This window comes from Cohnella sp. LGH (assembly GCF_017671885.1).
GTDB classification, from domain to species: domain Bacteria; phylum Bacillota; class Bacilli; order Paenibacillales; family Paenibacillaceae; genus Cohnella; species Cohnella phaseoli.
On the sequence record NZ_CP072117.1, the window covers coordinates 2,422,205 to 2,479,875 of the forward strand.

Below are 57,671 nucleotides of genomic sequence, written 5' to 3' on the forward strand. Positions count from 1 at the left end.
CTTACCACGGGTTAGCCTATTCAGGTTTCAGGAGCGTATAGCATCGGAAGGAGGTACATCCCCCTTGCATCTTGTTCATCGATTATCTTTCACAGCAGTTTGAAGCGCTTATGGGACAGCCCATTTAAGGTTTATTCAGGGTTTAGCCCGAATCGCTCCAGGTGAAGGAAGAGCTTTTCTTTAATCAGAATTTCCTTCTGCTTCGCGCCCAGCAAGTCGAAATGCGGGAACATCGACCGGGCGTGGATATACTTCGGGTTTAAGCCGTTGTCGCGGCACCACTTGGCCAGCCGCTCATAATCGGCGTTGCCGACTTTAGTGACGGTACGAAATTGCGGGAACCTCGGATCGTACCAATAATGCGTTAGGAACGCGGTTTCCCCGCGGGAGACGGCGGCCTTCCACGCGTTCAATTCCGCCCTGACGATGCCGAAAGCCACTTCACTTCATCTCCTGTCCGTGTTAGATTAGTTTAATCATACTTTATCAAGCTGCCAATGGGAATTGGCGGTTTGGCAGCATGGAAAGGCAGACTCGGCACAGTGGACATTTTATTGCACATTTTATGGAACAATGTACTTCCTTTGTCGCTTGTCATCGGTTTGGGGATTACGCTGCACCGCATTTTTTCGCTCGATATCAAGACGCTGTCCAAATTGAACTTTTACTTGTTCTCGCCGGCGATCATGTTCGAGCTGCTGTACGGAACGGCCATCTCCATGCAGATGTTCGGACAGGTGCTGCTCTTCTTCGTGTTGTTTATGCTGCTGCAATACGCGGTGCTAGAGGTCGTTGTGAGGGTTCGCAAGTACAAGGGCGGCATGCGCGCGGCGATGAGAAACAGCGTCCTGTTCTACAACAGCGCCAATTACGGCATTCCGATCAATCAGCTTGCGTTCGCGGGCAATACGTACACGCTGTCGGTGCAGATTATTATCATGATGATGCAATCGCTCATTCCGAATACGTACGGCATCTACAGCGTTAATGCGCACAAAGCGGATTGGCGCGCCATTCGCAAAGTGATTTTGTCGATGCCGGTCATCTACGTCATCCCGTTGGCGTTGCTGCTGAGAGGGTTGCAAGTTCCGCTTCCCGGATTTGTGGACATCTCGGTCGGTTACTTGTCGGATGCCTTCATCGGCATGGCGCTATTTACTTTGGGGGTTCAGCTCGGCGATATGAAGGGTTTTCTGACCCGCAAGCTGGCGGCGGACGTCGGCATCGCCACAGGGCTGCGCCTGATCGCCGGACCGCTGTTGGCCTGGGGAGTCGTTACGATGATGGGGATCGACGAGATGATGGGCGCCGCGCTGATCGTCTCCTCGGCCGTCCCGACATCGCTGTCCAGCGTGCTGCTGGCCGTCGAGTTCGACAACGAGAAGGACTTTGCCTCGCAGAGCGTGCTCGTGTCCACGGCGCTCAGCATCGTTACGGTGACGGCGGTTATCTATTTGCTGCGGATATGAGATGTGTGGTTGCAATCCTTGTTGTGCCATATTTTGCTGATTATCTACTGGAGCGGCGCATGCCGCTCTTTTTTTGTCGTTTGCATGCCAAACAACCTGTCTGAACCCGGCAAAGCGATCCCATTCGAAATGCAATGGGCTTCACTTCATTCGTCTATCTAGTAGACTCACAGTTAAATCAGAAACCAATTTCAAGCCTAGGAGTGAAGTTCATTCACAGTCAACATGTTACAATGAACCAAGAAGGCGATTATAATCGGAATGGAGCGAATCTCTGTTGAGCACAGTGAGAATCGGTATAGTCGGTCTAGGGAACATGGGCAAGGGCCATGCGCAATATTTGATTGAAGGTCAAGTGAAAGGGGCGGTTCTAGCGGCGGTTAGCGATGTGCGCCCGGAAAGTCTGGAGCTGGCCAAGCAAACGTGGGGAGATCAGCTTCTAACGTATGCAAGCGCTTCAGAGATGTTCCGATCGGGAGAGATCGACGGCGCGCTGATCTGTACGCCGCATTACGACCACCCGAAGATGACGATCGAAGCGCTGGAGGCGGGACTGCACGTACTGGTGGAAAAGCCGGCAGGCGTCTACACGAAACAGGTACGGGAGATGAACGAGGTCGCGGCGAAGAGCGGCAAGGTGTTCGGCATTATGTACAATCAGCGCACCAATCCGCTGTATGCGAAGCTGAAGGAACTGATTTCGTCGGGTGAGCTGGGAGAGGTGCGCCGCACGAACTGGATTATTACGAACTGGTATCGTCCGCAAGCGTATTACAATTCCGGAGGCTGGCGAGCGACTTGGGCCGGCGAAGGCGGCGGCGTGCTGATCAACCAGGACCCTCACCAGCTCGACCTGTGGCAGTGGACGACCGGACTGATGCCGAAGCGCATTCGCGCGTTCTGCGGCTTCGGCAAGCATCGGAGCATCGAGGTGGAGAACGACGTGACGGCTTACGTCGAGTACGAAAACGGAGCGACAGGCGTATTCGTCACTTCGACGTACGAATGCCCGGGCACGAACCGCTTCGAGATTTCCGGCGATCGCGGCAAAATCGTCATCGAGAACGACCGGATGACGTTCTGGCGTCTCAGACAGCTCGAATCCGAGTTTAATCGGACGAATACGGAATCGTTCGCGCAGCCGGAATGCTGGCAGTTCGACATTCCGATCACGCCGGGAGGAGCGCAGCATAAGGAGATTACCCAGGATTGGACAAACGCGATTTTGCACGGCAAGCCGTTGCTCGCTCCGGGCGAAGAAGGCATTAAAGGGCTCACGATCTCGAATGCGATGCTGCTGTCTACATGGATCGATGACTGGGTGGAGCTGCCTATTAACGAGGATCTGTTTTACGAGAAGCTGCAGGAGCGGATCGCGTTATCGACGGTCTCCTCCGGACAAGGAGAATCCCGATGAGCAACGCTAACGGAATGAATTATGCGCCGCAAGGCAAGCCGCGTCCGGTCGTCACCGAAGGTGAGTTCGTCTTCGCGGCGATGGCGCTGAACCACGGCCACATCTACGGGATGTGCAACGGTCTGATCGAGGCGGGGGCGACGCTCAAATGGGTATACGATCCCGATCCGGACAAGGTCCGCCAATTCGTGGAGACCTACCCGCAAGCGAAGGTCGCCGACTCCGAGCAGCAGATTTTGCAGGACCCGGAGGTGGCGCTGATTGCGGCCGCGGCCATCGCTTGCGACAGGGGGCCGCTCGGCGTGAAAGCGATGGAGCACGGCAAAGATTATTTTACCGACAAAACGCCGTTCACGACGCTGGAGCAATTGGAGCTCGCGAAGCGGACGGCGACGAAGACGGGGCGGAAATACGCGGTGTACTACAGCGAACGGCTGCACGTGGAAAGCGCGGTGTTCGCGGGACAACTAATTGCGGACGGAGCGATCGGAAGGGTCGTGCAGGTGCTCGGGCTCGGACCGCACCGGCTGAACGCCGCCCAGAGGCCGGCATGGTTTTTTGAAAAAGCCAAGTACGGCGGTATTTTGTGCGATATCGGCAGCCATCAGATCGAGCAGTTTCTGCATTTTGCCGGCTGCGCGAACGCCGAAGTGCTGCACAGCAAGGTGGCGAACTACAACTGCAAGGCGTACCCCGAGCTTGAGGATTACGGAGATGCGACGCTCGTCGGGGATAACGGGGCGACGAACTATTTTCGCGTAGACTGGCTCACGCCTGACGGGTTGTCGACCTGGGGAGACGGCCGTACGGTCATTCTCGGTACAAACGGGTATATCGAGCTGCGCAAATATGTCGATATCGCCCGCAGCGGACAAGGGGATCATCTGTACCTGGTCAACGGCGAAGGCGAGACGCACATGGAGCTGGCGGGAAAAGTCGGCTTTCCGTTCTTCGGAGAGCTCATTCTGGACTGCATCAACCGGACGGAAAAAGCGATGACGCAGGCCCACGCCTTCAAAGCGGCTGAGCTGTGTCTGCTAGCCCAGGCGAAAGCGGTTAAAATCGAGTAGTCAGCGATAGGAGGACGTACGAATGATGAAGCTTTCTGTATTCACGGTGGCGACGCCGGAGCTTGGTCCGGAGGAACTAGCCGCGGCGGCCAAAGAAGCGGGACTGCACGGCGTGGAGTGGCGATATACGGAAGTGCCGGAGGAGGTGCGGGAGCAAGCGCCGTCCTTCTGGGGAAATAACCGCTGCACGATCTCTCCCTCGAAAGGCTTGGCCGAGGTCGATAGATTCAAGCAGGCGGCGCTATCGCACGGCCTTGAGGTTGTGAGCGTCACGCCGTATTTGCGCGCGGGCGATTTGCAGGCGACAGAGCGCGTATTGGAGGCGGCGCGCCACGCCGGAGCTTCGATGATCCGGCTGGGCGTTGCCGGATACGACCGCAGCAGGCCGCTCGACGAGCTGCTGGAGGAAGGGCGGGCCTACTTGCAAGAGGCGCAGCAATTATGCCGCAAGTATGGCGTAAAGGGAGTCGTGGAAATTCATCACGGCACGATTGCGGCTTCGGCTTCGGGAGCAAGGCGGCTGGTCGAAGGGCTGGATCCGCAGTGGGTCGGGGTGCTGCTGGATCCGGGCAATATGATTCACGAGGGCGTTGAGAATTATCGCATGGCTGTAGAGCTGCTCGGCCCTTATCTGGCGCACGTCCATGTCAAGAACGCCGGCTGGCGCCGCATCGAAACGAACGAAGCGGGAGAAGCGGTCTGGAAATGCGAGTGGGTCGGCTTGAAGGAAGGGGCCGTACCGTGGCGCCAAGTGCTGTCCGATCTGCTGGCGGCCGGTTATGACGGCTATTTGGGCGTCGAGGATTTCAGCGGACAGTTCGCCGAATCTCCGGCCATGCTCCGCCACTTCTCCGAATACATCGGAGGGCTGCTGCGGGAGCTGAGCCCGAATGTTTGATTTTTCTTACCGTTCGACAGGAGCGTTCGATCCGGTATTTCATTCGCATCCCTTTTACGAGGTGTATTACTTTCACGAAGGCAGATGCAATTACCTGATCGGAGACCGCATCTACAATCTGGCTCCCGGGGATCTCATTCTCATGTACGGAATGACGCTCCACTGTCCGAAAATCGATTCGTCCGTGCCTTACATTCGTTCTATCGTGCATTTCGACCCGGCGATCCTCCGGTTTTATACGGAGCTGCCACAGGCGGTCCCGATCCTGCAGCCGTTCGAGCAGTTCAAGAATTATCGGCTGTGCTTGCGGGGAACGGACAAGGAGGAGGCGGAGCGGATTCTGCTGCTCATGCGCGACCATCAAGCCCGGGGAGACCAGGTAGGCTCCAGCCGTCTGCTGCTGGCTTTCATCGATCTGCTGCACTTCGTCTATGATCGCTGCCAGACGCAGCTGAACGAGAAGAGAGAGCTGCCGTCCGACAAGGAGAAGACGGTGCAGGATATCGTAGCGTTGCTGGAGCGAAAGTATACGGACGACGAACTGGACATGGAGAGCCTGCAGCGGGAGCTTCATCTGAGCAAATCTTATTTGGCGAAAATATTCAAGGAAGTGACCGGAGCGACGATCTTCGAGTACGTGTACCGCAAGCGGATCAACGAAGCGAAAATTTTGTTTCTGCTGCAGCCGGAGCTGGCTGTGACGGAGGTCGGTTTTCGCCTCGGCTTTAAACATCTCGCGCACTTCAGCAGACTGTTTAAGCAGCAGGTCGGCGTGACGCCGGAGCGGTACAAGAGACAGCTTAAGGACGATCGTTCCGGGCTTCCGGCGACGGGGGTGCAGCATGAATCTGTTTGATTTAAACGGCAAAACGGCGGTAGTCATCGGCGGCTCTTCCACTCTTGGAGGCGAGATGTCCGAAGCGCTGGCGGCATACGGCGCCAAGGTGGCGCTAACGGGGCGCAAGGCGGATAACGCGGAGCCAATTCGCGAGCGTATCGCGGCGGCCGGCGGTCAGGCGCGCTGCTACGGGGTCGAAGCGACCTCCCGCAGCGATCTGGAGAAGCTGCTTGCCGAGGTGGAGGCGTGGACCGGAGGGGCGGATATATTGCTGAATTGCCCCGGCGTGAACAGCGCAACGCCGTTCTTCGACATTACGGAAGAGGAATGGGACCGCATAATCGACGTGAATGCCAAGAGCGTGATGATCGCCTGCCAGGTGTTCGGCAAGCATATGGTCGAACGGGGCCAAGGGGGCAGCATCATTAATTTGTCATCGGCTTCGTCCGTTACGCCGCTGTCACGAGTGTTCTCGTATTCGGCCTCCAAGGCTGCCGTCAACAATATGACGCAGTTTCTGGCGCGTGAATTGGCTCCTGCCGGCGTGCGAGTGAATGCGATCGTACCGGGCTTCTTCCCGGCCGTGCAGAATCGGGCGATTTTGTCGGAGGAAAGGATCGCTTCGATTATGGGACATACGCCGATGAAGCGCTTTGGCGAGCCGGCGGAGCTGCAGGGGGCTGTTGTGTATTTGGCGGCGGAGCGCGCGTCCGGCTTTGTGACCGGCTCGCTGCTGCGCGTTGACGGCGGTTTTGGTGCGATGACGATTTAACGTAGATGAGAATGGAGAGGGGAATTGTAAGATGCAAATGACATTTCGCTGGTATGGCGACGACGATCCGGTGAAGTTGTGGCAAATTCGGCAGATTCCCGGTGTGACCGGAATTGTAAGCGCGGTCTACGACATTCCGGTAGGCGAAGAATGGCCGCTGGAACTTATTTTGGAGCTGAAAAGAAAGATTGAAGCGGCGGGCCTGCAGCTGAGCGTTATCGAAAGCGTGCCCGTGCATGAGCATATCAAGCTGGGACTGCCCGGCAGGGACCGGCTGATCGAGAACTACAGACGCACATTGCGCAATCTCGGACAAGCCGGCATCGGTATCGTTTGCTACAACTTCATGCCGGTGTTCGATTGGACGCGTTCGCAGCTCGACTACGAGCTTGAGGACGGCTCGACCGCCCTCATATACGAGGAAGAAGTCGTGCGGCGAATGAATCCTCTAACCGGCGATCTGCAGCTTCCCGGCTGGGATAGCAGCTATCGCAAGGAGGATCTGCAGCTCCTGTTCGAGCAATATGCCTCGGTGGACGAGGAGAAGCTATGGGACAACCTTTCGTATTTCGTTAAGGCGATAATGCCTGCTGCCGAAGAAGCCGGAGTCCGCATGGCGATTCATCCGGACGATCCGCCCTGGCCGATCTTCGGTTTGCCGCGTATCATTACGGACGAAGCGGCATTGGACAGATTTTTGCGGCTGTACGACAGCCCCGTCAACGGGCTCTGCCTGTGCAGCGGTTCGCTTGGGGCGAATCCGGCGAACGATTTTCCGGCTATGGTACGGCGGTTCGGTCGGGAAAGCCGCGTTAACTTCGTTCATGCGCGCAATGTCAAGATTACGGGGGAGCGTTCGTTCGAGGAGTCGGCGCATCTGTCCTCGGCCGGATCGCTTGACATGGCGGAAATTATTCGCGCACTGCGGGATATCGACTACGCCGGGCCGATTCGTCCCGATCACGGCCGGATGATCTGGGGAGAGACGGGCAAACCGGGTTACGGTCTGTACGATCGGGCGCTTGGAGCGGTGTACTTGAACGGAATGTGGGAAGCGATCGGCAAGGAACGGGCGGCTGGACAGCAATAAAGAGCGGTTTCTTCGCGGCGGCGTCGGTGGTACAATAGGAAACGACAGTGACCACAACGACCGACAAAGGAGCTAGCCGAATGCCTTCTGAACTGTTAGGGCAATTGACCAGAGAGAAAATCGTCGCGATCGCTCGCGGCTTTACGCTTGAAGAGACGCTGTCGGCGGCGGAGGCGCTTGCCGACGGCGGTGTTGTGTTTCTTGAAGCGACTTTGAATACCGACGGCGCGCTGAACATCATCTCCAAGCTTCGCGAGCGATTCGGAGACCGGATGCGCATCGGCGCGGGAACGGTGCTCGACATCGGGCAGGCGAAGGAAGCGATCGCCGCGGGAGCGCAGTATTTGATCTCGCCCAATGTGGACGAGGAAGTGATCTATCATGGCGTCGAGCAGGGGCTGGACGTCTGGCCGGGCGCGATGACCCCGACGGAAATCGTCAACGCGTATAAAGCGGGCGCTTCCGCAATCAAGCTGTTTCCGATGGGCACGCTGGGCATCGGCTACTTGAAGGAGATTCGAGCTCCGCTTAATCACATTCCGTTTATTGCGACGGGCGGCGTCAATCTGCAAAACATTACCGAAGTGCTTGATGCCGGGGCCGTCGCCGTCGGCATGGGCGGCAAGCTGCTCGATCCGACTTTCGTGAGAGCGGGCAAGTTTGACGAGCTTCGCGATTTGGCGAAAGCCTACGTCGATCGGGCTCACGGAGCCAGCTTGGCCTAAGCCGGGTCTGCCATTTATGGCGATATCAAAGCGCCGGCGCGCAAGGGAGTGAGCGAATCATCGAACTTACGGCCAGGCAAGTCGCGATTATCGATCTTGTCAAGAAGCATGCGCCCATTACGGGAGAGCAAATCGCGGAGAGCTTGGGCGTCAGCCGCCCGACTATCCGCTCGGATTTGTCCGTGCTCGTCATGCTCGGCTATATCGACGCCAAGCCGAAGGTCGGATACTTTCTGGGCAAAGTTATGACGACGGAAGGCCGGCAAAGCGAGAGAGCTTTGAGCCTCAAAATCAAGGACGTGATGAACCGTCCGGTGGTCATCGTCGAGACGGCGACCGTTAATGACGCCGTCATTGCGCTGTTTGTGGAAAATACGGGGTTTCTGACCGTGACGGACGAGCAGGGGGCGCTTGTCGGAACCGTATCGCTTAAAGATTTGCTTAAAGTGACCTTGGGCAATCCGAATGCGGCGTCGATTCCGATCAGCATGGTGATGACCCGCGTAACCAGGCTCGTATACGTGACTCCGGAGGATTCGCTGTTGGACGCGGCCAGGAAGATGCTGGACCACCAGGTCGGCGGATTGCCGGTCGTGAGCGCAACGGGAGAACGCTCGAGGCTTGAGGTTGTCGGAAGGATTACGAAAACCAACATGACGCTGGCTTTGTTGGATTTAACCTCCGGGTATATCGCGGAGTAGGGGGAGCAGTTGATGTCGGAGGAACGGCAGAAAATCATATTCGTATGCTCGGACGCGGTTGGGGAAACCGCCGATGCGGTCGCACGGGCGACTTCCCGGCAGTTTGCCGCCGAACAGGTAAAGATTAAACGTTACGGCAACATCAAGCAAGAGGACGAGGTTAAAGCGATCATTACGGAAGCGGCGCAGGTCGGAGGGTTTATCGCTTATACGCTTGTTCAACCGGAGCTTCGCGATACGATGCGGGAAGAGACGATTCGGCTTGGAGTGCGCGCGGTTGACGTAATGGGGCCGATGATGCAGGCCTTTATCGATACGTTTAACGATTCGCCCAAGTACAAGCCGGGCCTGCTGCACGAGATGGACGAGAATTACTACCGAAAGATTGAAGCGATCGAATTCGCGGTCAAATACGACGACGGCAAAGACGCCCGAGGATTGCTTCAGGCTCAGGTCGTGCTGGTCGGGGTGTCCCGGACATCGAAGACGCCGCTCAGCATCTATCTCGCGCACAAAGGGATCAAAACCGCGAACTATCCGCTTACGATCGAGGTCAAGCCTCCTCAGGAGCTGTTCGCGCCGTCGAACCGGCTGATCGTCGGCTTGACGATGCAGCCGGAGCGGCTGCTCAAAATCCGGACGGAACGGCTGAAGGCGCTGGGGCTGCCCAGTCAGGCCAACTATGCCTCTATGGAACGAATCGCTAAGGAGCTCCAATTCGCTTCCGATATTATGGAGCGCTTGAAATGTCCGGTCATCGACGTGTCCGAGAAGGCGATCGAAGAGACGGCCGGTCTGATTATAGAACTGCTCGTTCCTTGAAATCCCGAATGCAAGAGAAGACTCGCAAAAAAACAGCAAAGCCTGAGTCGTCCGGAGGAGGTTGCTCCTGCGGATCGCTCAGGCTTTGCTGTTCTCCTGATCTCGTCGCAATAAAGGATGTAGGTGGACTTAGCCGAGAAGCTGGCGAATCATCTGTTGCTTGCGTCCGGAGCAAGGCAGTCGCTTCGTGGTGTCCTCGAAGAAGAGATGGTGTTCCCCGATGTCGGAAATGTTTTTGATGTTGACGTAGCAATCGGAAGAAACGCGGAAGAACGTCGCGGAGTCCGCGATGAGGCGGTTTCTTTCATCGGCGGACAGTCTTTTTTTGATGTTGTAGTTCCGTCCGTGAAAGCTGATCAACCCGTGTGCCCCGACTTTGAAGAACAACGTGTCCTGACATGGTTCGAAATCCTCGTACACATTTTTCTCCTGAAGCGCTGCATTCATCGTTTCAATCCCCCTTAGAATGGCTTTGCTTTGGTAGCGCTTTCAGTATAACACACTTTTTTGAGTTTTGGGAGTCCCTCCTAAAAAAATTATGAAAAATGACAACCCGAAAAAGATAAGCCGCAGAAGACTGCCTGTCAAGTCAACTGAATGACTTGCGAGACATTCTCCGGCGGCTCTCTTGTCGGCTTGCCGAGCGGTTAGTCGCTAATGCGAACGCGAATGACGTTCCAGGAAGCCTTGCCTAGCGTTGCGGTTATTTTGGAGCCGTCGACGGACGCGTTTCCTCCATCGCGCGGCGCAACGCGGTTTGGGGAAGCGGCCGTATTGGCTGCCTTCAAATCCTCATGCTCCAACACGAGGTGGGCGATCAACTCGCAACGGCTGAAGCTTCTCAAGTCGACCGTCAGCGGCAGCGCATTATCGAGATCGCGATTGACGGCGAACAGGGTTACCTCGCCATGCTCCTCGTTATAGACGGCGATCGATTCCAGGTAAGGGATGTCCGTAATTTCCTTCGTATCGTATTTCGGCGATTGCACGAGCGGCACAAGCGCTTGTCCGCGGCCGTAAATCGAGGCGTGCAGATAAGGATAATAGATCGTTTGGGCCCACGCTGCACCGCCGTTAACCGTCATGATCGGTGCAATCACATTGACGAGTTGGGCGAGACAAGCGATTCTAACGCGGTCGGAATGCTTCAGCAGGGCTATCAGCAGGCAGCCGACGACCAGCGCGTCCTCCATCGTATAGACGTCCTCCAGCTGCGGCGGGGCGACCTGCCACGGCTCGAGTTTCCGGTCGGCTTCATTGGAGTGGAACCAGACGTTCCATTCGTCGAACGAGAGCATCATCGTTTTTTTGCTTCTTTTTTTGGCCTTGATATAATCGCATGTCGCGGTTACGCTGCGGATAAAATCCTCCATCTCAAGAGAGCGGCCCAAGAAGGTGGGCGTATCGTTCTCGGCGTTGCCGTAGTAGGTATGCAGCGAAAGATAATCGGCATGCTCGTAGGTGTGGTCGAGAACGGTTGCTTCCCACTCGGGATAAGTCGGCATGCCTCTGCCGGAGCTGCCGCAGGCGACAAGCTCGATGGACGGATCGACCCATTTCATCACCTTCGCAGATTCGGCGGCGATTCGCCCGTATTCGACGGCTGTCTTAGCGCCGATCTGCCAGGGGCCGTCCATCTCGTTGCCCAGACACCAGGTTTTAATGCCGTGCGGCTGTTTGTAGCCGTGGCTGATCCGCAGATCGCTCCAATAAGAACCGGAAGGGTGGTTGGCGTATTCGACGATATTGCGCGCTTCGTCCGCTCCGTGCGTGCCGAGATTGATTGCCCACATGACGTCGGAACCGGCGGCGCGCGACCAGTCCGCAAATTCGTTTAAGCCGAACAAATTCGGCTCGACGGTGCGCCAGGCCAGCTCCAGCTTGCGCGGACGCAGCTCCTTCGGCCCGATGCCGTCCTTCCAATCGTAGCCGGAGACGAAGTTGCCGCCGGGATAGCGAATAATCGGAACGCGAAGCCCGCGAACGAGCGCAAGGACGTCTTGTCTGAAGCCTTGATCGTCCGCCTGCGGATGGCCCGGCTCGTAAATGCCTCCGTACACGGCCCGGCCCAGATGTTCGATGAACGAGCCGTAGAGGCGGTCGTCGATCCGGGAAATAACGAAGTCTTTATCGACGATCATGGAAGCTTGTCGTGCGGTCATGCGGATCATCCCCTCTCATTAAATTAATAATATAATTAATCGATGAATAAAAATAGTACTTCAATTAGTATTTAACAGGAGAGAAGCTAAAAATGCAAGCTAGAATTAAGGATTTGATTTGCAATTTTATGAATTTATATTTATATTAATTGAAGCGATGAAATGGGGGAGGACTGCGTCGATGATTAAAGCGAGTACGGATCGCAAATGGCTTCCTCTCTACGAGGCGCTTGCGAGCGACGTCCGCTTGACGATAATGGAGCTGCTTGCCGAGAATCCGATGAACGTGAAGGAGCTTGCCGAACGGCTTGAGCTAAGCAGCGCAATCGTAACGATGCACGTGCGCAAGCTTGAGCAAGGCGGCCTGATCGCGACGAAGATGGTCCGCAAGCAAGGCGGTACCCATAAGATGTGCTCGTTGGCCGAATCGGCGATCGAGATCGTGCTGCCGAACGCAAGCGCGGAAGAGAGGGAGTATTACGAGCAATCGATTCGCGTCGGCCATTATACCTCCTTCGAGGTTTTTCCGACATGCGGACTAGCTACCCGCGAGAGGCAAATCGGCCAATTCGACGATCCGCGCTATTTTCTCGATCCCGAACGGGTAAACGCGGCGATTCTTTGGTTCGGTCGGGGGTACGTGGAGTACAAGACGCCCAATTACATTTTGCCGAGCCAGCGGCTTGAGGAGCTGGAAATTTCCTTCGAGATCGCGTCGGAAGCGCCGGGGGCGAACGATCATTGGCCCTCGGACATCCGTTTTTACTTAAATGGAACGTATCTCGGAGAGTGGACGAGTCCCGGCGACTACGGCGCGAACGCGCGCGGCAGATTTACGCCTGAGTGGTGGGGGATTCAGCTTAACCAGTACGGGCTGCGTAAAATCATTCGCGTGAACGGCGAAGGCAGCTTTATGGACGGCCAGCGCATTTCCGACACGACGCTTGACGAGCTTCGGGCGGACGAGCCGTTTTGGACGCTGCGTTTTGCCGTCGAGGAGAATGCGCGGCATATCGGGGGACTGACTTTGTACGGCGCCGGCTTCGGCAACTATAATCAAGATATTGAATTTCGCGCGTATTACAGCCAGAGGAGAGAGACGACTCGATGATCAACCGTACCATCAAGGCTGCCGAGAGCGGCAAGAGGCTGCACCGATTTTTGCGAACGCTGATGCCTAACCTGCCGCTCGGCCAGATTTACAAGATGATCGACAATGGCAAAGTAAAAGTGAACGGCAAACGTAAAAATCAAAACTATGAGCTGGCGGCGGGAGACGAACTGGTCCTCTATGTGGAGGAGGATGCGTATAAGGAAGCGAGCATCGGTCAGAAGAAAGCCAAGTATGTCGGCGTTAACGCCAATGTGGACGTGCTCTACGAGGACGCCGAGCTGATGGTCGTCAACAAGCCGGTCGGCATGCTGACGCATCCGGATCAGGCGGATCAGAAGGACACGCTCATCAATCGCGTTCATGCTTATATGTACCGCAAGGGAGAACTGGACAGCCCGCTGTTCATGCCGGCGACGGCGAACCGGTTAGACCGCAATACGAGCGGCATCGTGTTGGTCGGCAAGACGGCGGGCATGCTGCACCAGCTCAATCAATGGATCCAGAAGCACGAAATGCAAAAGTATTATTTGACGATTGTGGAAGGACGACTGACCGGCGAGGGGGAAGTGACGGGCGAGCTTGTCCGGGACGAGAAGAGCAATCGGACGAAAGTGGCGGCTGCGGGCACTGAGCAGGCCAAATCGGCCGAAACCCGGTACAGGACCGTGCAGACCGGAAACTCCTATTCGCTCGTGGAGATCGAGCTGATCAGCGGTCGTACGCATCAGATTCGCAGCCATTTCCAGCATATCGGCCATTCTCTGCTCGGCGATATTAAATACGGGGGCAAACGGTTCGGAGACGTCAACCATCAACTGCTGCACGCTTGGCGAATCGTGCTGCCGGACGGACGCGAGTTCAAAGCGCCGCTGCCGGCGAGTATGCGCGAGGTTGCGGTAAGGCTCGATTTAGGCACAAGCTTATAAAATCGAAGACGTTGCGAGGGTGGAACGTTATGGAAGATTACACGGCCGAGCTGGCAGCGTGGTTTCGCAGCCATGCGGACCCGGAGAAGGCGGCCCCGATGGCCGCTTACATGCGCGATAAATTTCCATTTCTGGGCATCAAATCGCCTGAACGCAAACAGTTGACCAAGGAGTTCTGGGCCAACCACGGGATTCCGACCGGGGATGAGCTGCTGGAAGTGGTCAGACGGCTGTGGGAGCTGCCGGAGCGCGAATTTCAGAACGTAGCGATGTCCTTTCTCGACAAGCATGGCAAACGGGCCAAGGTGGAAGACATCGATACGTTCGAGCATCTGATCGTCACGAAATCCTGGTGGGATACGGTCGATTATTTGGCAGCCCACTCGATGGGCGATCATCTGGCGAAATATCCGGAGCTGATCCCGGTCTATGCCGATCGTTGGATCGTCTCGGACGATTACTGGCTGCGCCGCACTGCCATTCTTTATCAGCTTCGCTACAAAGGGCGGACGGATGTCGACAGAATGTTTGCGTACATTGAGCGCTGCAAGGACGAAAGCGAGTTTTTCATTCGCAAGGCGATCGGCTGGGCGCTTCGCGAATATTCGAAAACGGACGAGGACGCCGTACGCCGGTTTGTGGAGCGAACGCCGCTCTCGCCTTTAAGCGTCAAAGAAGCGCTCAAGCACGTGTCTACTTAAAAACGGACACAGGATGGACATGGTTTTCCTCGCGAACGGTTGGTAAGATGGAATAAACATAGACCTATGCGGAGGTAACCTGCTCGATGCTGAAAACCCCCCTCGGAAGATTGCGGGCGATCGGGACGGTAGAGGCGATCTCGTTTCTTGTGCTGCTTCTTATCGCGATGCCGCTGAAGTATTTCGCGGACATTCCCGAACCGGTCACGATTGTCGGCATGGCTCATGGCGCATTGTTTGCCTTGTATTTGTTAGCCATCGTCAATGCTTTTGCGGCGCGCAAGCTGAGCTGGCTCATGTCCTTGCTTGCCGTTATCGCGGCCTTCGTTCCGTTCGGCCCCTTTCTTATCGATCGTAAAATTCGTTAATTCGTCCAACCATCGCCCCCGGCGAACGCGACCTCAAGGTCCGTCCGCCGGGGGCGATTTATTTTGGCGCGAGCCGGAAACGGAAATCTACGAGCCGTTCTTTGATATTGCACTAAGTGTATTAAGTGATATAATACACTCATAACAATTTCGGAGGAGGAAGTCGCTTGGAGGAAGTGCGGGTCGGCGGGATGCGTTTCGCGTTGGATCTCAGTCAGCCTCTATACGAACAGGTGCTGGACCAAGTCCGCAGCTCCATTGCGAAAGGCGAGATCGCCTTGGGTGACAAAATCCCTTCCGTCAGGGAGCTGGCGCAGGCTTTGAAAATCAATCCCAATACGGTCATGAGGGCGTACCAGGAGCTGGAACGGGATCGGCTTACGGAAACCCGGCGAGGACAAGGAACTTACATCACGACGGACATGAATGTTGTCGAGGGCATTCGCAGCCGGATCGCGGAGCAGGCAATCGACGAATTTTTGACGAAAATGAGCAGCCTTGGCTTTGATGACGGCGAGATCGATCAATTGCTGCGGAAGAAAAGAGGCATGGACGATGAACGTAACGGCTAATATGGCGATTCGTGCGGATCGTCTGAGCAAGAGCTACGGAAAGAAACTGGCGATCGAATGCCTTAGCATGACTGTTCCGGAGCATTCGATCACCGCCGTTCTCGGCCCGAACGGGGCGGGGAAGTCGACCTTGATGCGCATGATTGCCGGCCAGGCAGCGCCGGGTGAAGGGATTCTGACGGTGCTAGGGCAGACGCCCGACCGGGAAGCAGGCCGCAGGGTGGCGTATTTGCCTGACCGTGCGCGATGGTATCCGCATCATACGGTAGAACAGGCAGCGGAATGGTTTGGCAAGCTGCAGGAAGGCTTCGAAAGGGAGCGGGCTTGGGGGCTGTTCGATTCGTTCGGTCTGGAAGCCGAGATGAAGGTGTCGGGGATGTCGCGAGGACAGGAAGCCCGCCTGATGCTCGCTCTCTGTCTTGCACGCGATGTACCGCTGCTCGTGCTGGACGAACCGTTCTCGGGCATCGATATGATTTCCAGGGAGAAGATCGTAGGAGCGCTCATCGATTCATTCGCGGAACGGATGCAGACAGTGCTGATCAGCACGCATGAGATCGCCGAGACGGAGAGCCTGTTCGATCGAGCGATCTTTATGGACCGCGGAACGGTCGTGCTGGAAGGGGAGGCCGAACGGCTTCGCGCCGAGCGGGGCTCGCTACAGCAAGTGTACCGGCAATTATTCGGTTAGGAGGACGAAGGATGCCTCAGGGAACTTTTTTCTTCCTGGTCAAGCATGAACTTTCCTCTAGGGGCAGTAAGCTTCGACTGGGCAAGTGGCTATGGATTTACGGCGGATTGCTTCTCCTGCTTGCCGCTGTCGCGGTTGCGATCTGGGGAAATAACGCCGATTACGATCCCTCTTATTTTATGTTCACGGCATACGTTTTTCCGTTTATGATCTTCGGGTTCGCAGTAGAAGCGCTGAAACGGGAATGGGCCGAAGGGACGATCGGATGGTGGCTGTCGCTGCCCCACTCGCGGGTGCAGCTGTTAGGCGCCAAGGCGATCGCTGCGTGGATTCGTTTTACGAGTTACGTTCTGCTATATTTCGCGGTCGTGCTATTGCTGGATGTGTATTCTGTCGCCATGTACGGCGATCGGGTCACTTCCGTTAAGGGAATGCTCGTGCTGGAGGCCCAGCTATTCGGCATTCTGGTCGGCATTTCTCCGGTGATGCTGGCAATCGGCCTGCTGTTCGTCGCTGTCAGAAGGTCAGGGTTGAAGCCGCTGCTTCCTCTGCTGTGGCTGTTAATGGGAATCGGAGGCAATGTGTTCGGCTGGATGACCGGGGGAGGTCAACTGACCGTGTACGGATCGGACGAAAATTTGGGGCCGCTCGTCTACCCGATTTGGATCTGGCTGTGGCTGATTCCGATCTGGGCGATCGCCGCGCTATTGTTCGCAGCGACCATTAAAGTATGCGACAAGCATCTAGAGCGTTAACAGGAAAGAAAACAAGGGAGAGAGTTGGATGAAAGCCGCAATTGCAGTAAACGAACTATTCAAACAATACGGCAGCAAGACGGCGCTGGACGGAATCACATTCGACGTGTCGGCCGGCGGCTGCTTCGGGCTGCTTGGCCCGAACGGAGCAGGCAAATCGACAACGATGAAAATCCTATCCGGGCTGCTGGAGCCCGATCGGGGGAGTGTCGCTATTTTCGGCAAAGCCGCGGGAAAGGAACGGGATTCGATCAAGGAACTGATCGGATATGTCCCCCAATCGATTACGTTGTACGAGAAGCTGTCGGCAAGAGACAATTTGCGATTTTTCGGCGATATGTACAAGGTGCCTAAGCGCGAGCTGACTTCCCGGATCGGCGAGGTGCTCGAACAAGTCGGCTTGGCCGACAGAGCGAAGGACGCGGTGTCGACGTTCTCGGGCGGGATGAAGAGGCGCGTTAATATCGCGGCCGCTCTGCTGCATCGGCCTAAGCTCATCATTATGGACGAACCGACCGTCGGCATCGATCCACAGTCTCGCAATCATATTTTCGAAATGATCCGCTCCCTCAAGCAGGGAGGAGTGACCGTGCTTTACTCCACGCACTATATGGAAGAAGTGGAGGCGTTATGCGAGGATCTCGCCATCGTGGATCATGGCCGGGTCATTGCGAGCGGTTCCTTGGACGACGTTCTTGAGAAGCACGGTACGCAAGCGGTGTATCTGGAGCTTCAGGACGGCTCGCGGCCTCCGATACCGAACGGCTTCGGCGCTCCCGTTCCAAAAGGGCGCGGCTGGACGGTCGAAACCTCGTCTCCGTTGGACGCGCTGGCCTCGTGGGCGCAAGCTTGCCGCTCCGCTTCGCTGGGCGTAAAGCAGCTCGAAATCGTTCGGCCTTCATTGGAAGCCGTATTCTTAAGCTTGACGGGGACGACGCTCAGAGACAATTAACCGCGAATGAGTCCGTTTAAAGGGGAAATCGAAAATGGTATGGAAGATCGCAAAAAACGAATGGAAGCTGCTGCTGAAGGAAAAAGGCACTTTTTTCTGGCTGCTCGGGATGCCGATCCTGTTCATCGTGTTGTTTGGATCCGTGCTCGGCAGCGTAGGGAAGACGGAAGTTACCGTTCCCTATGTGGACAACGACCGGTCCGAGGCTTCAAAGGCGTTCTTGGCTACAGTTGAGGAAAAAAGCGGATACGTGCTTGAGGAGAAGCAGCCTGCCGATATGGAGGAACAGCTCGATAAAATCCGCGACGGCAAAGGCACCGGGCTGCTGGTTGTGCCTCAAGGTTTCGGTCAAAGCCTGAACGGAGCGGGAGGAGAGACGTCCGCCGTCGAGCTTTACCGGGAAGCAACGAACGAATCTGTCGTCGCGCCGCTGCGCGCCGTGCTGGAAAACTTGGCGAACGGCTACAGGGAGACGAAAATCGCTTCTGCGCTCGCGGCTGCCGGCTTGTCCGACAAGGCACGCGAGAACGCGCTCTCCGCAGCGTTCTCGATTGACGACCGGCTGGAGAACGGCACCGGCTATAATGTGATCACGCAGATCGTGCCGGGTTACACGGTTATGTTCGTTTTCTTCGTCATTATTTCAATGCTTAAGCGGTTCTTGGGCGACAAAGAGTCCGGTATGACGGCTCGTCTGCGCAGCACCCGGATGAGTCCTCTAAGCTACTTGCTTGGCATGTGGCTTGCCTTTTTGGTTGTGGCTCTTGTGCAATGCTGCGCGCTGCTTGCCTTCGGGCATTTCGCCTACGGCCTTCAGCTCGGCGATCCGCTCGCCGTTGCCGCGCTCGTCGTGCTGCTGTGCGCTTGCGGTACGGGCATTGGCCTTGCGGTCTGCATGATCGCCAAAAGCGAAAACCAGGGCATGGCGTTCACGCAGCTGTTAACGATGGGCGGAGCCGTGCTCGGGGGCCTGTGGTTCCCGATCGATCTAATGCCGGAAGCCGTCCAGACGATCAGCCGCTTTACTCCTCAATATTGGGCTCAGAAAGGCTTCCAGGATATCATGCTGCGCGGTGCGCATGCGAGCGGTATCGGCTATTCGCTTCTTGTGCTGGCCCTGGTTGCCAGTGCGGGATTAATCATTGCGTTGCTGCGTTACCGCCGGTTTATCCGGACTGCGCTCGGATAACGCATAGAGGCAAGTGTTGCATCGAAACATAAAGATGGCCAATTAGGGCTATTCAGACACGCCCTAGCCGTCTTTATGTTTTTTTGCACCGATTGCGCGTTCCAATTGTCTTTCGTTCATATTGAGTTCATAATGTCGTCATATGATCTTTTTTACATAGGTTGAGGTTAACATTTATTTCATCATGAACGGAGTTGATGACAAATGCTAAAGTTGTTTCGCTTCCTGCAGCCGTATCGCTGGCAGGTGGCGACCGTAATGCTGCTCATTCTCATTCAGTCGCTCAGCGAGCTGTATTTGCCGACACTGATGGCGGACATCGTGAACGATGGCGTAGTCCAAGGGGACATCCCTTACATTTGGAAGATCGGCGGCTTGATGCTTGCGGTGACGGCAGCCGGAACGCTCGTCTCGATTGCGGCCAGCTATTTATCGTCGCGCATCGCGGCCGGCTTCGGCAAAGACGTGCGCAGCAAGACATTCCGCCAAGTCGAAAACTTCTCCTTGCTGGATTTCGACAAAATCGGAACGGCGTCGCTCATTACCCGTACGACGAACGATATTACGCAAGTGCAGACCGTGCTGATCATGATCATGCGGATGATGGTCGCTGCGCCGATGATGTGTATCGGCGGTTTGATTATGGCAATCTCGAAGGATGCGCATCTGTCGCTCGTATTCGTCGGCGCGATTCCGGTACTGGCTCTGACCATTTACTTAATCGCTAGCAAAGGCATTCCTTATTTTAAGGCGATGCAGAAAAAAGTAGACAAATTGAATCTGGTTCTGCGCGAAGGCTTGACCGGCATTCGGGTCATCCGCTCCTTCAACAGGTTCGATCACGAGACGAAGAGATTCGATGAAGCGAACCGGGACCTGACGCAAACCGCGATCAAGGTCAATCAGATTATGGCGTTTATGATGCCGATGATGATGCTGATTCTGAACTTCTCATCGCTGGCGATCATCTGGTTTGGCGGCATTCGGGTCAGCGAGGGGCATATGCAGGTCGGCGACCTGATGGCGTTCCTGCAATATGCGATGCAAATTATGTTTTCGCTGTTGATGGTATCGATGATGTTCGTAATGGTGCCGCGCGCTTCCGCGTCCGCCGTTCGGATCAATGAGGTGCTGAACCTGAAGCCGGCGGCAAGCGAAACAAAACGCAGCGGCGGAGCGGCCGGAAGTATGCCGGCGAAGCGGCAAGCGGCTACGGAACCAAGCGGCCGCCTCGAATTCGAGAACGTCTCGTTCCGTTATCCGGGAGCGGAAAATGCCGCTATCTCGGGGATCAGCTTTAATGCCTCTCCGGGAGAGGTGACGGCGATTATCGGCGGCACAGGCTCGGGCAAGTCGACGTTGATCAGCATGATTCCGCGTTTCTACGACGCCGAGGAAGGCGTTGTCCGCATTGACGGGACCGACGTACGCGAGCTGTCGGTCGAACGGCTTCGTTCGATGATTGGGCTTGTTCCTCAGAAGGCTCAGCTCTTTACCGGCACTGTGGAGGATAATATCCGCTATGGCAAAGACGACGCAACCGATGAAGAAATTCGCCGTGCGGCGGAAACGGCTCAAGCCGGGGACTTCATCTCGGAGCTTGCGAACGGCTATTCGGCGGAAGTGTCGCAGGGCGGCTCGAACCTGTCGGGCGGCCAGAAGCAGCGGCTGTCCATCGCGCGTGCGCTGGTGAGAAAGCCGTCGATCTACGTGTTCGACGATAGCTTCTCCGCGCTGGACTTCAAGACGGACGCAAAGCTGAGAGCCGCATTGAAAGGCGAGACGACGGACGCGACCGTGATTATTGTCGCACAGCGCGTCAGTACCGTTATGGACGCCGACCGGATCATCGTTCTGGATGAAGGTAAAATAGTCGGCAGCGGCACGCATCAAGAGCTGATGAAGAATAACGAAGTGTATCGAGAAATCGTGTCTTCGCAGCTGTCCGAGGAGGAGATTGCATGAGCGAGCAACGAGGAAGCGGCAAAATGCCCGGCCGCGGCGGCGGCCCTGGAATGGGCGGTCCCGGCGGCATGGGCGGTATGGGCATGCCCGTTCAGAAAGCAAAAAACTTCAAAGGCACGCTTCGTCGATTGGTCGGCTATTTGCGGCCACAACGCTTTAAGCTGCTGGCCGTCTTTTTTACAGCGATTCTAAGCACGGCTTTCGCCATCTATAGTCCTAAGGTGCTTGGAGAAGCGACAACCAAGCTGTTCGAGGGCATGATGGGTAAAATCAACAGAGACCCGAACGCGCACTTCGATCTGGCCGGCATCTGGCAGATTGTGCTCTTCTTGGCGTCCCTGTACATCATAAGTTCGCTTTTCAGCTATATTCAGCAGTTTCTGATGGCCGGCGTCGCGCAGAAAACCGTATACGGGCTGCGCAACGAAGTGAACGCCAAGCTGGGCCGGCTGCCGCTAAAATATTTCGACGGGCGGACGAACGGAGAGATTCTCAGTCGCGCGGTTAACGACGTAGACAACATCAGCAATACGCTGCAGCAGAGCTTGACCCAGCTAATTACATCAGTGATTACGATCATCGGCGTCATTATTATGATGCTGACGATCAGTCCGTGGCTCACCTTGATTTTGCTGCTGACTTTGCCGCTGTCCATGATCGTCATTCGAGGCGCGGCCAGCAAATCGCAAAAGTATTTCAAGACCCAACAGATGGAGCTTGGACAGCTGAACGGCCACGTTGAAGAAATGTATTCCGGCCATAAAATTGTGAAAGCTTACGGACGCGAAGAGCAATCGGTGGCCAAGTTTGATAGCATCAACGAGCGGCTGTACGAATCCGGCTGGAAGGCGCAGTTTGTATCCGGGAACATTATGCCGCTCATGAGCATGGTCAGCAACATCGGCTACGTGTTCATCAGTGTCGTCGGCGGCATTATGGTGACAAAGGGTTCGATTACGATCGGGAACATCCAGGCGTTCATTCAATATGCGCGCCAATTCTCCATGCCGCTGGTGCAGACGGCAAACATCGCCAACGTGATCCAGTCGACGATCGCTTCGGCGGAACGTGTATTCGAGCTGTTGGACGAGGAGGAAGAAATTCCGGAAGTTGCGGACAAAGCTGCGGTTACGCTCATTGAACCTCGCGGAGACGTGGCGATGCACGGCGTCAGCTTCGGCTACAAGGAAGACGCGCTGCTCATCGAGAACATGGATATCGACGTTAAGAGCGGTCAGATGGTCGCGATCGTCGGGCCGACCGGTGCGGGCAAAACAACGCTCGTTAATCTGCTTATGCGCTTCTACGAGTTAAACGCCGGACATATTACTATCGATGGCCAGGACATCACTCGGATGAAACGAGGCCATCTGCGCAATCTATACGGCATGGTGCTTCAGGATACCTGGCTGTTCAACGGGACGATTCGCGACAATATCGCGTATGGTCGGATCGGAGCGACAGAGGACGAAATCGTCGAAGCGGCGAAAGCGGCTCATGCCGATCATTTTATCCGAACGCTGCCGGAAGGCTATGAAACGGTGCTCAATGAAGAAGCGTCGAACTTGTCGCAAGGGCAGAAACAGCTGCTGACCATCGCGCGGGCGATACTCGCCGACCCGTCGATCCTCATCCTAGACGAGGCGACGAGCAGCGTCGATACACGGACGGAAATCCACATTCAAAGGGCGATGCACGAGCTGATGAAGGACAGAACAAGCTTCGTCATTGCGCACCGGCTGTCCACGATTCGGGACGCGGATTTGATCCTCGTCATGAATCACGGCAGCATTATCGAAAAAGGAACGCATACCGAGCTGCTGGCTCAAGGAGGCTTTTACGCCGACTTGTATTACAGTCAGTTTACCGGCGGTGTCGCAAAGGCAAGCGCGGGGTAAGCCCTCGCGATTCCTTTGTCGGTATCCCGTCGGTTCAGGGGGAGCGGAGAGGTCGCAGAAAGACGCGATTTCCGCTCCTTTTGTCGGTATCCCGTCGGTTCAGGCGAATGGATGAGCGCAGAGAATGTGCGACTTCCGCATCTTTTGTCGGTATCCCGTCGGCTCAGAAGTATGGTATGATTTTGGATAGGTTGTCGGTTAGTTGGAGATTTGAGGGGAGCAGTGAGATAGCATATGGCAAGTTTTGATGAAGTGGTGCGCGGCAGACGCAGTATCGGTAAAGTGAAGGACGAGCCCGTACCGCGGGAACTGGTGGAGAAGCTGATCGAGGCGGCTGTCTGGGCGCCTAATCATTTTAGGACCGAGCCTTGGCGGTTTATTGTCATGACAGGAGAAGGCAGACGCGTACTCGGCGAAGCGCACGTAGCCATAGCCTCGCAAGGCTGGACGGAGCTGACGGAAGAGGAACGCTTCAAGAAATACGATGCGGAGATCGCGAAGGCGCTTCGTTCTCCGGTTGTCATTGCCGCCGTTTGTTCGCCTTTCGAAGACGCGCGTGCGGTGCCGCAGGAAGAATTGGCTGCGGCGCATGCAGCGGTGCAAAACCTGCTGCTGGCCGCTCACGACAACGGGCTCGGCGCAGTATGGCGCACAGGAGCTCCGACCTATCATCCGAAGATGAAGCAGGCGTTTCAACTCGGTGAACGTGAAGAACTGGTCGGCTTCATTTACGTCGGTTATCCCGATATGCCGCAGCCGGCAGCTACGCGGACGCCCGGCACAGAGAAGACGACCTGGCTGGAAGGCTAGGGCGTGTCTTCAAACCCGCTCAGGGGCAACTATCATCCCCTGCTGCGTCACTTTTGCTTGACGTACCTCCGGTACGCCTTCCCAAAAGTTCTTTGCATGGAACGAAAATTTCGGCAATATCTGCTGTCCTCAGAGTATGAAGACACGCCCTAAGCGAACATCAACAAAGGATCGGTGATCAACATGGATTTCGATGCGGTCATGCAGCAGCTGGAAGCTCTCGGCAAGGAGCGGACGAAGAAGATTTACATGTCTAACGGCGCTCGCGAGCCGCTGTTCGGAGTTGCCACGGGCGAGATGAAGCCGATGTCCAAAATCATCAAGATAAATCAACCGTTGGCCGAGCAGCTCTATGCTACCGGTAATTACGACGCGATGTATTTTGCGGGTGTGATCGCCGATCCGAAAGCGATGACAGAGGCGGATTTCGATCGTTGGATGGAAACCGCGTATTTCTATATGATATCGGACTTTATCGTGGCAGTGACGCTTGCGGAAACCGACATTGCGCAACAGGTGTCGGACAAATGGATCGCCAGCGGAGACGAGCTGAAAATGTCGGCGGGCTGGAGCTGCTACTGCTGGCTGCTGGGCAATCGTCCGGACCATGAATTTTCCGAGGACAAGCTGAGAGGGATGCTGAAACACGCGAAAAGCGCAATCCACGATAGTCCCGAACGGACCAAATACTCGATGAGCAACTTTATTTATACGGTCGGCGTATCCTTCCTGCCGCTTCACGATCAAGCGCTGGAGACTGCCAAGGCGGTCGGCCAGGTCGAGGTCAAGAAGAAATTCCTGAACGCTTTGGGGAACATCGAAAAGGCGGCGGCCAAAGGACAGATTGGGTTTAAGCGTAAGCATGTCAGGTGCTGAACAGGCCTTGCGAGTAACCGGATGGTTGCTTAAGAAGGCGACAATAGGAGATTAAAATGGCGGCGGTACAGGGAGGGCAACCCCGTGCACCGTCTTTTTTTTTCTATAAGAATGGTCAAGCTATTTAATAATTTCTTAAGGTATACCCCTCCGTATTTTTAAAAAGTCCCCTTTATTCTTGAGGAAGATTAAAGGAGGATGCGCAGCATGAAGAAACTGTTGTTCGGAATCGCGATTTTGCTGCTGCTCGGATACGGGTGGAATGAGTTGAAGTCTGCAGGGTCGGAGGAAAATAAGGTCGTTGTGCGGGAAGGCACGGCAGCGGCTTGGGAAGGTGCGGAGTCCGAAAAGCCGGGAGCGGGACGGCAGATGATGTTGGAAATCGATCCCGGTGAGATCTACAAGGGAGATTTGCTGCTCATCAATTCTCGCCACCCCGTGCCGAAGGGAGCGAAGCTGCCCGACGTGGTCAATTTGTTCGAGCGGCCGGAGCTGGCGGAGGGGATCGGCATTTTGGACGACAGCGTCGAGCTGCCGCCGGAGCTGCTGAGTCGGTTCGTGGAGATGATCAAGGCGGCCGAGACCGACGGCGTCGATCGTTTTCTGATTACTAGCGGATACAGAAGCGTGGAGAAACAAGCCGAGCTATATGATAAAATGGGAGCGGACTATGCCAACCCGCCGGGCCATAGCGAACATAACCTCGGGCTAGCGCTTGACGTCGGGTCTGCGCTCGGATTAATGAAGGAGGCTCCGGAAGGCAAGTGGCTGGAACGCAACGCATGGAAGTACGGCTTCGTGCTGCGCTATCCGGAGAACAAGACGGAGATTACGGGCGTTAAGTATGAGCCTTGGCATTTTCGCTACGTCGGACTGCCTCACAGCGCGATTATGCAGAAGATGGACTTTGTGCTGGAAGAGTACGTAGATTACTTAAAGGAACAAGGGCAGATTCAGGCCAAAGTGGACGGTACAGCGTACGTTGTGTCCTATTATGCCGTGAAGGGCAAGCGCTCGCTTTCGATTCCGATCGCAGGCAGCTACTTTCTGTCAGGAAACAATATGGACGGAGTGATCGTCACGACCTGGGGCTCGGATGCATCGGGCGCGAAGGAGGCGGGTCCTTTATGAAGCGATCAATAACCAAGCGGCCGCTTATTAACGGACAAACCGTCCTGCTGTGCGCAGTGCTTGCTGTCTACTTATATGTTTTGGTGAAGATCATTCTGTTCAAGGGCCATTTCGCAGAGCCAGCCTATCTGATTCGGCAGCTGCAGGCCAGCCTTCAAGATCCGGCGCTTATTCTAACGAGAATGAAGCAAGGAAATCTGATTCCTTTGCATGAAATTACGAGCGCGCTGAAAGCGGCCACGAGTCACAGTCAGGTGAATGTATACGGCAATATTGCTATTTTTGTGCCGTTTGGTCTGCTGCTTGGGTGGCTTGGGGCACGAAAAGGAAAAGGAGCAATCGGCGTTGTGGCACTGGCTTTTGCGCTCAGCTTGTCGCTGGAAACGGCCCAGGCGCTCTTCTCCATCGGGAGATTCGACGTAGATGATCTCATTTTGAACACGACCGGAGGATTTGCCGGATACCTATTGTCCGCTCTGTTCTTCAAATTCGGGAGGGAAAAGATCAGTGGAACGGATTACGATACTGATAGCGGACGACGAAGCGGAAATCGCCGACCTCGTCGAACTGCACCTGATCAAACAGGGCTATCATTGCATCAAGGCGAAGGACGGGCAGGAGGCGTTGGACGCGATTCTGAAGCATCCGATTCAGCTAGCCATTCTCGATATTATGATGCCGAAGCTCGACGGCTACGAGGTGACCCGACAAATCCGGGACAAACATCATATGCCGATCATCTTTTTGAGTGCGAAGAGCTCCGACCTCGATAAAATTACCGGCCTCGTTCAAGGAGCCGACGACTATATGACCAAGCCGTTTAATCCGATGGAATTGGTCGCGCGAGTGAACGCCCAACTGAGGCGTTCGTTGCAGTTCAACCGTCCGGTCGAGGCGGACAAGCCGGCTGTCGTCGAGGTCGGAGGTGTCGTGATTCATCCGGAGGAACGGACGGTTATCGTCGACGGTTTGCCCGTGAACCTGACTCCTAAGGAGTTCGATATTTTGCATCTGCTCGCCTCGCATCCGAAGAAGGTATTCAGCACGGAAAATATTTTCCAGCAAATATGGGGCGAAGCGTACTACACGGGCAACAATACGGTGATGGTGCATATTCGTACGCTGCGCAAGAAGCTTGGCGAAGATTGGAACAAAAACAAACGGATCAAAACCGTATGGGGAGTAGGGTATTCCTTCGATGGCTAAACCAACCCGCAGCTTCAGGTTTAATATGGTCGCCTTGTTTGGTCTTAGCATGCTGCTTGCCGCTGCGGTCACGTTCGGTATCTATAAAGCTGCCCAGATGTATTACTATACGACCAAGCTGGAAGACCCGTCGACGCAGGTTCGCATCTTGATCAGACAGATCGGCGACATCAACTTTTTTCTCATTTTCTTCGTCCCGCTTGCCATCTGGTTTTTCTTCCTGCTCACCAAGCGGTATGCTCGATATTTTCGCGATATTTCCGACGGGATTAATCAGCTTGCCTCCGGTAATTTCGACGCGCGGCTGGATATTCCATCCAATGACGAATTCGGCGATATTGCCCGGGATATCAATCTGGCCGGGGAGAAGCTGCGTCAGGCGCTGGAAAGAGGCGATTTTGCCGAGAACAGCAAGGAGCAGTTGGTGCTAAATCTGGCGCACGATCTGCGCACGCCGTTGACTTCGGTTATCGGCTATTTGGATTTTATACTGAAGAACGATCAGTTGCCTTCGGAGCAGGTCAAGCATTATACGACGATAGCCTATACGAAGTCGCAGCGTCTGGAACGGCTAATCGATGAATTGTTCGAAGTGACCCGCATGAATTACGGCAAGCTGAAAATCGATCGCAATCCGATCGATCTGAGCGAACTGCTGCTTCAACTGAACGAAGAATTGTATCCGATGCTGGAAAACCATCATCTGACCTCGCGACTGCATGTCACTCCGGCGGTGACGGTGAGGGGGGATGGCGAACTGCTGGCCCGCGTGTTCGAGAACTTGCTCAGCAATGCGGCGCGTTACGGCAGAGAAGGGGAGTACATCGATATTCATTGTTTGCCCGAAGGAGCCGAGGCGGTCATTCGAATCGTCAATTACGGCGATAGTATCTCTCCCGTGGACCTGCCGCATATCTTCGATATGTTCTATACAAGCGACAAAGCCCGCACCTACCATGAAGGCAGTACGGGACTCGGTCTATTTATCGCTAAAAATATTGTAGAACAGCATCAGGGCGTCATCTCGGCGGAAAGCAGCGTAGTGCGCACGATTTTCGAGGTTCGTTTGCCTCGAGAAGTGCCTCCTGAGCATACGGGATAGGGATAAGACGGGCGACGGCTGATTTAAGCCGTAGACTGGAAGCTTTACATCGTAGAATTGAGGTGGTTATATGCCAACGAGCATGGCCGAGAGACTTCGACGCATTCAGGAAAATAACGATTTCTCGGGAACGATTTTGGTGAAAGAAGAATCGAATTCTTTGGCGGAGTTAAGCTTCGGATATGCGAATCGATCCGAGCAAATAGAGAATCAAACAGGGACACGATTTGGAATTGCTTCAGGATGCAAGGTTTTCACTGCGGTCGCCATTTGTCAGCTTGTAGACAGCGGGAGGCTTTCCTTCGATTCCAGGCTCAAAGACTGCGTTGATTTTGACTTTCCGAATTTCGATCAAGAAATAACCGTCCATCATCTTCTAACGCACACTTCAGGAATACCGGACTACTTTGATGAAGAGATAATGAATGACTACGAAGAACTGTGGCGCGCGAAGCCGATGTACCATATTAGAAAACTCAAAGATTTTTTACCGCTGTTTCAGGACAGACCCATGAAATCTAGAAGTGGGACGCGATTTAGCTATAACAATGCAGGCTATATTTTGTTGGGCTTGATCGTTGAAGCAGCGAGCGGTCAAAGCTTTTCCGAGTTTGTTCAGAATCATATTTTCAACAAGGTTGGGATGAGCGGGTCGGGTTATTTTGAGTTTGACCGACTTCCAGCGCAGACAGCGCAAGGATATATTGACTTCCAGGACGGTACGTGGAAAACAAATATTTACTCTTTGCCTGCCAAGGGCGGTTCCGACGGCGGAGCATTTGTAACTGTCCATGACATGGTCAAGTTCTGGGAAGCGCTTATGACATATGAGTTATTAAGCCCTTCAACCACAGAGAGAATGATTGCCGCTCATGCAAAGGTGGATAACGGTGACAATTATTACGGATATGGTGTCTGGATCGCGAAAAATAAAAATGACGAAATCGTAAAGTATCACGTGATGGGCTACGATCCTGGCGTAAACTTCCACTCTTCCTATTATCCGCGTAAATCGATTAAAGCCGTTGTATGTTCAAACCGGTCGTCTGGTGCGTATGACATGATGAAGTGTATAGAAGAAGAGTTTTTATAGGTCGCCGAAAGGGGAGGGGGGCAGACGTATCGGATAAGTCCTTCCCAGGTTCCTATTAGCGTGGCATCCGCTCGGACGTATCGGATAAGTCCTTCCCAGGTACCTATTAGCGTGGCATCCGCTCGGACGTATCGGATAAGTCCTTCCCAGGCACCTATTAGCGTGGCATCCGCTCAGACGAATTGAATAAGCCCTCCCCAGATACCTATTCACGTTGCATCTACTCAGACGGACCGTTAGGATACAATGGAGACAATTCAATGCCAACTTTATCGGCGATCAGAGTATAAAACTCTGGAAATCGTCGATCCGCGGGCCTGGGAATTTCTTCGAATGCCCGTATTAATAACCCCGCTGCCCCAATGGAAGTAAGGATGTCGCCGACAGTCCAGCTTCGCACCAACACCTTCCCCAAATCAGAGCGCTCCTCTTCAGGCAGCAATTTAGCAAAAGCGACTTCTCCTTCTCTGATCTCATCGTCAAAATAATTCCCGGTTGGTTGTTTTAAGTTATTCGTGTTTACCCAAGCACGGGCGAAAGGATGAAAGTCAGTCAGGATAAGCCGGCCGTTGTCCCGTAATCTGCGACGAACTACGGAAAAGATCGAGTTAAGCTCCGCAAAATAATGCAAAATTCCGAATTCCATCAACACGATATCGTATTTGCCCAAGCTCTCTTCGTCCGGGATGGACAAGACGTCCGAGCAAATATAGTGGAGTTCAACACCGGCGGCAGCGGCTGTCTGGGTGGCATATAGTCGGTTTTCTTCGGAGATGTCGACTACGGTAACCTCGGCGCCAAGCAATGCGAGAGAAATGGCCTTTCGCCCGTGCGAGCCCAGCAGGTTAATCACTCTTTTGCCTTTCGGATCGCCGATGTACTTTAACCAATATCGAAGATGATGCCGGTGTTCCCGCTTCAGCTCAATCGCGAGTTCATCGGGCGTTCCATACTGTTGAACCCAAGCCCGATAAGCCTTTGTTTCCCATGCGGCTTTGTTTGCAAGCGCCAATTTATCTTGCATTCGTATTCCACCCCCCGATTCGTTTTTCGTCCTTGGACGGTACATATTACCATTTGCGAATCGAATTGTCCACGATGCGCTTCCTACTTGTTAGCTAAATGAGACGAGCCGCTAGCGGTGCTCCTTGCTTGGCCTTCTTTCCTATTTTCTACAAGCGCACGATAAAATAGCGGAGAGCAGCCTATTCCTTTCGACTAAAAACAAAAAAGAAAATAAAAACGAAACAATAAAGAAACAAATTGACAAGTAAATCGGAATAAAATAGAATGAAATCACAACATCAAAGAAATTTGAACAACAGGAAAGCGAGGTGGAATTATTGAAATCCGTTAAAATGTCTTTATCTCAATTGCTAGGAAATCAATATATGACTGCCGTAATCTCCGCGGCGACATCGCTGTTAGAGCTGGACAACGAAGAAGCCGAACGTCTTGCAGCGGATGAAATCGAGTTTTTGCCGGAGGCATACGTAAGCAAAATGAACGGTTTGCTGGAAAACGTAGGCAAGCCATTTGTTCCGGAGATGAAGAAAGCGCTTGCCGGAGCTCCGACGGATGCTTTCAAAAACGCAAGCAATACGAAAGCCAGTCCGATCGGCGGATTCGGTTTCTTCCGATTAGGCGAAGACGGCAGGCTTTACTTGGCGGCGAAGAGCGAGCATTATCATACGCCGCTCGGACATAATTTCCCTGGCTACAAGTTGATTGATCGCGCAAGAGCTCTCGGAATAACGAATGCATCCCATAATAATACTCGCGGCTATATTACTCGCTTGCTTGAGAGAGAGCTCATCAGGTTAATCAACGGGCTAAGTCTGGCGGATACGGACAGTCTGGACTCCATATTGGCCTCGCGCGAGGCGAAAGTGCTGAATCGCGTCATCAACCTGGAGACCGGGTCATTGGCCTGCGAGGCCGGCATCAAAATGATGCTCGCGCGTTTTTATCAACTTGACGGGATGTTTCCGCAATCGAAGTATGCAGATCGGACACCGGTATTTTTCGTCATGGGGGATCATGACGGCGGCGCGAAAGCGAACTATCACGGAACGACGATTTTTGCTCAATTGATGCGCGACATGTGGCCCGGTGTTTACGAAAAGATGGAAGCAGCGGGGATCCTGAAGGTTTGCCCGGTGAAAATTAATGATTGGGAGGATTTCCAGGAGAAATTCGAGCGCTACAATAAGCCGCCGTTCAAGGTTGCCGGATTTATGCACGAGATTATATTGATGAATTACGGGGGCATCAAGCTCGATCGAGACTACTTGCACAAGGTATACGCATTGTGCCATAACAACGATGTCCCGATCATGTGCGACGAAATTCAATCCTGCATGTGGTATCCTACGATCTATTTGTTCCGCGAGTATGGACTGAATCCCGATTTCGTCGTGATCGGGAAGGGCTTCCCGGGCGGCCAATATCCGGCTTCCCGCATCATTACGACCGCCGAGATGGACAACTTGAACCAGTTCGGGGCATTGGTTACGAACGGTCAGGAAGAGCTGGCGGCATTGGCTTATTTGATTACGATGAAGTTTACCGAAGAGAACGAATCCTTTATTCGTGCCATGGGCGAATACTACGAAGATAATCTTCGAGAGCTGGCGTCTCGTTATCCCGCTCTTATTGAAAGGACAGAAGGAATGGGCCATCTTACAACCCTATTCTTTTATGAGGCACAGACAGTCTCGCGATTTACGGGTATGCTTAATGATGCGTGCATCGACGTGAGCGCTCAAACGTACAAAGCCAGCTGTCCTCCCGCCGCGCTTACGAAGCCGCCGATCATTGCAACCAAAGAAATGATAGATTACTTGTTGAAGATCATGGGGGAAGCGCTGCAGACGATTGAAGCGCAAGAGTCGGGCTGATTGTCGGATCGCATTAGCGAATTTGGAGGGATGATGATGTACGAACCCGTCGGCGGAGATATAGACATCGAAGAGAGAAGAAAACGAATATTGGACTTGCTTCAGAGGGACGGCAAAGTCAAGGTGACGGATTTAAGCAAGCTGTTCGGCACTTCGGAAGTGACGATTCGCGGAGACCTGGACGGACTTGAAGGGCAAGGGCTGTTGCAGCGCGTTCATGGCGGCGCGATCAGCAACTACAAAAACTATTACAATATGACATTCCATGATCGAACGGAAACGAACGAAGAAGAGAAGAGAAGGATAGCGACTGAGGCGGCTTCGATGATCTCGGACGGAGACACGGTGATTATCGGTTCCGGGACGACTCCTCTCTATGTCATGAGGGAATTGAAAAATCATAAAAACCTGATTGTGATTACCAACTCCTTGCCCGTAGCCCATGAAGCCGGCTTCAATCGCAACTTGAACGTCGTGATTATGCTCGGAGGCACGATCAATTTGCAGTACGGTTTTGTTTCCGGCGACGATGCCATCAACCAGTTGAACAGATATAAGGCGGATAAGCTTATTCTCTCGTCGGACGGCGTAAGCTCCGAGTTCGGGGTAACGACCTATCATCACCTGGAAGCGGAACTGTATCGTAGAATGATCGCTCTTGCGGACCAAAGAATTCTCGTGGCCGACTATACGAAAATCGGGCGAGCCAATTTCGCTCGAATCGAAGATATCGATAAAATCGACTGTCTCGTCTCCAATCACAACGCGAACAAGGACGAGATCGCAGCAATTAAGGAAAAAGGCGTTGAAGTAAGAACAGTCTAACGGTGAAATCGGGCCAAGCCTGCTACCGAGAAAGGGGATCGCGATGTCAGGCGGAACGAACCGAGAGCATGCCTATCTGATCGGACTTGACATTGGAACGTCTGCCGTCAAAGGAGTATTGATGTCGGTTGAGGGTTCGATTATATCTCGGGAAAAAAGCGAGACGGCCTATCAAAGGATGGATGACGGCGGGATCCAATTTGACGTTCGTCAGTTGTACCGTTTGACGGTTGACGTCATCCGCAGACTGGCTGACGCTTTGCCTCAGGGAAGCTCCATTGCCGGGCTCAGCATCGCTTCGGCCAGCGGGAACACCGTACTGGTGAACGAGCGGGGCGAGCCGATGATTCCGGCATTTAGCTGGATGGATCAGCGCGTAAACGACGAGATGAACGCGGTGTTCGGGAAGCTGGATGCCGACGAAGTACACGATACGGTTGGCTGGCCGCTGCTTGATACTTTCCCGCTCGCGCATCTCGCCTGGCTGAGATGTCATGAACCGAAGCTGTTGGATGCATCGTCCGTCATCTGCATGAGCACGGATTATCTTCATTTCAGATTGACGGGCAACTGGAGTATCGATCGCTCGACCGCCACCACTTTTTATTTGCAGGATCAGAAAACGGCGCAGTGGCATTCGCCCTATTTGCAACAATTGGGCGTACCGGAGAGCAAGCTGCCGCCGATTCGTTCCACAGGGGATGTCATTGGCCATATTACTTCAGAGGCTGCGGACGAGACTGGTTTAGTGCAAGGAACGCCCGTCGTGCTTGGCTCTTTCGACCATCCTTCCGCGGCAAGAGGAACCGGAATTCTCGAGGAGGGGCAGCTGCTCATTTCCTGCGGTACTTCCTGGGTTGGGTTTTGGCCGGTAAAAGACAGACGCCAATCCGTGTCGCTGCGAATGCTGACGGATCCTTTTCTTCAACCTGCGGGACCGTGGGGCGCGATGTTTTCGCTTCCCGCGATCGCAACTTCAATAGACGACTACATCCGTAAGTATATTGCCGACGGACCGGATCGTTATCGCGAATTCGACCGTCTGGCCGAATCCGTCAGTGCCGGGGCGGGCGGACTTCTCGTCAATCCGAGTGCGGAGGAGATTCCCGGCGATCTTGTGCAGGCCGGGAAAGCACAAATCGCAAGAGCGCTTATGGAAGGCACCGCGTTCCTCTTGAAGGCGCAAATCGACAAGCTCGAAGCGAACGGCACAAGGTTTGCCGCCGCGACAATGGTAGGGGGGCCGTCCGAGACGTTTCCATGGCCGCAAATCGTGGCCGAAGTGCTTGGCATGGATATTCGCACGGTCAACGGTTCCTGCGCGGGAGCTGCCGGAGCCGCGATGATAGCGGGGATAGGCGCGGGGCTGTATTCCGATGAGCGGGATGCGCTAAAGCAATTGTCTTTCCCCGAGCTTGTTCGGAAGCCGGACCCCGGTACGACCGCGATCTACCAGGCGCAGTACAGGCAATTTATGAACAAGTATATGAATCTCGGGAGCGATGCAAAGTGAAAACGTTGTTTGAAGTGAAGGACGTCGACCAAAAGTTCTACGAGCAGAAACTGAGAGATTTTTTGCCGGATAAAATTATAGATATCCATACGCATGTATGGTTGGACAGCATTCGAAAGCCCTCCTCTTCCGTGCCTGTGAGAGCGGTAACATGGCCGACGCTGGTCGCCAAGGACAATTCCATCGAGGACCTGTTTGAGACTTATCGGCTGATGTTTCCCGGCAAGGAAGTGACGCCGCTCCTCTTCTCTCAAGTCAGCATGGACTATGACATCGCCGCAGGGAACGAATATGTCAAGAGCTGCGCGGAACGGCATCGTTTGCCGTCCTTGATGGTCGCGAGACCGCAGCAGAGCGCCGCGGAATTCGAAGAGGGGATAGAGCGCGGCGGTTTTCTAGGCTGCAAGGTGTACTTGAATTTTGCCGATCCCTACATCCCGGAGAAGGAGATCCGGATTTTCGATTTTCTGCCGCACCATCAGCTGGAAGTGCTGAATCGGCATGGCTGGATGGCGATGCTGCATATCCCCCGGGACGGCCGACTTAAGGACCCGGTCAATTTGGCGCAGATGCTGGAAATCGAACGCAACTATCCGTCGATAAAGCTCATTATTGCCCATGTAGGAAGAGCATACTGTCCGGAGGATGTAGGCGATGCCTTTGATATTTTAGCAGAAACGCGAAACATGGTATTCGACTTCAGCGCCAACACGAATACCGAAGTGTTCCGCCAGCTGATCCGGGCGGTCGGACCGAAGCGAATTTTGTTCGGCAGCGACTTTCCAATCTTGCGAATGCGTACGAGACGGATTTGCGAAAACGGCAATTATGTGAATTTGGTTGCGAAAGGGATGTACGGGGACGTGTCGGGAGATTCCCACATGCGCGAAGTCGAAGGAGCGGAGGCGGATTCCCTGACGTTCTTTATGTACGAGGAGATTGAAGCTTTTCGCGCAGCTGCGACAGCGGAAGGATTAAGCAAATCCGACATCGAGAATATTTTCTACGGTAACGCCCGATCCCTCATCGATAGCATAGAGAAGGAGCAACGCAAATGAACAATCTGAAAATCGGACTGCTGCCTTTATATGTCAAGCTCTATGACGATATCTGGCCGGAAGCAAGAGAACGGGTTGATGCATTTTGTCTTACGATTGTCTCCGAAATGGAAAAAAGAGGATTGGAAGTCGAACAAGCGAAGGCGTGCAGAATCAAGCCGGAATTCGAAGCGGCGGTTCGAGCGTTCGAGCAAGCCGAAGTGGACGCTATCGTAACCTTGCATTTGGCCTATTCGCCTTCTCTTGAATCCGCCGACGTCTTGGCAGCTACCGAGCTTCCTTTGATTGTGTTGGATACGACGCCAACCTACGATTTCGGTCCTTCGCAGCACCCGGACGAAATTTTGTACAACCATGGCATTCATGGCGTTCAAGATATGTGCAACCTGCTCATCCGCAAGGGCAAGAGCTTTCGGATCGAAGCCGGCCATTGGGCGGATTCCGACGTCCTGGATCGGGTCGCAGACAACGCGAAAGCCGCGAAAATCGCTAAAAAGCTTAGAAACGCCAAAGTCGGCTCGATCGGCAAACCGTTTGACGGTATGGGGGATTTCCGGGTGCCGACGGACGAGTTGCGCAGCTGGATCGGGATCGAAGCGATTTTCGTAGATCCTCTTGATTCCGGTAACGCGTTCGACTCGATCTCCGAGGAGCGTATAGACCGGGAGATGGAATTGAACGCGGTTCGTTTTCACTCCGGTACGCTTGATCCGGAAACTCATCGGCAATCGACAAAGGCGGATCTTGCGGTCAGAGATTGGATCGAACGGAATGAACTGACGGCATTCACCGCCAACTTCCTGGAAGTGACCCGTGCGTCGGCGCTGCCTTGCATGCCGTTTCTAGAAGCGAGCAAAGCGATGGAACGAGGCATCGGCTATGCGGGAGAGGGCGACGTGTTGACCGCCGCGCTAGTGGGCGCGCTGCTGTCCGTCTACCCGGACACTTCATTCGCGGAAATGTTCTGCCCGGATTGGCACAACAACCTGATTTTTCTGAGCCACATGGGCGAAATGAATTTGCGAATCGCTGCGGGAAAGCCCGATCTTATGGAAAAAAGCTTTCCGTTTACGGATGCCGGCAACCCCGTCGTCGCATACGGCAAATTCCGTGGCGGTCAAGCGGTCTACGTCAATTTGGCTCCGGGACGAAACAACTCCTATTCGTTGCTTCTGTCGCCAGTGGAGATGGTGGAAGGAGATGGCGAGGACAGAATGAGGGATGTCATTCGCGGATGGTTCCAACCCGTCATTCCGGTCGCCGATTTTCTAACCGCGTATAGCGAGCATGGAGGGACGCATCACGGCGTAGTCGTGTATGGCGACACGATCCGAGTTTTGGAACGGTTTGGAAAGATAATGGGCTGGAATACCGTCATTATTAAGTAATAGCGAGTTCCGAGCAATGAAGTGAATCGGTCTGATTAAAGGATAGAGGAGACCTAGCGACATGATGGAATGCGTGAGATTGGCAGTTGTAGGCGGAGGAAGAGGTTCGGCTTTTAGCGAAGCGCTGAAAGCGTTGACAGATAAAGTACGACTAGTCGCCGTATGCGATACGAACGAAGCGGTATTGAATAAGTGGAAGGGCGAATATCCAGGCGTTAAAGCGTATCTCGACTACGCGAAGCTCCTAGAGGACGCTTCAGTAGACGCCGTATTTCTGGCAACGCCTCTATTTTACCATGCCCGGCAGGCGATAGCGGCGCTGCGTGCCGGCAAGCATGTTATTAGCGAGGTGATCGCTTCCACGTCCATCGAGGACAGCTGGGAGCTGGTCGAGACGGTACGGCAAACGGGTCTCACGTACATGATGGCCGAAAACTACTGCTTTATGCGGCCGAACATGATGGTTGGCCATATGGCGGAACACGGCGTGTTCGGGGAGATTACGTATGCGGAGTGCGGCTACATCCACGACGTTCGCGAATTGCTTCATGCCTCCGACGGCAGCTTGACTTGGCGCGGGAATCTGTTCCGCGATTATAATGGCTGCACTTATCCGACACATTCTCTCGGACCGGTAGCGAAGTGGTTGGCAATCGGCCGAGAGGGCGGGGATGAACTGGAGAGTTTATCTACATTCGTGTCCAAAAGCCGTGCGTCGGCCAAGTATTTCCATGAACATTTCGGCGATGAGCACCCCGGCTCCAAGCCGGAATATTGGGGGCTGGGCGATTCGACCGTCACGATGCTGCGTACAAAGAAAGGCGCGCTGATTACCTTGAAATACGACGTTCAGTCCGCGCGCCCTCACAATATGACGCATTATTCGCTGCAAGGAACTTCAGGAGCTTATTTATCGGGAAGGCACGATCAGGATGAGCCTTTGATTTGGCTGGAAGGCGCATCCGAAGCCGCTCATCCGGAGTGGGAGTCGTTGTGGCTGCATAAGGACCGGTGGGAGCATCCGGTATGGCGGCGTTGGAGAGAAGAGGCGGAGAGAACCGGCCACGGAGGCGGCGATTTCCTGGTGCTGGAGGAATTCGCGACGGCGATTCTTAATGGGAGAAAACCCGCCATTGATGTGTATGACGCGGTGGTGTGGAGCTCGGTGTTCCCACTGTCGGTTGAGTCCGTCGCCGGAGGCGGCAAAACCGTTCCGTTCGTCGATTTCAAGAAGCCGAGGAACGAAGGTAGATCATAAACTGTTCGGGATCGATCCTCAAGTTTACGAAACGTTCTGAAGCTGCCTGAAGGAAATTGCGGCGTGATTCAGGGAGGCTGTCAGTTGGCCGGATTGAGGAAATGGAATAGAGCTGCTGGCGCGAGCCGGCAGCTTTTTCACGTTTACGGGGTATGGATCGAAGCTACCGATCGACGAACGATCATGTCGGCGGGGAGCACGATTTTTTTCCATGGAAGGCCGGTGACGTCGCGCTCCTGAATGCGGTCGATGAGCATTTGCGTGCCGAGATAACCGAATTGGTACGCCTGCTGGGCAATGACGGTCAGGAACGGGTCGATCTCGGAGTAGGGACCGAGATCGTCGAAGCAGACGACCGATACTTGCTCGGGAACCCCGAGCCCTCGCGCATGCAGCGTTCGGATGACTTCGACGGCAAGCACGTTGTTGCCGGCGACGATAGCGGTCGGAGGGGCAGACATGCGGTCGAGCCAGCCTTCGATCTCGCTTAGGTCGCTGCGGGGCTCGAATGCGGTTTCCAGCACATAATTCTGATCGAAAGGGATATCGTTCAACTTCAGCGCCTCGCGATAGCCCTCAAGTCGCAGCCGCGCGCTGGAAATCAGCGGCGAGCCGTTGATCAAAGCAATTCGTCGATGTCCACGGGACGTTAGATGGTCGACGAGCTTGCGCGCGCCTTCCTTGCTGTCCCCGAGCACGACGTCGCTGTCCATGCCCGGCACTTCGCGATCGAGCAGCACGAACGGGACGCGATGCAGCCGCAGCGTCTCCAAGTGCGGCAGCGATAGATCGCTGGCCGGGGCGACGAGCACGCCGTCCGCTCTTGTCGCAAGAATGGTGTCGATATAATCCTTTTCCTTCTCGACGCTCTCGTCCGAATTGCCGAATAGCAGGCGGTAGCCGTGTTTCTTGGCTGCATCTTCCGCGCCTCTGGCAAGCGTCGTATAGAAAGGGTTCGTAATGTCCGTAATGAGCAGGAACAGCACGTTGCTCTGCTGAAGCACGAGACTGCGCGCCATCTGGTTGGGCACGTAGTTCAGCTCCTCCATCACGCGGCGCACCTTGTTGCGAGTTTTGTCGCTGATTTTGCCGGTGTTATTGATAACCCTGGAGACGGTCATCGCCGACACTCCGGCTTTGGCGGCGATATCGTAGATCGTAACCATGGAATTAAGCTCCTTGTCGTCATACTGTTCTTTTATCTTACAAAATTAAAGAATTGACAGCAAGCGTTTTCCTTGGTAACTTGAGGTTATCGATAACATTTTTTTATTTCATTGGAGGCTGATCACATGGCAGACCAACAGTTCAGGTGGAAAGGCGAATTCCCGAAAATCGGCATTCGTCCAACGATTGACGGCCGACGCAGAGGCGTCCGCGAGTCACTGGAAGAGCAAACAATGAACATGGCTAAAGGGGTTGCCAAGCTTCTTTCCGATCACCTTCGCTACCCGGACGGTACGCCGGTCGAGTGCGTGATCGCCGATTCGACGATCGGCGGCGTGGCGGAATCCGCGGCTGCGGCAAGCAAGTTCGCTAAGGAAAATGTAGGCGTTTCAATTACGGTTACGCCTTGCTGGTGCTACGGCACGGAGACGATGGACATGGACCCGGCGATTCCGAAGGCGGTATGGGGCTTTAACGGTACCGAGCGTCCGGGCGCTGTATACTTGGCCGCCGTATTGTCCGCTTATGCGCAAAAAGGGCTGCCGGCATTCGGTATCTACGGCAACGACGTACAGGACGCGGGCACGACGGACATTCCCGAGGACGTCAAGGGCAAGCTGCTCGGCTTTGCAAGAGCGGGACTGGCCGTTGCGCTGATGAAGGGCAAGTCGTACCTGTCGATGGGTTCGGTCTCGATGGGCATCGCGGGTTCGATCGTTAACGACGCGTTCTTCCAGGAGTATCTCGGACTGCGCACGGAATACATCGATATGAGCGAATTCGTCCGCCGTTTCGACGAGCTGATTTACGATCCGGTAGAGTATGAGAAAGCGCTTGCCTGGGTGAAGGAAAACTGCATCGAAGGCCCGGACAACAACCCGCCGCATCTGCAAACTTCTCGCGAGCAGAAGGACAAGGATTGGGAGACGGTCGTCAAAATGACGATAATCGCCCGCGATCTGATGACCGGCAACCCGCGTCTGGCCGAGCTAGGCTTTGGAGAAGAGGCGCAAGGCCACAACGCGATCGTCGGCGGTTTCCAAGGACAGCGTCAATGGACCGACCACTTCCCGAACGGCGACTTCATGGAGACGATTCTGAACTCCTCGTTCGACTGGAACGGTATCCGCGCTCCTTATATGGTGGCGACCGAGAACGACAGTCTGAACGGCGCGGTCATGCTGTTCGGCAACCTGCTAACGAATACGGCGCAAATTTTCGCGGACGTTCGCACGTACTGGAGTCCCGATTCGGTTGAGCGCGTAACGGGCCACAAGCTGTCCGGCGCGGCTGCTGGCGGCATCCTGCATCTCATCAACTCCGGTTCAGCAACGATGGATGGCACGGGCGAGCAGACGAAAGACGGCCAGCCGGCAATGAAGCCATTCTGGGAAATTACAGAAGAGGAAGCGCAGAAGTGTCTCGACGCGACCTCCTGGCGTCCGGCGTCGGTCGAATATTTCCGTGGGGGCGGCTACTCCTCCGACTTCCTGACTCGCGGCGGCATGCCGATGACAATGTCCCGTTTGAATATGGTCAAGGGTATCGGACCGGTGCTGCAAATCGCGGAAGGCTATTCCGTCGACCTGCCTTCGGAAGTGCATGACGCGCTCGACAAGCGGACGGATCCGACTTGGCCGACGACCTGGTTCGCTCCGACTCTGACGGGCAAGGGCGCATTCAAGAACGTATACGACGTCATGGATAACTGGGGCGCGAACCACGGCTCGATCAGCTACGGCCATATCGGCGCTGACCTGATCACGCTCGCTTCGATGCTGCGCATCCCGGTCAGCATGCACAACGTGCCGGATGAGCAGGTTTTCCGTCCGCGGGCCTGGGGACTGTTCGGCACCGACAATCCGGAGAGCGCGGACTATCGCGCATGCAACAACTTCGGACCGCTGTACAAATAATAAATCAGACAAAGCTGTCGTAAGGGCGTGTCTGAATACTCCGAGGCAATCGGGTGTTCAGACACGCCCTAGCTCCCTGCCGGGAGGGCGGCAGTCGTTTGTCCATAGAATGGAGTCAAGCGAATATGAGCAGCCAGGAAATTCGTCAGGAATTGTGCAAGTACGCGCAGAAAACAGTCGCCAACAAGCTGGTCGTCGGACCGGGCGGCAACCTTAGCGCGCGCCACGAAGGCAAAATGTATTTATCCCCAAGCGGATTCGCGCTGGATGAAATCCAGCCGGAGCAATGGGTAGAGGTCGACATCGAGACCGGCGAGATTACCGATATCGGACTGCGTCCGTCCTCGGAAGTGCTGATGCACTTATATGCGTATCGCCAAAATCCGAACATCGGCGCGATGGTGCACACGCATCCGCCATATTGCATCGCTTATACGCTGGTGGAGAAAGATCTGCCGATCATGTTCCCGGATCAGGCCGCGCTCGTCGGCAAAACCGTATACGTAGATTACGTGCTGCCGACGACCGACAGATTGGCCGACGCGGTTGTGGAGAAAATCGAGCATTCGTCGATTTTGCTCGGCAACCACGGCCTCGTAACGACCGGACGTAACCTGCGCGAAGCATATTATCGGACGGAAGTCGTAGAGGAAAGCGCGAAAATTTTCCTGATCGCCAAAGCGATCAAGGAGCCTAAAGTGTTGACGAAGGAAGAGTTCGAGGAGATCGCGTCGCTGGAGAGCGAGGCTTATCGGATACAACTGCTGCAGAAAATGAAATAAAACGGACGCCGCGAGGAGAGAAGGAGGAACCGCGATGACACAAGGAGCCGCCGTACTGGCCTTTGATATGGGCGCCAGCAGCGGCCGCGCGCTTGTCGGCCGACTGACCGAAGGGGATACCGGCAAAAGCAGCCTGGAAGTAACGGAAATCCACCGTTTCCCCAATCACGCGATCCAGGTCGGCAAGCATCTGCACTGGGATACGCTCCGGCTGCTGCACGAGATGAAGAAGAGCATCCGCTTCGCGTTCCAGAAGGGCTTCGAGCCGGCGACGTTCGGCATCGATACGTGGGGCGTCGATTTCGGGCTGCTTGACACAAACGGCGAGCTGCTCGGCAGCCCGTACCATTACCGCGACCCTCAGACGGAAGGGTTGATCGAAGAGGTAAGCGGCTTGATCGGACAGCGCGCGCTGTTCGAGCAAAGCGGCTTGCAATTTATGCCGTTTAATACGCTGTATCAGCTCTACGCAATGGTTAAGGCAGCTTCTCCGAAGCTGGAAGTCGCCAAGACGCTGCTGCTGACGCCCGATCTGTTGACATACTTGCTGACCGGAGTCAAGTCGTGCGAATTCACGATGGCGACAACGACGCAGCTGTTCGATCCAGCCCGACAGGCGTGGAATACGGAGCTGATGGAACGGCTTGGCATTCCGTCGCATCTCTTCCTTGAACCGGTGCAGCCAGGGACGATAGTCGGCCCGCTCTCTCCGGAAGTGCAGGAGGAACTGGGAGTGCCGGCGATTCAAGCGGTAGCGGTCGGCACGCACGATACCGAGTCGGCGATTGCCGCCGTACCGGCCGGCGAGGAGCCGTTCGCCTTCCTCGTATGCGGAACGTGGTCGCTGCTTGGAACGGAGATGGACGGCCCGCTGCTGAGTCCCGAGACGATGGAGCTGGAGTTTTCCAACGAAGGCGGCGTCGGCGGCACGTATCAGCTGCTGAAAAACATCATGGGCCTGTGGCTGCTGCAGGAATGCAAGCGGGAGTGGGACGAGCAGGGCAAGGAGCTTGGGTTCCCGGAATTGGTCCGATTGGCGGAACAAGCCGCGCCGTTTCGCAGTCTTATTCATCCCGACGATCCGCGGTTTTTCTCGCCCGGCGGCATGGCCGACAAGATCCGCTCGTTCTGTGCGGAGACGAAGCAGCCGATTCCGCAAAGCGAAGGCGAGATCGTCCGCTGCATCCTCGAAAGCTTGGCGCTGAGGTACCGTCAGGCGCTGGAACAGGCGGAGAAGCTGACTGAACGCGTATACGGCGGCTTGCACATGGTCGGGGGCGGTATTCAGAACGAGCTGCTGTGCGGGTTTACTGCTAACGCGATCGGCAAACCGGTGTGGGCCGGACCGGTCGAAGCGAGCGCGATCGGCAACATGCTGATGCAATTCGTCGCGCTTGGAGAGTGCAAGGACTTGAAGGAGGCGCGCAAGCTTGTCGCTGCCTCGTTCCCTGTTGATATCTACGAGCCGGAGTCCGATTCCGGATGGGCGGAAGCCTACGAGAAGTTTCTGGGCTTCGGACGGGTATGATCCGGATATGATCGATTCGAAAGGAGTTGGCGGCGGATGCTAAAAGGAATATCAAGCCTGATTTCGCCCGAATTGCTGAAAATACTGATGGAGATGGGCCACAGCGACGAAATTGTGCTGGCGGACGGCAATTTTCCGGCGGCCAGTCACGCGCGGCGCCTTATTCGCGCCGACGGACACGGCGCTCCCGAGCTGTTGGATGCAATACTGGAGCTGTTTCCTCTGGACCAATACGTTGACAAACCGGTCGCGCTGATGCAGGTTATGCCGGGAGACACGGTCGAGACGCCGATCTGGAATGCTTACGGGGAGATTATCGAAGCTCGTACCGGTCTGACAGCGCCGTTCGAGGAGGTCGAACGGTTCGCTTTCTACGAGCGCGCGAAGAATGCGTATGCGATCGTCGCCACGGGTGAGGGAGCGCTGTACGCCAACCTCATATTGAAGAAGGGCGTTATTGCGGACTGATACGAACTGAATTTAGTTGAAGCGTTCCGAGCCTTCTGCAAGGCTGCTGAAGTCGAACGGGTTAGGCAGGAACGGGGCCGAAATTGCAACGGAAAGCATTACAGTTTGCAATTTCGGTTTTTTTACGTTAGAATACTGAATAAACGTTCAGTATAAATGGCGGTGACAGTATCGGAATGAATAAAAAGAAGCTGCAAAGCGAGCAGACGAAAAAAAAGGTGGCCGATGCGGCGAAGGCGTTGTTTGCGCTCAAAGGGTACAAAGCGACTTCGATCGAGGACATCGTAAGCGCCACCGGCTGCAGCGCGGGAAATATTTATTATCATTTCAAGAGCAAGGAAGGGCTCTTCCTGCACTTGCTGCAAGAGTGGGATCGGGAGTGGGAAAGCGGCTGGACGGAGAAGGAGCGGCTGTACCCGACATCGAAGGAAAAGCTGATCGGCATGGCGGAGCAGCTCTTTACCGACAATTTGAACCATCCTTTGACGAAGGCTTCGGACGAATTTTACAACAATTCGGAAAAAGCGAACGACGTCGAAGAGCGAATTGCCGAGATGATTGCTGGGTATGTTAGCTTTAATCGCAAACTGCTTCAGGAAGGCATCGACAACGGAGAATTTAAGCCGTTCGATACGGAGAAGATGGCTGTGATTTTGGACAGCGTCATTTACGGACTGAGTCAGCATTCGCGCAAATTAGACCGCCAAGGAGCGCTCTCTCTGTATCGCACTGCGATGGAAACGTTTCTGTACGGAATCGCCAAGCGAGAAGGGTGAAGCTAACGCCGTATCCCTTTTTTTATACCCTCATTTAGAATGAATATTCAGTATTATTTTGGAGGATTTTCATCATGGAACTGCTGCTTAGAAAAAGAGGGGCGATCTTGCTCCTTATGCTCAACATTTTTCTTATTTTTATGGGGATCGGGCTCGTTATTCCGGTTATGCCCAAATTCATGACGCTGCTCGATATCAGCGGCTTCATTGTCGGTTTGCTGGTAGGGGCATTCTCGCTGACTCAGCTGTTGTTCTCGCCCTTTGCGGGTCGATTGTCGGACTCGTTGGGACGGAAAAAGATTATTATCGCGGGCATGCTCGTCTTCGCTTTGTCGGAGTGGATGTTCGGGATCGCGCATTCGTCCGTCTTGCTCTTCGCAGCTCGTTTTCTCGGCGGACTCGGCGCAGCGCTGATCATGCCAGCGGTTATGGCCTACACGGCGGACATGACATCGAACGAGGAACGGGCGAAAGGCATGGGGTTGATTAATGCGGCGATCACGACCGGGTTTATTATCGGACCGGGCATCGGGGGATACTTGGCGGAATTCGGCATACGCGTTCCGTTCTATGCCGCTGCGATTGCCGGTCTCGGAGCTGCGGTTTTGACCGCCTTTATTTTGCCGGAATCGCTCGTGTCTGCTAAATCCGCAATCAAGGAGGCAGCTCCCGAGGAGCGGGAAAGCTTGTGGAGCATGCTACGGAATTCTTACAAACAGCCTTATTTTCTCAGTCTCATTCTCGTGTTCGTTATTTCCTTCGGCCTGGCCAACTACGAGACGATCTTCGGTCTGTTCGTCGATCACAAGTTCGGATTTACGCCGAAGGACATCGCCTTTATTTTGACGTTTGGCTCCATTTCGGGGGCTGTCGTGCAGTTGACTGCTTTCGGCTGGATTATGAACCGGTTCGGGGAGCGGAATGTGATTACGTTTTGCCTGCTTTCATGCGGCTTGTTTATTTTGCTTACGATTTTCGTCAGCGGCTTCTGGATGGTGTTCGCGGTTACGTTTATCGTCTTCCTGTCGATCGATATTTTGCGTCCGGCGATCGGAACGCAAATGTCGAAGATGGCGGAGGAACGGCAGGGCTACGTTGCAGGTCTCAACTCGGCGTTTACGAGCCTCGGCAACATCGCCGGTCCGGTTATCGCCGGATTTCTGTTCGACGCGGATGTCAACTACCCTTACGTGCTGGCTGCAGTCGTTCTGATTATCAGCTTCATTATGGCTGCCAGGGCGGGCGCTCGGGCAACAAAAGCTGCGGTCGCGAGGTAATTTGAATAACGCGGAAATTTATGCAACCCTGACAGACAGTTGTCAGGGTTGTTAGGATATAGTGGAGTTATCGCGACGGAGGTGAAGAAGTTTTGAATGGAAAGATAGATTACAAAAAGGATTTCAAAACGCTCTATATGCCGAAAACGGCGCCGGAAATTGTAGATGTGCCGAGTATGCCGTTTTTTACGCTGAGCGGTTCCGGAGACCCGAATAGAGAGGCATTTGCCGAAGAGACCGCAGCATTGTACAGTTTAAGCTATGCGGTGAAAATGTCGTACAAAAGCGATAATGTACCGGCGGGCTACTACGAATATACGGTTTTCCCGCTTGAAGGCGTATGGGATTTGCTGGATCGCTCCAAGCCTGCGACGGATAAAAGCAATTTGAAATACAAGATTATGATCCGTCAGCCCGATTTTTTGACCGAGCCGATGTTTGAGCGCTTCTTGGAACAGACGAAGAAGAAAAAGCCGAATCCGTTTCTTGGACAGGTCCGGTTCGAGCGCATTTCGGACGGGCTTAGCTGTCAGATGATGCACTTGGGCAGCTTTGACGACGAGCCGCAAAGCTTTGCGCGTATGGAGACGTTTTGCGAAGAGCAGGGCTTTATTCGTACAAGTCTGCTCCATCGGGAAATTTATTTGTCGGATCCCCGCAGGGTTGAGCCGGCCAAGATGAAGACGGTGCTGAGATTTCCTGTGAGGAAAAGCTGAATCGGCAAAACTTTAACCAAGGAGCGAATGAGAAATGAATAGCGGAGCGGGAGACAAAATGGTTAGTTTGGATTCGTGTAAACTGATCGGAATTGATGTGCGTACGACCAATCAAGCGGAAGTGAGCGGGCAGGGGAAAATCGGCGAGCTGTGGGGGCGATTTTGGAGCGCTGACGTACAGGGAGCGCTGGCTAAAGCTGCGCAAGAGGGAGACGCGCGCGTCTACGGCTGCTATACGGATTACGAGAACGGCGCAGCCGGAGAGTATACAATTTTGATCGGCCGCATGGCGGGACAAGCCGAAGACGTTCCCGAAGGGCTGACGACGGTCCACGTTCCCGCGGCGAAATACGCGGTCTTTACGACAAGGCGCGGTCCGTTCGGAGAAGTCGTTCACGAAGCTTGGCAGCGCATCTGGGAATGGGCGTCGTCTTCGTCCGAATGGGAGCGAACGTATACTGGCGATTTTGAGCTGTATGACGAGCGCAGCGCCGATCCGGAGAACGCCGTAGTCGATATCTATATTGCCGTAAAATAGTTTGGCACGGGGGGACTGTTGATCGAGACTGTCGATCGACGGTTCCTTTTTTCGCTTGAAAGGCAGTTCTCCGCTTTTTTTGACGATGTAAGCGTTGTTAGGTAGGTATTTCCAAACGGATGTCGAAATAACAGGGGTGAACCTATCCTCAGGAGGAATACGATGGAAAACCAACCGATCTACAAAGACAACAACTTCACGATCACAAGAGAACTGTTCGTCAGCGGCAATGCCCGGTTTGCCATCCAACACCTGTGCTCGATTCGGCTCGTCAAGTCAAGAAGGCAGATTCCGTATGCGCTGCTCGTTCTCGAGCTGACTTTGATCGCAACCGGTTTGATCTTGGACTTCCGGTTTCATGAGTATGTATCGCTGCTCGGCGGCGCGGGACTGATCGCCAACATTCTCGTCTATATTTTGGTTAAACCCGTCCATAAGCTGACGCTTGTGTTCTCCTCGGGAGAGAAGGAGATTATCGGCGTCACCGATTATATGTATCTGGAAGGGCTTGCGAATGCGTTCAGCCGCTCGATCACGGAAACCCGTCACAAAAATTTAATGGTGGGTTAGACCGTTAAACACAACATCGAGGGATGAAGATGTGGGCGTCTATCTCTTTAGCATGCTATACGATCCTGAAAGTTGAACGCTAAACCCGTGATAGGGTACTTTCAGGATCGTATGGTGAGTTTGCGCTGGGAAGCTAGGTGGAAAATCGTACAACGCAGCTCGAACCAGGCCTAAACGGCGGACGTTTGTTCAAAAATCGTACAATGCCTGCCCTGTTCAGGCTCAAACGACGAACATTTGTAGGGAAAACCGTACAAATAGACCGCAATCAGGGATGTCCCTAGAGTGTCTGCGAATTATTTGGATTCGCCTTGCAAGTAGTTATAGAACGGACCGTCGACCCAAAAGTTGTAACTGACGACTTTCGCGGACGAATCAAGCTTCTTGAAGCCTTCGGTTACGGAAGCGGATTGATCTTTCAGCGAGAAGGACTGCGCATAGTACTTGCCCGCGGAAATTTTGTTGTTGGCAATTTCTTTATAGCCGCCCAGCTCGGTCAACGAATAGTAGAGCGGCTGCCACCACGAGCCATAGATCAGACCGGGTTGATCGTCTTCGTTTTTCTTCGCGTACGACAGGATAATTCGGTCGAAGCGCTCCTTATCGTAAGTCGATTCGAATTCGAAAGCCAGATCGTACTCTTTGGCATACTCGATGTAATTGCCGTTCTCGATCTGGACGACCTCGAACAGATCGGACTGCCCCGGATCCCCCCACTCCTTCAAATAAATAAAGGCGGAAGTTTTCGGCTCGAACTGAACCTTTGCTTTGATTTTCTCGCTGCGCAGCAGACCGACAAGCTGGAGCGCGTGCTTGAAGTCTGAATGTCCGTATACGACCGACAGGGAATCGAGGAAATTGGCGTCGAAGCGGCTGTCCTTCAGGTTGTACCCTGTGACGAGATTTTGCTTCAGCGCCTTGTCGACGATTTGGCGAAGCTCGGGAGCCTGAATAATGTCCGAGGTCCGGTAAGCGTCGCCTAGCTTCACGAGAATGTCTGCGTCCGTCGTAGTGCCGAGATAGCGTTTGTATAGCCCTTTCGCTTCAAGCACCTTGCCGAGCAGGACGGCAGCCAGCGAAGAAGGGGCGACGGCATCGTTGCGGATTTCCGGGTAGTAGCTGGAGACGAGAAGGCCCGTGTTGACGGCTGCGGCCAAAATTTTGGCCTTGTCGGCAGCGTATTCCTCGGATGTCCAGCCGAGCTTGACCCAGGCCAGAGAGACTTTGGCTTTGTTCGCCGAGTATGTATAGGCGAGCTCTTCGAGATCGGCCGCCTTAAGTGCAAGCGATACGGCTTCGATCGCCGTCAATGGCTCCGATGTATTGCCGGTCAGAACGATCGCTTTCTCCGTTCCCGGCGACACGACGGCGTTCAGAGCGTCTGCGAATTGTCCGCGAGTCCATGAAGCTGCGACGGCGATGCCGTATTTCTCTTGCAAGTAGTCGGCATATTCCTGCGCTTGCGGCGACAGTACGGAGTCGGCAAACGTCGCGATTTCTGCCGCAGCGACGTGCTGCGGCAGAAAGGCGGCCGGAGTGGTCCAGACTAGAGCCGCGGCTAGAGAGAGCGCGACGATCGATTTCGAACGGTGTTTTACCAATATAAATCCCCCTATGCAGATCGGATATTAAGAAATAATAAAACCGATCATATCACCAGGTTTAATGGCTGTCAATCCATGGGTTGCTGTCGGTCTGACATAAGCTTTAGCCTTGAAGTTCTCGGCCGACCTCGGCGACCAGCTCGTAGGAGCGAAGGCGCGCGTCGTGATCGTAGATTTGCGAGGCGATGATTAGCTCGTCGGCCCCGGTCGACTCGATTATGCCCTTGAGTCGCGCTCGAACCTGCTCCTTGTCGCCGACGACGGCGAAGCCAAACTGCCGGGTCAGCGCCGCTTCCTCATACGGGGTCCACAGGCCGTCCATACTGTCGACCGGTGGCGGGAGCTGGGCGAAGCGCCCGCGGATCATATTCAGGAACGCTTGCTGCTGCGAGGTAGCAAGCCTTTTTGCTTCCTGCTCGGTATCGGCGGCTGTGACGTTGACTCCGATCATCGCGCATGGCTTATCCAGCACCGCCGAGGGGCGGAAGTTCTCTCGGTACAGTTCAAGCGCAGGCATCAGATAGTCCGGCGCGAAATGGCTGGCGAACGCGAAGGGAAGGCCGAGCTGCGCGGCGAGCTGCGCGCTGAAGCCGCTGGAACCGAGCAGCCATATCGGCACGTTCAGTCCTTCGCCGGGGATGGCGCGTACGATCCCGTTGCTCGGCGCGTCGTCCGGCTGAAAATAGGCGCGCAGTTCCGCGAGCATGGCCGGGAAATCCTCTCCGGCGCCGCCGTGCTCCCGCCGCAGCACCCGAGATACGGCCTGATCGGAGCCCGGAGCGCGGCCCAGTCCAAGATCGATGCGTCCCGGATAGAGCGATTCGAGCGTGCCGAATTGCTCGGCGATCACGAGCGGGGCGTGATTGGGCAGCATGATGCCGCCCGAGCCTACGCGAATCGTGGACGTGCCTCCGGCGACGTGGCCGATCAGCACGGAAGTGGCCGAGCTGGCGATGCCGGGCATGCCGTGGTGCTCGGCCATCCAAAAGCGGCGGTACCCCCATTTCTCGGCTTGACGGGCAAGATCGAGCGTATGGCGGAAGGAAACGGAGGCCGAGCCTCCCTGTGTAATCGAAGCAAGATCGAGGACGGAGAAGTTAAGGGTATTCGAATGTGTCATGATAAGTTATTCCTCCTTAATATTGTTAAGTTTGGTCAATAAATGCAAAGCCCATCGGGGGTACGTCAAGCAAAAGTGACGCAGCAGGGGGCGAAAAGGCGGTGATAGATGCCCCTGAGCGGGTTTTCAGACACACCCTAATTGCCTTGCATTTCGTCAGGGTCACAGACCGGCGCGAGGGCCGCGAAACTGCTCCGGGCTTATGCCTTCTATTTTCTTGAACACGCAGCTGAAATAGCTCGGACTGTCGAAGCCGGCTCTCAGCGCCACTTCCCTGAGCTTGAGCTGGGGCTCCTGCAGCATCAGCTTCTTGCTCCGGTTGATCCGTTCCCGATTGACGTATTCCATCGGCCGCAGTTGGAAGGCGTGGCGGAACAATTGGCACAAATATTGGGAGCTGACGTCGATCTGCGCCGCCAGCTCTTCGATCGATACGACTCGATGGCAGTTGTCCTCGATGAAGCGGATAACCGGTTGCAGCTTCAAGCAAAGATGAGGAGCGGCAGCAGCGTTTGTCCTTACGTTCCGGGACAAGTCCAGAAGCAGGCCGTACAGCAGCTTGGAGCACTCCGCCCCGAGAAAAGGGCTGCCGGTAAGCGACGTCGCATAGATCGCCTTCATCTGTCCGATCAGACTGTCGGAGTCGGACAACGCGTACACGCCGGAGCGGCGAATGCCCGACATGCTCATCCACAACGGCATCAGACTGCCGTTAAAAGCGATCCAATGAAGCCCCCAAGGCTCGACAGTCGGATAATAATCGTGCGCCTCATTAGGAAGCAGGAGGAAGCCCTGGCCGGGCTTAACCTGCCAGCGCGTTCCGTCAACCTCCAGTTCGCCGAGGCCCGTTGCCGACTGCAGCCATTGGTAATCCGGGAAGCCGTCGGGCCGCCTTGTACGTTCTTGAAATTCCCAGTGGCCGATGCTCGTCAAATAGAGCGGAAGACGCGAATCGGATTCGGTCACAATCGGAAAAGAAGGCTGAACCACCGATGATACTCCTTTCATATTTTGATAGAAAGATGAAAATGTTGAGATAGGAATAGGGAAGGAACGAATTTATAATACGAATATAGTGATATTATAACCGAAAAAACCGCCGACGGCACGTCGGGCGAAGAGGAGAGACGGGAAGAATGGGAATCCGCTATCGCGAACAAGAAAACGACCGTAGCGGAGTTTGCCTGCACCGCTCATCGCATATTCTCGGGCAAGCCTGAGCTGGAAGGTCTGCCTTCCATCTATGCCGAGCGGGAGGACGAGGCGCAGACGCTCGAGCTGACGCTGAAGGACGAGCTGTCCGGCCTCGAAGCGGTACTGAGCTACACCGTATTTGCCGCTCACGACGCGATCGCGCGCTCCGTCAGACTGACGAACGGAGGTCGCTCGCCGCTTCGCCTGCTTCGGGCGATGAGCGCGAGCGTAGACTTCAACCGCGACTCGTTCCGTATGCTGCAGCTGTCCGGATCGTGGGCAAGGGAACGGGACTTGTACGCACGGGAGCTTGTCCCCGGCATTCAGTCGATCGAGAGCCGCAGAGGCTCCAGCAGTCATCAGCACAATCCGTTTATTGCGCTTGTTGCTCCCGGCGCCGACGAGCAGCAAGGAGAAGCGTATGGATTCAGCCTTGTGAACAGCGGCAGCTTCGTTGCTCAAACGGAGGTCGACCAATTCAAGACGGCAAGGGTGTCTATCGGCATCAATCCGTTCGATTTCGAATGGCGATTGGAGCCGGGGGAAAGCTTCCAAACTCCCGAAGCGGTTATGGTCTACTCGTCGGATGGACTCGGCGGCATGTCGAGAACCTATCACCGTCTCTATCGGACCCGTCTCTGCCGCGGCGTTCATCGCGATCGGGCAAGGCCTGTTCTTGTGAATAACTGGGAAGCGACTTATTTTCAATTTAATGCCGACAAAATCGAGAGCATCGCCAAGGTAGGCCGCGAGCTCGGCATCGAGCTGTTTGTGCTGGACGACGGCTGGTTCGGCCGCCGGGACAGCGACAATTGCTCGCTAGGCGACTGGAAGGTCGACTATCGCAAGCTGCCCGGAGGACTGGAGGATCTGGCCGCGCGCGTCAACCGGCTGGACATGCGATTCGGCCTCTGGTTCGAGCCGGAGATGGTGTCCCCGGACAGCGACTTGTATCGCGCGCATCCGGATTGGTGTCTTCACGTTCCGGGACGGCGCAGAACGGAGGGGCGTCAGCAGCTCGTGCTCGATTTGTCCCGCGAGGACGTATGCGACTATTTGATCGAATCGATCGGAGCCGTGCTTCGTTCGGCGCCGATCACCTACGTCAAATGGGACATGAACCGCAATATGACGGAGATCGGCTCGGCGCTGCTCTCGCCGCACCGGCAGCGCGAAACCGCTCACCGGTACATGCTCGGCCTGTATCGGGTACTGGAGGCGATCACGTCGCAGTTTCCCGATATTCTGTTCGAGAGCTGCTCCGGCGGCGGCGGACGCTTCGATCCCGGTATGCTTTATTACATGCCGCAGACGTGGGCGAGCGATAATACGGACGCGATACACCGTCTGCGCATTCAGTACGGGACGAGTATGGTCTATCCGGTCTCTTCGATGGGAGCCCACGTCTCCGCCGTGCCGAACCATCAGACCGGACGGTTGAAGTCGCTCCAAACGCGAGCGGACGTCGCGATGTCGGGCAATTTCGGCTACGAGCTGGATCTGACCCAGATGACGGACGAAGAAAAGGCGGAGGTAAAGAAACAGGTCGAATTTTACAAGGAAATCCGCCATGTGGTCCAATTCGGCGAGTTCTACCGTCTGCGCAGCCCGTTCGAGGGCAATGACGCAGCCTGGATGTCCGTAACGGAAGATGGGACTGAAGCGTTCGCCGTTCATGTGAACGTGCTTGTCGAACCTAACGGACCTCTCGAATGGTTGAAGCTTCAAGGTCTCGACCCGGCAGCTCGCTACCGCGTCGAAGGCAGCAGAGAAGTCTACGGCGGAGATCAGCTCATGTATGTCGGCCTGCCGATCCCGCGCGCGCATGTCGATTACAAGAGCCATGCGTGGAGACTCGTTCGTCTGTAAGCCCGGTCGGTGTCTGCATAATTTTCCCACAGCTGCGGACACTATGTATCGGAGGTGGTCTTATGGAACAACAAGACGGCAAACCGCACGTCACGGCCGTCCGTAAAAACGGAGACGGAGACATCGTCGAGCTTCAGTTGTCTTCCGGACAAGTCGTCGGCTACAAGGAAGCGCAGCAGATGGCCAAGAGCGATCAAATCGCCAACGTCAACGTGTTCAAGGGGCGCGACGGAGACGAACATCTTCGTTCCGATCCCGACGGCCGCGAGGACAACAATTTGGACAACCTGCCGACTTTCTAAGTCTGACACCCGCGCCGAGCGCAGCCCGACCCGAATTTATCGGGAAGGGCTGCGCTTTTTGATATCCCGATCGGCTGTCGGAAACCCACTTGTGCCGTCAAAGAAACAGTTGTATTCTTCAAACAGTTCCCCTACAATAAACGAGTAAACATGTACGTACAAGTTATTATCTATTCTTATTCCTGGCAGGAGGATTGTGCAATGTTAAAGCTACATCCTTATGAATTTTGGTTTGTTACCGGTAGTCAGCACTTGTACGGACCGGATACGCTGGAAGAGGTAGCCGGCCACTCGCGGGAAATGGCGGAGGCGCTGACTGCGGATTCCGCCGTTTCTTATCCGATCGTATTCAAGCCGGTTGTAAAAACGCCGGAAGAAATTCGCCAGCTGTGCGCGGACGCAAATGCGAGCGCTGCTTGCGCGGGCATTATTACGTGGATGCACACGTTCTCGCCGGCGAAAATGTGGATCGCAGGCTTGTCCGAGCTGCGCAAGCCGCTGCTTCATCTGCATACGCAATACAATCGCGACATTCCCTGGGACACGATCGATATGGATTTTATGAACACGAACCAGGCCGCTCACGGGGATCGCGAGTTTGGTTTTATCGGAGCTCGGCTGGGCATTTCCCGCAAGGTCGTCGTCGGTCATTGGCAGGACCCGCAAGTTCGGCGGCGGATTGCCGGCTGGGAGCGGACGGCGGTGGCAAGCGTCGAGAGCCACAAGCTCAAGATTGCCCGCTTCGGAGACAATATGAGGGAGGTCGCCGTGACGGAAGGCGACAAGGTCGAAGCGCAGATCCGTTTCGGATGGTCGGTGAACGGCTACGGCGTTGGCGATCTCGTCCAACGGGTAAACGCGGTAACGAAGGAACAAGTCGAACAACTGCTGGCGGAATATGACGCGGCCTACGAGATCGTCGAGGAGGGACGTCGCCCTGGCGCTGTCAGGGACGCGATCGCTTACCAGGCGAAGCTCGAAATCGCGCTGAAGTCGTTTCTGGAGGAAGGCGGATTTACCGCGTTCACGACGACGTTCGAGGATTTGCACGGGCTGGAGCAGCTTCCCGGGCTTGCCGTGCAGAGGCTGATGGAGCAGGGCTACGGATTTGCCGGAGAAGGGGATTGGAAGACGGCAGCCCTAACCCGGATTGTGAAAATTGTCGCAGGCGGCGTCGATACGTCTTTCATGGAAGATTACACTTATCATTTCGAACCCGGCAACGAGCTCGTGCTCGGCGCGCATATGCTGGAGGTATGCCCTACGCTAGCGGCCGCGAAGCCGCGCATCGAGGTGCATCCGCTCGGGATTGGCGGCAAGGCCGATCCGGCGCGCATCGTATTCGACGGAAAGGGCGGGTCGGCGCTCAACGTGTCCGTTGTCGATATGGGCAGCCGCTTCCGCATGATCGTCAATGAGGTGGAGGGCGTCGCCGTGAACAAGGCGATGCCGAAGCTTCCCGTGGCGCGAGTGCTGTGGAAGCCCCAACCTTCGCTGCAGATCGGCGCGGAAGCGTGGATTTTAGCCGGAGGAGCGCACCATACTGTCTATTCGTTCGCGGCGACGACCGAGCAGATGCTTGATCTCGCCGATCTTTTCGGCATCGAATGCGTTGTGATCGACGAGCATACGAGCCCCGTGCGGCTGCGCAACGAGCTGCGCTGGAGTCAGGCCGCCTGGAAATAAATATTAACTTTGGCGAAGAGAGGCTGTTCCTAGGCAGAGTTGGTCCGGATTATCGATAGACTAAGAAAGGGGGGACATCCCTCTTGTTCATCGATAATCTCCGGAGCAGCTTGAAGCGCTTAGGGCAGCCTCTCTTCGGCGTCCAACGATTCGTTGGACGCCCGGGATAATTGCAGATCTCCGGCAGGAAACGAACGGTCGGAATGCGAATTATTGAAAGAGCATAGATATAGTTCCACGCAGGGGAGGGACGACTTCTATTAAAGGGGGGACAAAAGGTCCGATTTTGATTGCGAAATCCGTGTATGGAGCGGAATCGACGTCGCGCTTTTTGAATGCTCGTTCCCGCTAAATTAGGGTGATTAATTGTGAGGTTTTCGTTATAATGGATGTAACCTATATGTAAGTTGTCAGCGAAGTTGACAGAAAATTCTCGAAATTTGTCGACAACTTACAGGATAAGGGTTTGAAAGCCTTGGGGGAGGTGACGTTGCATGCAGGAATCGCCGGCTTTTGTATCATCCGACGACCTGTACCTGTTTAATACTGGGCAGCTATTTCGAGCTTACCTTACCTTTGGCGCACATGTGATGGAAGTTGAAGGGGAGCCTGGCGTACGCTTTGTTCTCTGGGCGCCTAATGCGCGCGCCGTATTCGTCATCGGTGATTTCTGCGATTGGAGCAGCTCCGATCGATCCCGGGCAATCGAGCTGGAGCGGATCGGAACGACCGGCGTATGGGTTGGATTTGGCCGTGGGCTGGGCGACGGCAGCCGCTACAAGTACGAGCTGATCGACGCCGAAGGCGAGCGCCGGTTGAAGAGCGATCCGTTTGGATTCCGCTCCGAGCTGCGACCGAATACGGCCTCCGTCGTGACGCCGCTCGCTTGTTACGACTGGAAGGATAGCGAATGGATGCAGCTTAAACGGCAGCGCCTCCCGTACGACAAGCCGATGCTCATCTACGAGGTGCATCTCGGCGCCTGGCGAATGGACGCGCCGGAGCAATTCCGGAGCTACGCGCAGCTGGCGCGGGAGCTTGTCGATTACGTCGTCGACATGGGCTATACGCACATCGAGGTGCTTCCGCTGGCCGAGCATCCGCTGGATCGCTCGTGGGGCTACCAGACGACCGGCTATTATGCCGCCACCAGCCGTTACGGACCGCCGGAGGGCTTGATGGAGCTTGTCGACTGCGCCCATCGGCGCGGGGTTGGCGTTCTGCTCGATTGGGTCAGCGGCCATTTCTGCAAAGACGAACACGGACTGAGGCTGTTCGACGGAACGCCGCTCTATGAGCCCTCCGATTACCGCCGTGCCGAGAAGCCGCTGTGGGGCACGCTGGCCTTCGATTTCGGCAAGCCCCAGGTGCAGAGCTTCCTGATCTCCAACGCGCTGTTTTGGCTGGATATGTACCATATCGACGGACTGCGCGTCGACGCGGTGGCCAGCATGATCGACCTCAATTTCGATAAACCCGACTCGATGCGCACGACGAACCGCTACGGCGGAACGGAGGACATCGAAGCGCTCGCTTTTTTGCGCAAGCTGAATGAAACCGTCTTTCGCTATTACCCCGAGAGTCTCATGATGGCTGAAGATTCTTCTTCCTACCCGGCCGTCACCTCGCCTACCTATCTTGGAGGCCTTGGGTTCAATTACAAATGGAATATGGGCTGGATGAACGATATGCTCCGCTACATGGAGACGGACCCCGCCCGCAGATCCGACCGCCATTCTCTAATCACGTTTTCCCTGCATTACGCCTATTCCGAAAATTACGTGCTGCCGCTGTCGCACGACGAGGTCGTACACGGCAAGCATTCGATGCTGAACAAGATGCCGGGAAGCTACGAGGAGAAATTTGCGAATCTCAGACTGTTTTACGGCTATTGGATGAGTCA

At 55.0% G+C, this 57,671-nt stretch carries 53 protein-coding genes and 2 pseudogenes (1 of these 55 cut by a window edge); 47 read left to right on the forward strand and 8 right to left on the reverse strand.

Annotation, left to right across the window (positions count from 1 at the left end):
• Window positions 1-131: 131 nt before the first annotated feature.
• Window positions 132-440, reverse strand: coding sequence for a hypothetical protein (locus J4772_RS09730; protein ID WP_209075074.1), 309 nt, complete (start codon window positions 438-440; stop codon window positions 132-134).
• Between the two features lie 102 nt (window positions 441-542).
• Here J4772_RS09730 and J4772_RS09735 point away from each other — a divergent pair, with 102 nt between their 5' ends.
• The 10 genes from J4772_RS09735 to J4772_RS09780 all read left to right on the forward strand — a co-directional run bounded on the left by J4772_RS09735 (window position 543) and on the right by J4772_RS09780 (window position 9,802).
• Window positions 543-1,469 (forward strand): AEC family transporter, encoded by a 927-nt coding sequence (locus tag J4772_RS09735; RefSeq protein WP_209077076.1) that lies wholly within the window; start codon window positions 543-545, stop codon window positions 1,467-1,469.
• 277 nt (window positions 1,470-1,746) lie between these two features.
• Window positions 1,747-2,886 carry a Gfo/Idh/MocA family protein gene (locus tag J4772_RS09740; RefSeq protein WP_209075075.1) on the forward strand — a complete coding sequence of 380 codons (1,140 nt, stop codon included), beginning with the start codon at window positions 1,747-1,749 and terminating at the stop codon, window positions 2,884-2,886.
• The gene (locus tag J4772_RS09745) at window positions 2,883-3,956 is read left to right on the forward strand and encodes a Gfo/Idh/MocA family protein (RefSeq protein WP_209075076.1); all 1,074 of its coding nucleotides are present in this window, start codon (window positions 2,883-2,885) and stop codon (window positions 3,954-3,956) included. Before J4772_RS09740 ends, J4772_RS09745 begins: the two co-directional genes overlap by 4 nt.
• Window positions 3,957-3,981: 25 nt before the next feature.
• Window positions 3,982-4,854: a sugar phosphate isomerase/epimerase family protein gene (locus tag J4772_RS09750; protein WP_116058934.1), complete on the forward strand. Its 873-nt coding sequence runs from the start codon at window positions 3,982-3,984 to the stop codon at window positions 4,852-4,854.
• Window positions 4,847-5,710 carry a helix-turn-helix transcriptional regulator gene (locus J4772_RS09755; RefSeq protein WP_116058784.1) on the forward strand — a complete coding sequence of 288 codons (864 nt, stop codon included), beginning with the start codon at window positions 4,847-4,849 and terminating at the stop codon, window positions 5,708-5,710. The genes J4772_RS09750 and J4772_RS09755 overlap by 8 nt, the downstream gene beginning before the upstream one ends.
• On the forward strand, window positions 5,697-6,464 hold the full coding sequence (locus J4772_RS09760) for an SDR family oxidoreductase (RefSeq protein WP_209075077.1): 768 nt from the start codon (window positions 5,697-5,699) through the stop codon (window positions 6,462-6,464). Before J4772_RS09755 ends, J4772_RS09760 begins: the two co-directional genes overlap by 14 nt.
• 31 nt (window positions 6,465-6,495) lie before the next feature.
• On the forward strand, window positions 6,496-7,554 hold the full coding sequence (uxuA, locus tag J4772_RS09765) for a mannonate dehydratase (RefSeq protein WP_209075078.1): 1,059 nt from the start codon (window positions 6,496-6,498) through the stop codon (window positions 7,552-7,554).
• Window positions 7,555-7,634: 80 nt separating this feature from the next.
• Window positions 7,635-8,279 (forward strand): bifunctional 4-hydroxy-2-oxoglutarate aldolase/2-dehydro-3-deoxy-phosphogluconate aldolase, encoded by a 645-nt coding sequence (locus J4772_RS09770; protein WP_116058787.1) that lies wholly within the window; start codon window positions 7,635-7,637, stop codon window positions 8,277-8,279.
• 56 nt (window positions 8,280-8,335) lie between these two features.
• Complete coding sequence (locus J4772_RS09775) at window positions 8,336-8,980, forward strand: helix-turn-helix transcriptional regulator (protein ID WP_116058788.1); 645 nt, start codon at window positions 8,336-8,338, stop codon at window positions 8,978-8,980.
• Window positions 8,981-8,992: 12 nt separating this feature from the next.
• Entirely contained in the window at window positions 8,993-9,802 is an 810-nt protein-coding gene (locus tag J4772_RS09780; RefSeq protein WP_116058789.1) for a pyruvate, water dikinase regulatory protein, read from the forward strand.
• A 129-nt stretch (window positions 9,803-9,931) separates the two neighbouring features.
• Here J4772_RS09780 and J4772_RS09785 read toward each other — a convergent pair whose 3' ends face one another.
• On the reverse strand, window positions 9,932-10,249 hold the full coding sequence (locus J4772_RS09785; RefSeq protein ID WP_116058790.1) for a LytTR family transcriptional regulator DNA-binding domain-containing protein: 318 nt from the start codon (window positions 10,247-10,249) through the stop codon (window positions 9,932-9,934).
• A gap of 200 nt (window positions 10,250-10,449) precedes the next feature.
• A complete protein-coding gene (locus tag J4772_RS09790) occupies window positions 10,450-11,964 on the reverse strand; it encodes an arabinosylfuranosidase ArfA (RefSeq protein ID WP_209075079.1) in 1,515 nt (504 codons plus the stop codon).
• A 181-nt stretch (window positions 11,965-12,145) separates the two neighbouring features.
• On the opposite strand from J4772_RS09790, the gene J4772_RS09795 reads away from it, so the two are divergent.
• The 18 genes and pseudogenes from J4772_RS09795 (at window position 12,146) to J4772_RS09875 (ending at window position 29,313) form a co-directional block, all read left to right on the forward strand.
• On the forward strand, window positions 12,146-13,075 hold the full coding sequence (locus J4772_RS09795; protein WP_209075080.1) for an ArsR/SmtB family transcription factor: 930 nt from the start codon (window positions 12,146-12,148) through the stop codon (window positions 13,073-13,075).
• Window positions 13,072-14,004, forward strand: coding sequence for an RluA family pseudouridine synthase (locus J4772_RS09800; protein WP_209075081.1), 933 nt, complete (start codon window positions 13,072-13,074; stop codon window positions 14,002-14,004). The genes J4772_RS09795 and J4772_RS09800 overlap by 4 nt, the downstream gene beginning before the upstream one ends.
• Before the next feature lie 29 nt (window positions 14,005-14,033).
• Window positions 14,034-14,705, forward strand: coding sequence for a DNA alkylation repair protein (locus J4772_RS09805; RefSeq protein ID WP_209075082.1), 672 nt, complete (start codon window positions 14,034-14,036; stop codon window positions 14,703-14,705).
• An 86-nt stretch (window positions 14,706-14,791) separates the two neighbouring features.
• A complete protein-coding gene (locus J4772_RS09810; RefSeq protein ID WP_116058795.1) occupies window positions 14,792-15,073 on the forward strand; it encodes a DUF3817 domain-containing protein in 282 nt (93 codons plus the stop codon).
• A gap of 167 nt (window positions 15,074-15,240) precedes the next feature.
• Window positions 15,241-15,645 carry a GntR family transcriptional regulator gene (locus J4772_RS09815; RefSeq protein WP_116058796.1) on the forward strand — a complete coding sequence of 135 codons (405 nt, stop codon included), beginning with the start codon at window positions 15,241-15,243 and terminating at the stop codon, window positions 15,643-15,645.
• Window positions 15,629-16,336 (forward strand): ABC transporter ATP-binding protein, encoded by a 708-nt coding sequence (locus tag J4772_RS09820; RefSeq protein ID WP_247741065.1) that lies wholly within the window; start codon window positions 15,629-15,631, stop codon window positions 16,334-16,336. Before J4772_RS09815 ends, J4772_RS09820 begins: the two co-directional genes overlap by 17 nt.
• A gap of 11 nt (window positions 16,337-16,347) precedes the next feature.
• Window positions 16,348-17,091, forward strand: coding sequence for an ABC transporter permease subunit (locus J4772_RS09825; RefSeq protein WP_209075083.1), 744 nt, complete (start codon window positions 16,348-16,350; stop codon window positions 17,089-17,091).
• Window positions 17,092-17,119: 28 nt separating this feature from the next.
• Entirely contained in the window at window positions 17,120-18,043 is a 924-nt protein-coding gene (locus J4772_RS09830) for an ABC transporter ATP-binding protein (RefSeq protein WP_209075084.1), read from the forward strand.
• A 34-nt stretch (window positions 18,044-18,077) separates the two neighbouring features.
• Window positions 18,078-19,232, forward strand: a complete 1,155-nt coding sequence (locus J4772_RS09835; protein WP_209075085.1) for an ABC transporter permease — start codon at window positions 18,078-18,080, stop codon at window positions 19,230-19,232.
• A 204-nt stretch (window positions 19,233-19,436) separates the two neighbouring features.
• Window positions 19,437-21,197 carry an ABC transporter ATP-binding protein gene (locus J4772_RS09840; RefSeq protein WP_209075086.1) on the forward strand — a complete coding sequence of 587 codons (1,761 nt, stop codon included), beginning with the start codon at window positions 19,437-19,439 and terminating at the stop codon, window positions 21,195-21,197.
• On the forward strand, window positions 21,194-23,095 hold the full coding sequence (locus J4772_RS09845; RefSeq protein ID WP_209075087.1) for an ABC transporter ATP-binding protein: 1,902 nt from the start codon (window positions 21,194-21,196) through the stop codon (window positions 23,093-23,095). Before J4772_RS09840 ends, J4772_RS09845 begins: the two co-directional genes overlap by 4 nt.
• 234 nt (window positions 23,096-23,329) lie before the next feature.
• Window positions 23,330-23,905 carry a nitroreductase family protein gene (locus J4772_RS09850; protein WP_209075088.1) on the forward strand — a complete coding sequence of 192 codons (576 nt, stop codon included), beginning with the start codon at window positions 23,330-23,332 and terminating at the stop codon, window positions 23,903-23,905.
• A 183-nt stretch (window positions 23,906-24,088) separates the two neighbouring features.
• Entirely contained in the window at window positions 24,089-24,781 is a 693-nt protein-coding gene (locus J4772_RS09855; protein WP_209075089.1) for a DNA alkylation repair protein, read from the forward strand.
• A gap of 207 nt (window positions 24,782-24,988) precedes the next feature.
• Window positions 24,989-25,912 carry a M15 family metallopeptidase gene (locus J4772_RS09860; protein ID WP_209075090.1) on the forward strand — a complete coding sequence of 308 codons (924 nt, stop codon included), beginning with the start codon at window positions 24,989-24,991 and terminating at the stop codon, window positions 25,910-25,912.
• Window positions 25,909-26,334, forward strand: a pseudogene (locus tag J4772_RS37500) (VanZ family protein); the annotation flags it as partial. The gene J4772_RS09860 and the pseudogene J4772_RS37500, both read left to right, overlap by 4 nt.
• Before the next feature lie 85 nt (window positions 26,335-26,419).
• Window positions 26,420-27,118, forward strand: coding sequence for a response regulator transcription factor (locus J4772_RS09865; protein ID WP_116058806.1), 699 nt, complete (start codon window positions 26,420-26,422; stop codon window positions 27,116-27,118).
• Complete coding sequence (locus J4772_RS09870; protein WP_209075091.1) at window positions 27,111-28,220, forward strand: sensor histidine kinase; 1,110 nt, start codon at window positions 27,111-27,113, stop codon at window positions 28,218-28,220. Before J4772_RS09865 ends, J4772_RS09870 begins: the two co-directional genes overlap by 8 nt.
• A gap of 70 nt (window positions 28,221-28,290) precedes the next feature.
• Window positions 28,291-29,313 (forward strand): serine hydrolase domain-containing protein, encoded by a 1,023-nt coding sequence (locus tag J4772_RS09875; protein ID WP_209075092.1) that lies wholly within the window; start codon window positions 28,291-28,293, stop codon window positions 29,311-29,313.
• Window positions 29,314-29,533: 220 nt separating this feature from the next.
• Here J4772_RS09875 and J4772_RS09880 read toward each other — a convergent pair whose 3' ends face one another.
• Window positions 29,534-30,337 (reverse strand): class I SAM-dependent methyltransferase, encoded by an 804-nt coding sequence (locus J4772_RS09880; RefSeq protein ID WP_209075093.1) that lies wholly within the window; start codon window positions 30,335-30,337, stop codon window positions 29,534-29,536.
• Between the two features lie 367 nt (window positions 30,338-30,704).
• On the opposite strand from J4772_RS09880, the gene J4772_RS09885 reads away from it, so the two are divergent.
• The 6 genes from J4772_RS09885 (at window position 30,705) to J4772_RS09910 (ending at window position 38,255) form a co-directional block, all read left to right on the forward strand.
• The gene (locus J4772_RS09885) at window positions 30,705-32,213 is read left to right on the forward strand and encodes an aminotransferase class III-fold pyridoxal phosphate-dependent enzyme (RefSeq protein ID WP_247741066.1); all 1,509 of its coding nucleotides are present in this window, start codon (window positions 30,705-30,707) and stop codon (window positions 32,211-32,213) included.
• Window positions 32,214-33,038 (forward strand): DeoR/GlpR family DNA-binding transcription regulator, encoded by an 825-nt coding sequence (locus tag J4772_RS09890; protein WP_209075095.1) that lies wholly within the window; start codon window positions 32,214-32,216, stop codon window positions 33,036-33,038.
• 43 nt (window positions 33,039-33,081) lie between these two features.
• The gene (locus J4772_RS09895; RefSeq protein WP_209075096.1) at window positions 33,082-34,551 is read left to right on the forward strand and encodes a xylulokinase; all 1,470 of its coding nucleotides are present in this window, start codon (window positions 33,082-33,084) and stop codon (window positions 34,549-34,551) included.
• A complete protein-coding gene (locus tag J4772_RS09900; RefSeq protein ID WP_209075097.1) occupies window positions 34,548-35,609 on the forward strand; it encodes an amidohydrolase family protein in 1,062 nt (353 codons plus the stop codon). The genes J4772_RS09895 and J4772_RS09900 overlap by 4 nt, the downstream gene beginning before the upstream one ends.
• Window positions 35,606-36,997, forward strand: a complete 1,392-nt coding sequence (locus J4772_RS09905) for an L-arabinose isomerase family protein (RefSeq protein ID WP_209075098.1) — start codon at window positions 35,606-35,608, stop codon at window positions 36,995-36,997. The genes J4772_RS09900 and J4772_RS09905 overlap by 4 nt, the downstream gene beginning before the upstream one ends.
• A 61-nt stretch (window positions 36,998-37,058) precedes the next feature.
• Window positions 37,059-38,255, forward strand: coding sequence for a Gfo/Idh/MocA family protein (locus J4772_RS09910; RefSeq protein WP_209075099.1), 1,197 nt, complete (start codon window positions 37,059-37,061; stop codon window positions 38,253-38,255).
• A gap of 143 nt (window positions 38,256-38,398) precedes the next feature.
• Here the strand turns inward: J4772_RS09910 and J4772_RS09915 are convergent, their stop codons facing one another.
• Window positions 38,399-39,421, reverse strand: coding sequence for a LacI family DNA-binding transcriptional regulator (locus J4772_RS09915; protein WP_209075100.1), 1,023 nt, complete (start codon window positions 39,419-39,421; stop codon window positions 38,399-38,401).
• 126 nt (window positions 39,422-39,547) lie between these two features.
• Here J4772_RS09915 and J4772_RS09920 point away from each other — a divergent pair, with 126 nt between their 5' ends.
• The 9 genes from J4772_RS09920 (at window position 39,548) to J4772_RS09960 (ending at window position 47,993) form a co-directional block, all read left to right on the forward strand.
• Complete coding sequence (locus J4772_RS09920) at window positions 39,548-41,338, forward strand: L-fucose isomerase (RefSeq protein WP_209075101.1); 1,791 nt, start codon at window positions 39,548-39,550, stop codon at window positions 41,336-41,338.
• Between the two features lie 125 nt (window positions 41,339-41,463).
• Window positions 41,464-42,120 (forward strand): class II aldolase/adducin family protein, encoded by a 657-nt coding sequence (locus tag J4772_RS09925; protein ID WP_209077080.1) that lies wholly within the window; start codon window positions 41,464-41,466, stop codon window positions 42,118-42,120.
• A 34-nt stretch (window positions 42,121-42,154) separates the two neighbouring features.
• Window positions 42,155-43,648: a rhamnulokinase gene (locus J4772_RS09930; RefSeq protein WP_209075102.1), complete on the forward strand. Its 1,494-nt coding sequence runs from the start codon at window positions 42,155-42,157 to the stop codon at window positions 43,646-43,648.
• Window positions 43,649-43,684: 36 nt separating this feature from the next.
• Window positions 43,685-44,116 (forward strand): L-fucose mutarotase, encoded by a 432-nt coding sequence (gene fucU, locus J4772_RS09935; protein WP_116058820.1) that lies wholly within the window; start codon window positions 43,685-43,687, stop codon window positions 44,114-44,116.
• Window positions 44,117-44,292: 176 nt separating this feature from the next.
• Window positions 44,293-44,892 (forward strand): TetR/AcrR family transcriptional regulator, encoded by a 600-nt coding sequence (locus J4772_RS09940; RefSeq protein WP_209075103.1) that lies wholly within the window; start codon window positions 44,293-44,295, stop codon window positions 44,890-44,892.
• Between the two features lie 74 nt (window positions 44,893-44,966).
• On the forward strand, window positions 44,967-46,169 hold the full coding sequence (locus J4772_RS09945) for an MFS transporter (RefSeq protein ID WP_209075104.1): 1,203 nt from the start codon (window positions 44,967-44,969) through the stop codon (window positions 46,167-46,169).
• 92 nt (window positions 46,170-46,261) lie between these two features.
• Window positions 46,262-46,885, forward strand: a complete 624-nt coding sequence (locus tag J4772_RS09950) for a GyrI-like domain-containing protein (RefSeq protein ID WP_247741067.1) — start codon at window positions 46,262-46,264, stop codon at window positions 46,883-46,885.
• 34 nt (window positions 46,886-46,919) lie between these two features.
• Window positions 46,920-47,423, forward strand: a complete 504-nt coding sequence (locus J4772_RS09955; protein WP_247741068.1) for a GyrI-like domain-containing protein — start codon at window positions 46,920-46,922, stop codon at window positions 47,421-47,423.
• A 162-nt stretch (window positions 47,424-47,585) separates the two neighbouring features.
• On the forward strand, window positions 47,586-47,993 hold the full coding sequence (locus J4772_RS09960; RefSeq protein WP_209075105.1) for a DUF6232 family protein: 408 nt from the start codon (window positions 47,586-47,588) through the stop codon (window positions 47,991-47,993).
• Between the two features lie 296 nt (window positions 47,994-48,289).
• Here J4772_RS09960 and J4772_RS09965 read toward each other — a convergent pair whose 3' ends face one another.
• From J4772_RS09965 to J4772_RS09975, 3 genes are all read right to left on the reverse strand, one after another.
• On the reverse strand, window positions 48,290-49,594 hold the full coding sequence (locus tag J4772_RS09965) for a hypothetical protein (RefSeq protein ID WP_209075106.1): 1,305 nt from the start codon (window positions 49,592-49,594) through the stop codon (window positions 48,290-48,292).
• Between the two features lie 106 nt (window positions 49,595-49,700).
• Entirely contained in the window at window positions 49,701-50,717 is a 1,017-nt protein-coding gene (locus tag J4772_RS09970) for an LLM class flavin-dependent oxidoreductase (protein WP_116058824.1), read from the reverse strand.
• A 162-nt stretch (window positions 50,718-50,879) separates the two neighbouring features.
• Entirely contained in the window at window positions 50,880-51,707 is an 828-nt protein-coding gene (locus J4772_RS09975) for an AraC family transcriptional regulator (protein WP_209075107.1), read from the reverse strand.
• A gap of 114 nt (window positions 51,708-51,821) precedes the next feature.
• On the opposite strand from J4772_RS09975, the pseudogene J4772_RS09980 reads away from it, so the two are divergent.
• From J4772_RS09980 to glgB, 4 genes and pseudogenes are all read left to right on the forward strand, one after another.
• Window positions 51,822-53,780, forward strand: a pseudogene (locus J4772_RS09980) (alpha-galactosidase); the annotation flags it as partial.
• A 62-nt stretch (window positions 53,781-53,842) separates the two neighbouring features.
• Window positions 53,843-54,082 (forward strand): DUF3892 domain-containing protein, encoded by a 240-nt coding sequence (locus J4772_RS09985; RefSeq protein ID WP_116058827.1) that lies wholly within the window; start codon window positions 53,843-53,845, stop codon window positions 54,080-54,082.
• Between the two features lie 201 nt (window positions 54,083-54,283).
• The gene (gene araA / locus J4772_RS09990) at window positions 54,284-55,768 is read left to right on the forward strand and encodes an L-arabinose isomerase (protein WP_209075108.1); all 1,485 of its coding nucleotides are present in this window, start codon (window positions 54,284-54,286) and stop codon (window positions 55,766-55,768) included.
• Window positions 55,769-56,262: 494 nt separating this feature from the next.
• Window positions 56,263-57,671, forward strand: partial view of a 1,4-alpha-glucan branching protein GlgB gene (gene glgB, locus J4772_RS09995; protein ID WP_209075109.1) — the 5' portion only. Its footprint extends 538 nt past the window's final position; only the first 1,409 of its 1,947 coding nucleotides appear in the window; the start codon lies at window positions 56,263-56,265; its stop codon lies off the right edge, out of view.

What these genes read in the sequence shown, in the direction of transcription:
- J4772_RS09760 (WP_209075077.1), top strand. Translation starts at nt 5,697, where the DNA reads ATGAATCTGTTTGATTTAAACGGCAAAACGGCGGTAGTCATCGGCGGC.
- J4772_RS09905 (WP_209075098.1), top strand. Translation starts at nt 35,606, where the DNA reads ATGAACAATCTGAAAATCGGACTGCTGCCTTTATATGTCAAGCTCTAT.
- araA (WP_209075108.1), top strand. Translation starts at nt 54,284, where the DNA reads ATGTTAAAGCTACATCCTTATGAATTTTGGTTTGTTACCGGTAGTCAG.
- J4772_RS09970 (WP_116058824.1), bottom strand. Translation starts at nt 50,717, where the DNA reads ATGACACATTCGAATACCCTTAACTTCTCCGTCCTCGATCTTGCTTCG.
- J4772_RS09790 (WP_209075079.1), bottom strand. Translation starts at nt 11,964, where the DNA reads ATGACCGCACGACAAGCTTCCATGATCGTCGATAAAGACTTCGTTATT.
- J4772_RS09810 (WP_116058795.1), top strand. Translation starts at nt 14,792, where the DNA reads ATGCTGAAAACCCCCCTCGGAAGATTGCGGGCGATCGGGACGGTAGAG.
- J4772_RS09820 (WP_247741065.1), top strand. Translation starts at nt 15,629, where the DNA reads ATGAACGTAACGGCTAATATGGCGATTCGTGCGGATCGTCTGAGCAAG.
- J4772_RS09785 (WP_116058790.1), bottom strand. Translation starts at nt 10,249, where the DNA reads ATGAATGCAGCGCTTCAGGAGAAAAATGTGTACGAGGATTTCGAACCA.
- uxuA (WP_209075078.1), top strand. Translation starts at nt 6,496, where the DNA reads ATGCAAATGACATTTCGCTGGTATGGCGACGACGATCCGGTGAAGTTG.
- J4772_RS09945 (WP_209075104.1), top strand. Translation starts at nt 44,967, where the DNA reads ATGGAACTGCTGCTTAGAAAAAGAGGGGCGATCTTGCTCCTTATGCTC.
- J4772_RS09925 (WP_209077080.1), top strand. Translation starts at nt 41,464, where the DNA reads ATGAGCAGCCAGGAAATTCGTCAGGAATTGTGCAAGTACGCGCAGAAA.
- J4772_RS09860 (WP_209075090.1), top strand. Translation starts at nt 24,989, where the DNA reads ATGAAGAAACTGTTGTTCGGAATCGCGATTTTGCTGCTGCTCGGATAC.
- J4772_RS09915 (WP_209075100.1), bottom strand. Translation starts at nt 39,421, where the DNA reads ATGGTTACGATCTACGATATCGCCGCCAAAGCCGGAGTGTCGGCGATG.
- J4772_RS09910 (WP_209075099.1), top strand. Translation starts at nt 37,059, where the DNA reads ATGATGGAATGCGTGAGATTGGCAGTTGTAGGCGGAGGAAGAGGTTCG.
- J4772_RS09880 (WP_209075093.1), bottom strand. Translation starts at nt 30,337, where the DNA reads ATGCAAGATAAATTGGCGCTTGCAAACAAAGCCGCATGGGAAACAAAG.
- J4772_RS09835 (WP_209075085.1), top strand. Translation starts at nt 18,078, where the DNA reads ATGGTATGGAAGATCGCAAAAAACGAATGGAAGCTGCTGCTGAAGGAA.
- fucU (WP_116058820.1), top strand. Translation starts at nt 43,685, where the DNA reads ATGCTAAAAGGAATATCAAGCCTGATTTCGCCCGAATTGCTGAAAATA.
- J4772_RS09940 (WP_209075103.1), top strand. Translation starts at nt 44,293, where the DNA reads ATGAATAAAAAGAAGCTGCAAAGCGAGCAGACGAAAAAAAAGGTGGCC.
- J4772_RS09960 (WP_209075105.1), top strand. Translation starts at nt 47,586, where the DNA reads ATGGAAAACCAACCGATCTACAAAGACAACAACTTCACGATCACAAGA.
- J4772_RS09830 (WP_209075084.1), top strand. Translation starts at nt 17,120, where the DNA reads ATGAAAGCCGCAATTGCAGTAAACGAACTATTCAAACAATACGGCAGC.
- J4772_RS09955 (WP_247741068.1), top strand. Translation starts at nt 46,920, where the DNA reads ATGAATAGCGGAGCGGGAGACAAAATGGTTAGTTTGGATTCGTGTAAA.
- J4772_RS09870 (WP_209075091.1), top strand. Translation starts at nt 27,111, where the DNA reads ATGGCTAAACCAACCCGCAGCTTCAGGTTTAATATGGTCGCCTTGTTT.
- J4772_RS09875 (WP_209075092.1), top strand. Translation starts at nt 28,291, where the DNA reads ATGCCAACGAGCATGGCCGAGAGACTTCGACGCATTCAGGAAAATAAC.
- J4772_RS09755 (WP_116058784.1), top strand. Translation starts at nt 4,847, where the DNA reads ATGTTTGATTTTTCTTACCGTTCGACAGGAGCGTTCGATCCGGTATTT.
- J4772_RS09795 (WP_209075080.1), top strand. Translation starts at nt 12,146, where the DNA reads ATGATTAAAGCGAGTACGGATCGCAAATGGCTTCCTCTCTACGAGGCG.
- J4772_RS09885 (WP_247741066.1), top strand. Translation starts at nt 30,705, where the DNA reads ATGACTGCCGTAATCTCCGCGGCGACATCGCTGTTAGAGCTGGACAAC.
- J4772_RS09985 (WP_116058827.1), top strand. Translation starts at nt 53,843, where the DNA reads ATGGAACAACAAGACGGCAAACCGCACGTCACGGCCGTCCGTAAAAAC.
- J4772_RS09930 (WP_209075102.1), top strand. Translation starts at nt 42,155, where the DNA reads ATGACACAAGGAGCCGCCGTACTGGCCTTTGATATGGGCGCCAGCAGC.
- J4772_RS09840 (WP_209075086.1), top strand. Translation starts at nt 19,437, where the DNA reads ATGCTAAAGTTGTTTCGCTTCCTGCAGCCGTATCGCTGGCAGGTGGCG.
- J4772_RS09745 (WP_209075076.1), top strand. Translation starts at nt 2,883, where the DNA reads ATGAGCAACGCTAACGGAATGAATTATGCGCCGCAAGGCAAGCCGCGT.
- J4772_RS09805 (WP_209075082.1), top strand. Translation starts at nt 14,034, where the DNA reads ATGGAAGATTACACGGCCGAGCTGGCAGCGTGGTTTCGCAGCCATGCG.
- J4772_RS09845 (WP_209075087.1), top strand. Translation starts at nt 21,194, where the DNA reads ATGAGCGAGCAACGAGGAAGCGGCAAAATGCCCGGCCGCGGCGGCGGC.
- J4772_RS09850 (WP_209075088.1), top strand. Translation starts at nt 23,330, where the DNA reads ATGGCAAGTTTTGATGAAGTGGTGCGCGGCAGACGCAGTATCGGTAAA.
- J4772_RS09825 (WP_209075083.1), top strand. Translation starts at nt 16,348, where the DNA reads ATGCCTCAGGGAACTTTTTTCTTCCTGGTCAAGCATGAACTTTCCTCT.
- J4772_RS09780 (WP_116058789.1), top strand. Translation starts at nt 8,993, where the DNA reads ATGTCGGAGGAACGGCAGAAAATCATATTCGTATGCTCGGACGCGGTT.
- J4772_RS09855 (WP_209075089.1), top strand. Translation starts at nt 24,089, where the DNA reads ATGGATTTCGATGCGGTCATGCAGCAGCTGGAAGCTCTCGGCAAGGAG.
- J4772_RS09920 (WP_209075101.1), top strand. Translation starts at nt 39,548, where the DNA reads ATGGCAGACCAACAGTTCAGGTGGAAAGGCGAATTCCCGAAAATCGGC.
- J4772_RS09750 (WP_116058934.1), top strand. Translation starts at nt 3,982, where the DNA reads ATGAAGCTTTCTGTATTCACGGTGGCGACGCCGGAGCTTGGTCCGGAG.
- J4772_RS09895 (WP_209075096.1), top strand. Translation starts at nt 33,082, where the DNA reads ATGTCAGGCGGAACGAACCGAGAGCATGCCTATCTGATCGGACTTGAC.
- J4772_RS09800 (WP_209075081.1), top strand. Translation starts at nt 13,072, where the DNA reads ATGATCAACCGTACCATCAAGGCTGCCGAGAGCGGCAAGAGGCTGCAC.
- J4772_RS09770 (WP_116058787.1), top strand. Translation starts at nt 7,635, where the DNA reads ATGCCTTCTGAACTGTTAGGGCAATTGACCAGAGAGAAAATCGTCGCG.